Source organism: Pontiella desulfatans, assembly GCF_900890425.1.
In the GTDB taxonomy this organism is placed as follows: domain Bacteria; phylum Verrucomicrobiota; class Kiritimatiellia; order Kiritimatiellales; family Pontiellaceae; genus Pontiella; species Pontiella desulfatans.
The window spans coordinates 1,326,446-1,373,960 of sequence record NZ_CAAHFG010000002.1 but is presented as its reverse complement, the minus strand read 5'-3'; the positions used below and the strand labels follow the sequence as shown (position 1 = coordinate 1,373,960).

At 57.4% G+C, this 47,515-nt stretch carries 31 protein-coding genes (1 of these 31 only partly in view); 13 read left to right on the top strand and 18 right to left on the bottom strand.

Annotation, left to right across the window (positions count from 1 at the left end):
- Positions 1-212 precede the first annotated feature (212 nt).
- Positions 213-365: a hypothetical protein gene (locus tag E9954_RS32680; protein WP_168442474.1), complete on the bottom strand. Its 153-nt coding sequence runs from the start codon at positions 363-365 to the stop codon at positions 213-215.
- 400 nt (positions 366-765) lie between these two features.
- Between E9954_RS32680 and E9954_RS21050 the strand changes: the two genes are divergently transcribed.
- From E9954_RS21050 to E9954_RS21030, 5 genes are all read left to right on the top strand, one after another.
- On the top strand, positions 766-1,353 hold the full coding sequence (locus E9954_RS21050; protein WP_136081239.1) for a hypothetical protein: 588 nt from the start codon (positions 766-768) through the stop codon (positions 1,351-1,353).
- Between the two features lie 116 nt (positions 1,354-1,469).
- Complete coding sequence (locus E9954_RS21045; RefSeq protein WP_136081238.1) at positions 1,470-1,988, top strand: SHOCT domain-containing protein; 519 nt, start codon at positions 1,470-1,472, stop codon at positions 1,986-1,988.
- A gap of 550 nt (positions 1,989-2,538) precedes the next feature.
- Positions 2,539-4,002: a thrombospondin type 3 repeat-containing protein gene (locus E9954_RS21040; protein ID WP_136081237.1), complete on the top strand. Its 1,464-nt coding sequence runs from the start codon at positions 2,539-2,541 to the stop codon at positions 4,000-4,002.
- Positions 4,003-4,017: 15 nt separating this feature from the next.
- Positions 4,018-4,236, top strand: coding sequence for a hypothetical protein (locus E9954_RS21035; RefSeq protein WP_136081236.1), 219 nt, complete (start codon positions 4,018-4,020; stop codon positions 4,234-4,236).
- Positions 4,237-4,345: 109 nt separating this feature from the next.
- Positions 4,346-4,717 (top strand): hypothetical protein, encoded by a 372-nt coding sequence (locus tag E9954_RS21030; RefSeq protein WP_136081235.1) that lies wholly within the window; start codon positions 4,346-4,348, stop codon positions 4,715-4,717.
- 248 nt (positions 4,718-4,965) lie between these two features.
- On the opposite strand, the gene E9954_RS21025 is transcribed toward E9954_RS21030, so the two are convergent.
- From E9954_RS21025 to E9954_RS21005, 5 genes are all read right to left on the bottom strand, one after another.
- Positions 4,966-6,153, bottom strand: coding sequence for a hypothetical protein (locus E9954_RS21025; RefSeq protein ID WP_136081234.1), 1,188 nt, complete (start codon positions 6,151-6,153; stop codon positions 4,966-4,968).
- The gene (locus E9954_RS21020) at positions 6,131-6,631 is read right to left on the bottom strand and encodes a hypothetical protein (protein WP_136081233.1); all 501 of its coding nucleotides are present in this window, start codon (positions 6,629-6,631) and stop codon (positions 6,131-6,133) included. Before E9954_RS21020 ends, E9954_RS21025 begins: the two co-directional genes overlap by 23 nt.
- Before the next feature lie 280 nt (positions 6,632-6,911).
- Positions 6,912-7,199, bottom strand: a complete 288-nt coding sequence (locus E9954_RS21015) for a helix-turn-helix transcriptional regulator (RefSeq protein ID WP_136081232.1) — start codon at positions 7,197-7,199, stop codon at positions 6,912-6,914.
- A gap of 141 nt (positions 7,200-7,340) precedes the next feature.
- Positions 7,341-7,988, bottom strand: a complete 648-nt coding sequence (locus E9954_RS21010; RefSeq protein WP_136081231.1) for a hypothetical protein — start codon at positions 7,986-7,988, stop codon at positions 7,341-7,343.
- A gap of 1 nt (position 7,989) precedes the next feature.
- On the bottom strand, positions 7,990-9,480 hold the full coding sequence (locus E9954_RS21005) for a tyrosine-type recombinase/integrase (protein WP_136081230.1): 1,491 nt from the start codon (positions 9,478-9,480) through the stop codon (positions 7,990-7,992).
- Between the two features lie 515 nt (positions 9,481-9,995).
- Between E9954_RS21005 and E9954_RS21000 the strand changes: the two genes are divergently transcribed.
- Genes E9954_RS21000 through E9954_RS20990 form a run of 3 tightly spaced genes read left to right on the top strand, consistent with a single transcriptional unit; the run spans position 9,996 to position 15,715 of the window.
- On the top strand, positions 9,996-11,678 hold the full coding sequence (locus tag E9954_RS21000; protein ID WP_168442473.1) for a sulfatase-like hydrolase/transferase: 1,683 nt from the start codon (positions 9,996-9,998) through the stop codon (positions 11,676-11,678).
- Between the two features lie 9 nt (positions 11,679-11,687).
- Positions 11,688-13,979 (top strand): sulfatase-like hydrolase/transferase, encoded by a 2,292-nt coding sequence (locus E9954_RS20995; RefSeq protein ID WP_136081228.1) that lies wholly within the window; start codon positions 11,688-11,690, stop codon positions 13,977-13,979.
- Positions 13,976-15,715 carry a choice-of-anchor Q domain-containing protein gene (locus tag E9954_RS20990; RefSeq protein ID WP_136081227.1) on the top strand — a complete coding sequence of 580 codons (1,740 nt, stop codon included), beginning with the start codon at positions 13,976-13,978 and terminating at the stop codon, positions 15,713-15,715. The genes E9954_RS20995 and E9954_RS20990 overlap by 4 nt, the downstream gene beginning before the upstream one ends.
- A 2-nt stretch (positions 15,716-15,717) precedes the next feature.
- Here the strand turns inward: E9954_RS20990 and E9954_RS20985 are convergent, their stop codons facing one another.
- From E9954_RS20985 to E9954_RS20975, 3 genes are all read right to left on the bottom strand, one after another.
- Complete coding sequence (locus E9954_RS20985) at positions 15,718-18,753, bottom strand: glycoside hydrolase family 2 TIM barrel-domain containing protein (protein ID WP_222847263.1); 3,036 nt, start codon at positions 18,751-18,753, stop codon at positions 15,718-15,720.
- Positions 18,754-18,934: 181 nt separating this feature from the next.
- On the bottom strand, positions 18,935-21,322 hold the full coding sequence (locus E9954_RS20980) for a hypothetical protein (protein ID WP_136081225.1): 2,388 nt from the start codon (positions 21,320-21,322) through the stop codon (positions 18,935-18,937).
- A 222-nt stretch (positions 21,323-21,544) separates the two neighbouring features.
- Positions 21,545-22,651, bottom strand: coding sequence for an alpha-L-fucosidase (locus E9954_RS20975; RefSeq protein WP_136081224.1), 1,107 nt, complete (start codon positions 22,649-22,651; stop codon positions 21,545-21,547).
- A gap of 238 nt (positions 22,652-22,889) precedes the next feature.
- On the opposite strand from E9954_RS20975, the gene E9954_RS20970 reads away from it, so the two are divergent.
- The 3 genes from E9954_RS20970 to E9954_RS20960 all read left to right on the top strand — a co-directional run bounded on the left by E9954_RS20970 (position 22,890) and on the right by E9954_RS20960 (position 26,466).
- On the top strand, positions 22,890-24,953 hold the full coding sequence (locus E9954_RS20970; RefSeq protein ID WP_136081223.1) for a sensor histidine kinase: 2,064 nt from the start codon (positions 22,890-22,892) through the stop codon (positions 24,951-24,953).
- Between the two features lie 36 nt (positions 24,954-24,989).
- A complete protein-coding gene (locus tag E9954_RS20965; RefSeq protein ID WP_136081222.1) occupies positions 24,990-25,652 on the top strand; it encodes a response regulator in 663 nt (220 codons plus the stop codon).
- Between the two features lie 397 nt (positions 25,653-26,049).
- Positions 26,050-26,466, top strand: a complete 417-nt coding sequence (locus E9954_RS20960) for a hypothetical protein (protein ID WP_136081221.1) — start codon at positions 26,050-26,052, stop codon at positions 26,464-26,466.
- Between the two features lie 4 nt (positions 26,467-26,470).
- Here the strand turns inward: E9954_RS20960 and E9954_RS20955 are convergent, their stop codons facing one another.
- From E9954_RS20955 to E9954_RS20920, 8 genes are all read right to left on the bottom strand, one after another.
- Positions 26,471-29,713, bottom strand: coding sequence for an Ig-like domain-containing protein (locus E9954_RS20955; protein WP_136081220.1), 3,243 nt, complete (start codon positions 29,711-29,713; stop codon positions 26,471-26,473).
- Positions 29,714-29,893: 180 nt separating this feature from the next.
- On the bottom strand, positions 29,894-30,688 hold the full coding sequence (locus E9954_RS20950) for a PEP-CTERM sorting domain-containing protein (protein ID WP_168442472.1): 795 nt from the start codon (positions 30,686-30,688) through the stop codon (positions 29,894-29,896).
- A gap of 111 nt (positions 30,689-30,799) precedes the next feature.
- Complete coding sequence (locus E9954_RS20945; protein ID WP_136081218.1) at positions 30,800-34,327, bottom strand: sulfatase-like hydrolase/transferase; 3,528 nt, start codon at positions 34,325-34,327, stop codon at positions 30,800-30,802.
- Positions 34,328-34,375: 48 nt separating this feature from the next.
- The gene (locus tag E9954_RS20940; RefSeq protein ID WP_136081217.1) at positions 34,376-35,566 is read right to left on the bottom strand and encodes a hypothetical protein; all 1,191 of its coding nucleotides are present in this window, start codon (positions 35,564-35,566) and stop codon (positions 34,376-34,378) included.
- Between the two features lie 60 nt (positions 35,567-35,626).
- On the bottom strand, positions 35,627-36,997 hold the full coding sequence (locus E9954_RS20935) for a sulfatase-like hydrolase/transferase (RefSeq protein WP_136081216.1): 1,371 nt from the start codon (positions 36,995-36,997) through the stop codon (positions 35,627-35,629).
- A gap of 9 nt (positions 36,998-37,006) precedes the next feature.
- The gene (locus tag E9954_RS20930; protein ID WP_168442471.1) at positions 37,007-38,278 is read right to left on the bottom strand and encodes a hypothetical protein; all 1,272 of its coding nucleotides are present in this window, start codon (positions 38,276-38,278) and stop codon (positions 37,007-37,009) included.
- Between the two features lie 130 nt (positions 38,279-38,408).
- Positions 38,409-41,954, bottom strand: a complete 3,546-nt coding sequence (locus E9954_RS20925; protein WP_168442470.1) for a sulfatase-like hydrolase/transferase — start codon at positions 41,952-41,954, stop codon at positions 38,409-38,411.
- Positions 41,955-41,992: 38 nt separating this feature from the next.
- Complete coding sequence (locus E9954_RS20920) at positions 41,993-44,110, bottom strand: alpha-L-fucosidase (protein ID WP_136081213.1); 2,118 nt, start codon at positions 44,108-44,110, stop codon at positions 41,993-41,995.
- A gap of 372 nt (positions 44,111-44,482) precedes the next feature.
- Here E9954_RS20920 and E9954_RS20915 point away from each other — a divergent pair, with 372 nt between their 5' ends.
- Both E9954_RS20915 and E9954_RS20910 read left to right on the top strand, forming a co-directional pair.
- A complete protein-coding gene (locus tag E9954_RS20915; protein ID WP_136081212.1) occupies positions 44,483-45,868 on the top strand; it encodes a Fic family protein in 1,386 nt (461 codons plus the stop codon).
- A gap of 62 nt (positions 45,869-45,930) precedes the next feature.
- On the top strand, positions 45,931-46,248 hold the full coding sequence (locus E9954_RS20910) for a response regulator transcription factor (protein ID WP_342793829.1): 318 nt from the start codon (positions 45,931-45,933) through the stop codon (positions 46,246-46,248).
- An 83-nt stretch (positions 46,249-46,331) separates the two neighbouring features.
- On the opposite strand, the gene E9954_RS20905 is transcribed toward E9954_RS20910, so the two are convergent.
- Positions 46,332-47,515: the end of a glycosyl hydrolase gene (locus tag E9954_RS20905; RefSeq protein ID WP_136081210.1), read on the bottom strand. 4,150 nt of this gene lie beyond the right edge of the window; 1,184 of the gene's 5,334 nt are visible here — the last part of the coding sequence; its start codon lies beyond the right edge, outside the window; the stop codon is at positions 46,332-46,334.

Genomic DNA, 47,515 nt, shown 5'->3' with positions numbered 1-47,515 from the left:
GTTCGGGCGGGGGCATCGGGGGGCGGACTTATTGCCGGGAGGTGCAGGGTTTGAACCTCCGCAACCTATTTTATTTTTTTCAAATTTCGATTACCATATTGGGATATTTGGCCTCTGGGGCTTCAGATGACCTAGCACCCATCTCTGGGGAGAAAGTGGCTGTTTGGTCGATAGCGCATGGTAAAAACGGGCACTCTGGGCTATAGGCGCGGTTAAAGCTTAATGATCCGCCAATCATCGCCCCCAAGCATGACCTTGATTTGCGTCCAGCGTCCTTTGTCGTGGTCATAGACCGCAACCGAATAGGCGGCCTTGCTGGGAAAATGGGATTCGCTTTGCCCCACCATGCCGGAAGCAGGCGGCAACCTATCCCGCTCCCATCGCCGGAAGTCGCGGAGAACAGGCGAATAAAAGGGGTGTTCAGGCGGTAGCGGTTTAGAGGGCATTGCTTCAGGCTACCGAAGTTTACCGCCTTGTCAACCGGCCCCAGCCTTCCCCCCGCCCCCGCCTTCACCCCCTGCTCGAAGAAGCATCCATATCATAAAAGGCGAAAAACGAAGCCCTTGCGGGCATGGAATAATGGATTCCCCGAATTAACACATATATCATCAAGCACCCCGGTTTGGGGTGTTATATGACCTTAAACCCTCAATTTCTTTATAAACATGTCGTTTTTCTTGCAAAAAACCGTGCTGCAAGTAGGCTATTGAGGTGCAAAGTGACATTTGTATTCAATAACTATGTTCGCACAAGGTGAAAGAACTAATGCTTGATCTAATCAAAGATATACTTGCTATAGTCGGGGGCGCAACAGTGATACTCTTCGCAGTATCACGATTTTTCGGCGATCTCATCAAAGAAACATTCAAAGCACGCATTAAGCTATCTAGCGACAAAGATCTAGAGCGAACAAAGCAAGAGTTTGCTATTAGACGAATCGCTATAGATAATTATGTTTCGTCCCAGTATGAGTCATACCTAGAATTGTGGGCGCTCCTGCGAGGAGTAAACGAAGCAGTTGATCGGCTTTGGGAAGACGTGAGTCCAAGAAATATATCTGATCTTGCAAAAAAAGCCTCAGATGCAAAATCGTATATTGACCAAGGATCTCTATTCTTCGAAGAGCAACATATTCAGAGCCTACAACTATTGTTTGAAAAACTTGATAGCTTCTGTGTTGGGAAAAAGTCCCTCTTGTATGAATTCGAAGAGGGTTATGTGGATAGTTATGACGGGCAAGACACAAATCGAATACGGCAAATGGTAGCTTCAAATAGGGAGTACAGGAACGACTGGTGTACTCTTTTGAGCAAAATACGGACTTCGTTTAAAGAGAGGCTATCAGAACTATAATGTTGAATTGCGATTCCACCAAGTGGCTGGAGTTTACAGTGAAAACGTCGGTTTGATTCGGTCAAAGTTTATGTTCACCGAAACTCACCCATAACGTTGTTGTGCAGAGATAAAATATGAATTATATAAATGCATTCCTCATCATAGTAGCAACTTGCTGTTTTGCTGGTTGTACAACACCTACTAAAAACGAATTGTTCACCACAGTTCCTCCTCACGTTACAGAGTCAGACGCAATTCGAGCAGTTTCTGTTGCTGCAACAAAAAGAAACTGGCAAGTGAGGCAAATTGAAGCAGATCAAATTGAACTAGAGCTTAATCATCGTGGCTATCATGCTTTGCTGAGCTTCACCGTTAAAGAAAATGAAATCCGATATACTGACATCGGCTCATCATTTACACCTGATCCAATAAGATTGCTAAACGGAGGTTCAATGCCAGCCAGTTGGATGAAAAATCTAAAAAAAGATGTAAACGATATTTTCTACATCTCGCCTCAAGAACAAAATAGTATTCCCACCACAGCCGACCCAATTGTAGAAAAACTGAACTCCTTAAAGAGTCTTCGTGACCAAGGCGTTATTACTGAAGCCGAATACAAACAAAAGAGAAAAGAAATCCTATCTGAATATTAAGAAATTGCAATCGGGTAAGAGGGAGTGACTAGCTCCCTCTCCCCACACCACCAAGCATGCGGGTCCGCACTTGGCGGTTCGCAAGGCACCGTCCGTTTCCGTTCCGCCCTGTGCTAGCGGCGAACCGAGTCCGGGTAGTGCATCCGAGACCATTGTTCCTTCAGACTGACCAGTCCTTGCTCCTTGAGCCACGCGTTGCCCAAGCCCATGTTCGTTGCCAGCGTGCGCGATAGTTTCCAATAATGGTCTAATGCTCATTGACGCACCCTATCGCAAAAACCAGCCTGTCAATAGACTAGCCGTACACAGCACCCCCGCCCCGGTGCCTTGCCGGTATTCACTATGCGTTATTGGCACACAGGGCGTAGAAGCTATACAGTACTATATTCGTACTATCGGATTTTCTAGTAATTAATACTAGGTGGATGCATCGCCACCGCGCCACACAGAGACTATTTAGATTTATTCCAAATAAGAGCAGGTTAGCTTTCTTCATGGTGAACACCCTAGCAAAGGCGTATTTATGATTAATCATTATAGGGGATATCGCATGAAAGTATTAATGTCTTGTCTATTGCTGTGTTCAACTTCCTTTGCAGTCACGCGATATGTAGATTTGGATAGTACAAATCCGACTCCTCCATATTCCAGTTGGGCAACGGCTGCTACTGATATTCAAACAGCAATTGATGCGGGATCATCATACGATTTAATTTTAGTCGCGGATGGCACATATTTCATTAACGAAGCTATTGACGTTAAATCATATCAGATCGTGCAAAGCGAAAATGGAGCTGATTCAGTTACTGTCGATCCTCTTTGGTATGACCGGGCATTTGAACTGGATGCGGGAAGTGTCCTCGATGGCTTTACAATTGTTGACGGTTACTCCGCTTCGTATGGAGGTGGGGTTTTGGGCTACGATGGCTCAATCGTGAAGAACTGCATTATAGCCGATTGTGCCTCCGAGCTGAACGGTGGCGGCATTTACAGAGGCATCGTCACGAACTGCATTGTGGAATGGAACTGGTCATATGAGCGCGGCGGAGGCGTGGCTGATGCGGATGTCGTTGATTGCGTCGTAAGAAACAACGATGCTCGAAATGGGGGCGGCGGGATTTATGATTGTAGCGTAGAAAGTTGCTTGGTTTACAGCAACTATGCAGATGCAAACGGTGGCGGTTTGCGTGCTGGTAATGTGAAAAATAGCTTGATCTATGGAAATTTTGCAAAAGGCCAGGGTGGGGGCGTGAGTGGCACGACGGCCAGAAACATAACGGTTTGTGATAATAGATCCAGTAGCTACGGCGGGGGCGCATTTAGCTGTACCCTTTACAATTCCATTGTTTATCATAATGATTCTAGCAACGTACATTATGACGATATGTATAGTAACACAAAGGTGATGTTTACCTGTTCGTCCGGCGTAACCGATGGGTTGTATGGCTGTACGACCAATGCGCCGATGTTTGTAAATCGCACGAATGCCAACTATCGACTTCTTGAGTCTTCGCCATGTATTGATTCAGGCATAAACGCTCATGTTTATACTGCCGTGGATCTGGACGGGAATCCGCGTGTTTTAAATGTAGTTGTGGATATGGGGGCATACGAATTTCAGAGCGCCGATTCGAATGCCGATCCCGACGGGGATGGTTTAACCAATGCGGAAGAAGCGCGATATGGAACGAACCCGCTATTAGCCGATACAGATGGTGATGGCTTCGATGATTTTGCAGAGGTTCACAACGGCCTGAATGCGACTTCCCCGGATGACTGGATCGCTACATATATTGCCAACAATCCAGATCAATTTGGACTTGGTTCATCGGGGGTTGTTGATGTGGCAGTCGGGCAATTGTTGCTTGGAGTGTCCAACGGGTATGCAAACCTATCCTTGCAACTAGAGCAATCGAGCGATTTAACAAGCTGGACGAATGCGGGGGATTCGGTTGAGTGGTCTATGACCGTGGAAACCAACGCGCAATTTTTCAGAGTGAGAGCCGAACCCTAGCAAAAGCATCCTGATATGAAAAAAATAAAGAAGCTCGGTAAAATAGCACTTATTGTAGGATTCTTCCTGTTGCTGATAGCCTTCTATTTGGATGATGACCTTTTTGACACCTACTTCATAGACGGTGAATGTTGGCCTCATATATGGCGGCTTGGGGGTCGCTTGGTTGTTATTGGCGTGGGGCTACTTGCACTGGCATTTTACAAGGAAGAAAAATACTCATCAGACGAATGATCCCAGCACTCATAGCATCGGCAATGCTTCTAGGTTGTTTAATCGACGGTCACCCTTCGGCCAGTAGAGTTAGTTCAACCTTGTAACAACAACGAAAGGAAATGGCAAAATGAACAGAAAAGCAGTTGTTATCATGACTATTTTTACATGTATAGCCATGACACTTACCGGATGCAATGACGATGACGGGGGCAAGGCTCCAACGGTCGATGTGACTGGAATATGGGAAGGGCAAGTGTCTGGAGGCAACGAGATCATGCTGGATCTAGTTCAGATAGATGGAAAGGTTACAGGTGCGGCATATGGTGGAGGTGAATCCGGTCAGGTTTCCGGAACCGTTGAAGAGAGTAAGTTTAGGTTCAAAATTGAATGGCGAGTTTCTGGGTTGACCACGAGCGCTGAGGCGTATGTAGATGGTGACAGGATGACCGGGACAGGGACTGAGGACGGATATACAGGGACATTCTCCGCGACAAGGTAGCAAACCCCGCTCTCAGGCATGAGTATCTCAGCCAGAATAGCTAGATACCCATTGAGGCAACCCATTACCCATCTCGGCGGAGAAATGCAGGGTTTGGTGCATATAGGGGAAATACATGAGGTTCAGACCGTGGAGCGGTTCCCCGCCAACATGCTCACGCGCGCGAGACTCGCTTGCTTCCTGCTCGAATGGCTTGCTTCGATTGAAAAGTCCAGTTTCTACGCTTCTCCCAAAGATAAGGATTTTCATTATATTACCCATTCGTAAGTTGCGGCCTTCCCTTTTTTCAGTCCTCTGATGCTGGTGTATTGGTGTCGCGTTCCGGCTTCTGTTTGCCGGATGATTTGCTTGCTGATAAACTCTTTGACTAGTCGGTTTATTTGTTCGGTTTCAAGTTTCATTCGATGACCGGTTTTGGTCATGGGTAGAAAGAAGGATCTGCCAGGGGTTGTCTCGCATTTTGAAAAGCTTCGGCAAATGCGGAAAAAGGTCTTTCGGCGGCTATCCATGTTTTCATAGATTCCGCGTTCCTGCGGCGAGAGTTTTGCGGGATAGCTGGCGAGCATGTTTCTTTGGTGATCGATAGCGTTCTGCATGTGTTCTTCGAGGGTGTTTTCGAAAACGTGGGCATGCAGTCTGTAGAACGATTCGGCAAAGAACAAGGCAACCTCTTCGGAGACGGAGTCAAATGCAAAGCTCATTAGTTTGATCAATTCTCTATTGCGGCGGCCTTGTTCAGCAATCACCCGATGCTCGATGAGTTTTTTGTACAGGCGCATTTGATCGGGAAATTTTTCGCCAAGTTCTTTCCTCGTTTTCGGGCATGACTGGTCTGCTGACAGGCGGGACTCTTCTATATCTATATCACATTCCCTATCTTTTATCACATCCTGTTCGGCTATCCAATCGAGCAATGTTTGCAGGGGTATACGTGAATATGTGGCCTCCACCGTCTGGTCTATGCTCTGGTCTCCTTCAATCCGTACTCCCCAAGGCAATCTTGAGAAGGTAGATTTGCCACCCAAAACACCCTTGTCGGCGAATGGAAAGATCAGCAACAAATCTTTTGCGACGCGTTTCCATGTTTCGGCATCGACGTCCTCAACCGTCCGAATGTAGACATGAATTGATTTGTTGCCGGAGAAGACCCGGAGCGTATGCGGCATGGTCTCATACTTCCACAAATCGCGCTGATGCTGGAGAGTCATTTTTTCGTCGTGCTCAATGACCCATGTATGCAGTCTTCTGATGTTGTCAGTGCGTTTTGTGCTTCCTGCCCTGAACGAGTTGCCGCAACAATACTGCGCCTTGGGCTGGACGGTAACTTTACCGGCCTGCTTCATGGGCCTGATCTTCTTTACGCTGCTGGCAATCAGGATGTATTCGTCATCGTCCCATAACAGGCGGCGAGATCTAATCCACTCGCTTGTCTGCATGGGTCTCTCCATTGCCTTCGCAGGCGTTGAGTCTATCTTGGATCTCTTCCATCTCCCGCCGACCGATGAACGGCTTTCCTTTGCGAAACGTCCCGCAAAAATAGCACGCGTTCCTGTACGGCCCGTTCTCGGTCTTTTGCGAGAACTCACTCGGCGTATTGCGGTCGCAGGCGGGGCAGAACACTTTCAACTGCACACCCAACCGTTTGAATCGTTTCCCCGTGAAGACGGTTTCCGAGTCAAGCAAGCCTTCAAGGCTACCGGAAATCATCGAAGCCCACCGCTTGACCGCATCCTGCTGGAGATGGCGTTTCTGTTTGTGGGTCAGCGCCAACCCAGGCGGGGGATCTAGGTAGGCACGATAGCCAACCTGCTTTATCAATCGACCTGCGACGGTGCCGCCGCTGTCGGTTTCAATGGTCACGGTTGCTTTCACATTGCCCTTGCTGGCTAACGGCTCTACTTTCACAACCTTCATGATTCGGCCTCCGAGTGTGTTGCTGTCTCGCCCTTCGGTTGGTACGGCCTGTATGGATTCAATGGACAAGCCGTGCCTGAGCATTCCCGTATGGCGGCCGTATCGCACGAGGTGCACTCATTGCATTTAGCCGTAACTGCCGCCCTTAATGAATTCCCCTCGTAAGCCCGCTTAAAATGATTAAGGCGGCTGCGGTGGTCTTCTGCTACCTCTTGGAGCATGGCCTGCTGTTTGAGGATCGTAGAACGTGGCTCAGGGGCATTTTTTTGGGTCGATTTACTCATGCTCCAACCCCGTCCCGAGCAAGTGCAATGATTTCTGATTCTTCGAACCTGATACGCCGTTGTGTAAACCGGATTTGCCGGATTAAACCGCGTTCGATATAGCGGTCGATTGTTTTGGTTGAGCACACCAATATTTCCGCCGCCTTCTTGCGGGTTATCAGCTTGGGTTTTCGCCCTCCACCTTTTCGGGATAGTGCGTCTAGGATTTCTTGGCGGGTTTCGTCGGGGATGGTCGGGTCGTTGTTGACCATCATCTTAATTACTTCTGTATTACCTGTCTGCATCTGGTTGCCTCCATGGGTTTATGTCTGAAACGAGAAAGAGTCGTTCTCTCCCGAAAACGACTCCTTATCCCACGAAGGATCTCAATGTCACATAACATTCTGCCTTGCATTAGGTTACAAAATTAGGTGCAATAATGTACCCTAGCCGATTTTCTTCCAGAATTTGTTTATAGAATTACATGTCATTGGTTTGCCTAGTAATTTGACCAGTGCCAGATCGGACAGAAGTATTTCCATGAAACATACAAATCTTCCATCTACCGTTTTGCTGGGGTATATGTCAAAATGCGGTTTAAACATTTCAGCTACACCACAAAATAAGATCTCCTTTGCTTCCGTCCGCGCGTCATTGGGCCTACCTCTCTGGGGTGGATCAGACATCTCTAGCACCCATTCAAGAGCTGCTGCAATTGGGTCTTTTTGTTTATGTTGATCCCGCCCTTTTATAAACTCTATAAATTTCACCTCCTGTGCATGAGTCAGTCCAAGCTTATCTTCAAGAAATTTATATGGGTAACCGCCGAAAGCTTCATATAGGTTGATACGCAACTCGCGCTTATCACTTTCTGATAACTGGTCATACAGTTTCTTAATTTTATAGACCGCATCTGCATTTTCTACGCAATGCAACTCTCCGATCAATTGTCGATCTGGTTCCTTGCTGAGCCTCAGTTCGTTTTCTATATCGCATATGAGGTTTTCAATAAGGGATCGGGTATTGCCAGAAAGAGCGGCATTTTCGTATTTAAGTTCCGTGTCCAACTTTTGCCATGTTTCTTCCGATAGCATTCTATGCACCCCCCAACACTTCGTTAATTACGTCCTGCCAATTATGCGCCGTTGCGGTTCCAAGTGCTTCCCGTATCCATGGCGACACCGTCCGCACTTCCTCAAAGTCGGCATCGATGATCCTATGGTCTAAGGATCTCGCCGCCTGCAAAACAGTCGATTCTTCAAGGTGTGTGTAGTGTTCAGTCATTGCTGGGCTTCCATGCCCTACCAACTTCTGCACAACAGCCTGAGGGGTGCCTGTAGCCGCCTGTAACGAAACATAGGAATGCCGGAGCGAATGAAACCCAACCTCAACAACAGCGCGCTTATACGTGGGTTTTTTACCTTTACAACCGCCCTGCTCCCATTGCTTAAGTTTCTCCAAATATTCAGGTGTCTTCCCGGTACCCTCTTTATACAACCTGATACCGCAGACAGTCCCCAGATGCTTCTGAACCTGATCAGTAATGGACCCTCGTTGTGTAGTTGCGCCGGTCGCGTTTCTGTATGTGTACCGACCAGCGAAATCAGGAACGATATATCCCTTACGATTTGATGCAGGAGTTTGAAGCAGGAGCTCCATTAATGGTGCCGGAATTCCAACGGAAACCCTTTTCTTGGCCTTGTTGGTCTTCCGGAAGACCAACCCCTTTGCGAGGTTACATTCCGACCAAGAGAGAGTACAGCAGTCACCCAAGCGTAGCCCGAGAAACGTACCAAGAAACAGCAGAGTCGCTAATTCACCTTCCGCCCGTTCCAGAATAGTCCGCAGCTCTTCAACACTTAACGCGCGGCGAGAATCCCGCTCCTCTTCCTTATCGATAGTAAGGATTCCCTCAAAAGGATTTTCCGCTATACGTGCATCCTTCGCCACCACTGTAAATAGGGAACGTAAAAAGCGGATTTGCTTGTTATAGGTGCCGCGCGCCAACTGCTTTCTTAGATGCTTGGAATAAGTTTCTGCATCCTTGTCGGTTACATCCCGCAGGTATACAGCATGAGGGTTTCTTTCCCCTAGCCATTCTGAAAATGCCTTCCAGTAGCCAATATATCCTTTGAGAGTATCAATATTGCTGGTTAGGTCGGCCTTGGGATTATCACGATAGCTTTCCCATGCTTCACTGATAGCAAGCGGAGGGTTTGCCTCTTCTACTGCTTTGACGCGCTCTTCTGTAGCTTCCTCAATCTTCGCTTTAAGACTGATCAACTGCTCTTCCTTACTGGTGGCTACATATTGATGAATTATGCGCTTCTGAGCCTCTTCCGCTTCTTTCTTGGTGGTAATGGAATTTCCGTCTGCATCCTTTAGGGATACGCGTGTTTTCTTTTTGACCGGCTTTCCATTGGCATCGGTTGCGCCCGTGGGTTTCAGATAAGCTAACCAATAAGCTCCGCCTTCTACGTTGGGAGTCCCTGCTGGGTATTCCTTCCGGTCCTTTCCACGAATGTAAAGGCGGCCCATGCCTTTAGGTGCCCGCTTGCTTTTGCCTGCTGCTTTGATAGTTTTCATATGTAGCCCTTCCTTGTGGTTGAGGGTTTAGGATCTTGAACTGTCCCGAACCGTACCCTTGGAGGGGCTACTCTGCAACAATAAAGACACCACAAGGACACCACTAATCGCCATTACATGATTTTTTCTAAGGTTTTTCATCTTTTGGTATAGATTCCTAATCTGTAGGTAGTGGGTTCGAGTCCCGCCCGGGGTACCACCCTTTCATGCCAGGGGACCAAGCGACAAATCTAACTTAACCTGCGGTCCAGATCCAATTGTCCGCCTCTCATCCCGACCGCCCCGTCACCGCGTTACCATAAAGCGAAGCACTCGCCGGTTCAGGTTTCACGACCTTGGGATTATTATAACAACACTCCACAATATCCCGCCGCCGCGCCCGTTGGTGTTAGCATGCCAACACCGGAACCCGATACGAACCGCGCCATGTTTGCGAACCTCTCGACAAACGGCGACGTGCCTGGACTCAGGCGAAAAACCGGATGCGGGACTGAATGGCCGGACAGGAAAACATCATGAAAAAATACCTCATCCCTATGCTTGCGCTTGCGGCAGCCACCGCATCCGCAGTCAGCGACCAGGTGACCGGCGATGCCACCCCCGACCGCCACCGGACCGAGCAGTCCGTCGGGAAGCAAGGCCCATCGGCACAACGCCTGTTTACACGGTTCGATGCCAACCAGGACGGCAAGATTACCGAAGATGAATTCCGCGGGCCGATCCAACGCTTCATCCTGCTCGACCTCGATAGCGACGGAACCATTACCCCCGAGGAAGCCGCCGCCGCGCCGGCACCCCCGAATCGGGGCGGGCGCGAAACACGCCCCTCCGAAGCGGCCCCCCAACAGGCCCCCGGCATCAACCGGGCGAAGGCCGCCGATGGGCTCCCCAACATCGTTTTTGTTTATGCCGACGATATGGGCTGGACCGGCACCTCCCTCGCCATGATCGCAGGCGATGCCGCCTCAAAAAGCGATTTTTACCTGACGCCCAACCTCGAAAAGCTCGCCGCAAAAGGCATGGTCTTTTCGCAAGCCTATTCCCCCGCCTCGCTCTGCACGCCTAGCCGCGCCGCTGTTTTAACCGGCAAGACGCCCGCCGAAGTCCACATCACCACCCCCGGCGGCGGTCGCTCCGATAACACACGCAAGCTGACCACCCCGCAGCAGGCCGGCCAACTCTCGACAGATTTTCCAACCATTGGAACCCATCTGCAGGCCGAAGGCTATGCCACCGCATTGCTGGGCAAATGGCACATCGGCCAGGGCGACGATGCAGGAATGTATGGTTTTGATTATCATGACGGCGCCACTGGTAACGAAACGCACGGAAGCGAATCCGATCCGAAGGAAATCTTCAGCCTCACCGAGCGGGGCATTAAATTCATGAAGCAGCAGGTGGAAGCCGGTCGCCCTTTCTATCTCCAGCTCTCGCACTATGCCGTCCATTCCCCCATCGAGACGCTCAAGGAATCCGGCGATAAGTTTGAAAAGCTCCCGGCGGGCAAGCGCCATTCCGATTCGCAAAACGCCGGCATGGCCTGGGATCTCGACACCAGCCTCGGAACCCTGATGACAGCCGTTGCCGACCTCGGCATCGCCCGCAACACCTACCTTGTTTTCATGTCCGACAACGGCGCACCCGGCTCGCCGCGCCGCCCGAACAACCAACCGCTCAACGCCGGCAAGGGAACCCTCTACGAAGGAGGCATCCGCGTCCCCCTCGTCATCAGCGGCCCCGGCATTGCCCCCGGAACGCGATCGGATATTGCGGTGACCGGCTGCGATCTGATGCCGACCTTCTGCGACTGGGTTGGAATCGATCCAGGCCAGGTTGACGGCACCTCGGCGGCCCCGTTGCTGACAGGCAAAACAAAAAGCATTGCACGTGAAAAGCCGTTGCTCTTCCACTACCCGCACTACGGGCAAGGGCCGCAAAAACCGCAGACCGCCATCATCGAAGGCGACTTCAAACTACTGAAGCACTGGGAAGACGAGCGCTACGAACTGTTCAATCTCTCGAGGGACATCGGCGAACAGGACGACCTCTCGACATCCAATCCGGAAAAACTTAAAGAGCTGGTGGCCAAGATGGAGCGGCGCCTCAAGGAAACCGACGCCCAGCTTCCGACCCCGAACCCCGACTACGATCCGTCGAAAGACCAGGCGCAGGCCCGTGGCAAGCGCAACAGGAAATAGGAAAACCCCATGAAACGAATACTGATTGCCCTACTGCTTTGCCATGCCGCCGCGCAGGCGCAGCAAAACAACATTCTGCTGATCATCGGCGACGATATCGGTCTCGACAGCCTGCATATCTCGAACGACGATCCGACGGCAAGCTTCCCGCCGATCCCGACGCTCCAGGCCCTGGCGAAGGACGGGGTGCTGTTTTCAAATGGCTATGCCTATCCGACCTGTTCGCCGACCCGCTCGTCGATCCTGACCGGGCGCTACGGCTACCGCACCGGCGTGCTGAGCCCCCAGTCGTCGGAAAACTTTTCGGCCGCGGAATACACCCTGCCGGAAATCTTTGCCGACCAGGGTCTGGACTACGAACTAGCCAGCTTTGGCAAATGGCACCTCGGTGGCGGAAACGACGGCCCCAACGAGCTGGGCGGGTGGCCGCATTTTTCCGGCGCACTCGGTGGCGGACTGAACAACTATCGCCGTTGGACCAAGGTGGTGGACGGGGTTGAAACCAACGTTACCCAAACCTATGCCACAACCGAAAACACGAAGGACGCCGCCGCATGGATCAATGCCCAGGGCACCAACAACTGGTTTGCCTGGATCGGCTTCAACGCCGCCCACACGCCGCTGCACCAACCGCCCCCGAACCTGTTCACGGTGGATTTGACGGGGCTGGACACCACCAACCATCCGCGCCCGTTCTACGAAGCGATCATCGAGGCCATGGACAACCGCATCGGCTGGTTGCTCGACGAGATCGACACCAACAACACGACCATCATTTTCATCGGCGACAACGGCACCGCCAACGACGTCATCCAACCGCCTTACGACATTGCCGGGCGCGCCAAGGGAAGCCTCTACGAAGGCGGAACCCACGTCCCCTTCTTCATCTGGGGGGCCGATGTGGCCGATGGCGGACGCACCAACGATTCCGTCGTCCACGTGGCCGACCTTTTCGCCACGATCATTGAATTGGCGGGCGGGGTTCCGCCGGAGACGGGCGCGGATTCACGGTCGCTCGTTCCGATCCTCGACAACGGAACATTCGCCCCCGCCGAGGATTCCGTGCTGGTGGAAACCGACAACCTGGTGCCGGGTGGCGGCTCCGGACGCGGCATCCGGAGCGGATCCTACAAACTGATCCGCAAGGATGGCCAGGACGAAGAATTCTACAACCTTTCGGTCGATCCGCTGGAAGAGATCAACCTGCTGGAAGGATCGCTGGGCACGGTTGATGCCGCCATCTACGACGCGCTCGCGGAAAAACTCGATAGCTGGACCAACACACCGATGCAGGTTTATGTCGACCTGGACAACCTCACCGGCCCATGGGATGGCACCTCCTGGACTTCGGCATTCCAAACCGTGCAGGCCGGCATCGACGAAGCCGAGGCGCAAGGCGGAGCCAACGTCTGGGTGGCCGAAGGCATCTACCGGCCCGCCACGAATTCGGATCGTTCCGCCAGCTTCATGCTGGAGAGCGGCGTCCACCTGCTTGGCGGATTCGACGGCAGCGAAACCAGCGAAGACCAACGCAATCCGGCGGCGCATGTAACAACGCTCAGCGGTGACCTTGGTGCCGACAACAGCTACCACGTAATCGTCGGGGCAAACGGAGCAACGCTGGACGGGTTCACGATTACCGGCGGAAAGGCGGATGGCGCCGGCCAGAATCTGCACGGTGCGGGCCTGTTTTGCGTGGACGAAATTTCGATGACCGTCAACCAATGCATCTTCACCGGCAACCATGCCCATGAGGGCGCGGGGGTCTATGCCTACAACGCATCGTCGTCCGACTTCACCGATTGCGTATTTTCCAACAACACCGCCAAGCGAGGCGCGGCGCTACTGTTGCGCAATGGATGCAGCGGAACCTTTTCCAACTGCACCTTCGCGCACAATGTCGCCGACTGGGCCGGCGGCGCCATCTATGCGGACTACGGCTCGTCGCCGTGGTTCCACGATTGCACGTTTTCGGCCAACAGCACCACCGGCAAGGGCGGCGCGTTCTTTACCGACGACCTCGCCTCCCAGGTGGGCATCTCCTCGCCGGTCTTCATCGACTGCTCCTTCGCGGGCAACTCCGCCAGCTATCGCGGTGGCGGCATCTATAACTTCGAGGGCAGCGAGACCGCCGTCACCAACACGTCGTTCGTTGGCAACTCCGCCGGCACCGGCGGCGGTGCGATCGCCAACGACTATAAGTCGGAGTTGACGTTGTCCGGCAACACCTTCCTGAACAACAGCGGCGGCACCGGCGAGGCCGATGTCGATTCGGATGCAACTTCGGTGGTGTTCCAATGAGCAACCAATCAAAACAGGGCAACAACATGAAAGCATTTTCCTATCTACTGACCGGGCTGCTTCTCGCGGCGACCGCCGAAGCCGCCATCCATGTGGATGCAGGAAACACCGGCACCGAAGACGGGGCCTCCTGGGCCACCGCCTTCAATACCGTTCAGGAAGGCATCGACGCGGCGGAAACGGCCGGCGACCCCGAGGTTTGGGTGGCCGCCGGAACCTATGCCCCGACCGGAGGAACGTTGCGTCGGACCACCATCCTGCTAAAAAGCAACATTGCGGTGTATGGCGGTTTCGACGGCACCGAGACCGACCGATCCATGCGCGACTGGATCGCAAACCCAACAATCCTCAGTGGAAACATTGGCGATCCGGGATTGGCCACCGACAACTCCTTCCATGTGGTTTCCTGCACCAACGCCACCGGTGCCGTGCTTGATGGGTTCACCATCCGCGACGGCTATGCCGATGGCCCCAACACGGGCGGTGGCGCAAACACGGGATTAAACTCGACCAGCGCCGAAGCCATCGTGGCGGGCATCAACCACAGCGCCGGCGGAGGCATCATCAACTTCCAGGCCGCCGCTTCATTCTACAACTGCATCGTCACCAACAACCATGCCGGCAAGGCAGGCGGTGCCTACAACATGGTCAGTACGACAGCCAGAGGCAGCGACGATGACCCGAACCCCTACTATGAAAACTGCACGTTTGTCGGCAACACCTCCGGCGGGCGCGGCGGCGCCGTACAGAACGATGTGGCCACGCATCCCGCCTTCGTGAATTGCCGCTTTCTCGACAACACCTGCGACGGCAAAGGCGGAGGGATGTACAACGACTTCTATTGCTCCCCCTTCCTCACCAACTGCGTCTTCGCCGGCAACTATGCCATCATGGCCGGTGCCATGGGCAACGATGGAAGCTCTTCGCCGACCATCGTCAACTGCACCTTCGCCAACAACGAAGCGTGGGACAAGGGCGCGGCCATCTACAACGGATCGCACAGTGCCAGCGCAACGGCCAACCTGCCGACCATCGTCAACTGCATCTTCTTCGGCAACACGATCACCACCGCGCCGGGGCCCACCGACCTCGAAGTCTGGCACGATAATTTTCCCGACATCACCTACAGCATTGTTGAAGAGGGCTATGCCGGAACGGGCAACATGACCGGCGATCCGCTCTTTGCCGATGCGGCCAATCACGATTTCATCCTGGTCCATGGCTCCCCCGCCATCGATGCGGGCACCGGGAACCGCACCGCCGACATCGACGGCATACCCTGTCCGCTCGACGGCGACAACAATGGTTCGGCCCTTGCCGACATCGGCGCCCATGAATACGCCTGCGCCGCCGCCGACACCGACGGCGACGGCATGCTCGATGGATGGGAGCTGGGTTATGGTTTCAACCCGCGGACGGCGGAGGACGGAACGGCCGACAGCGACCTCGACGGCATGGACAACGCCGACGAATCCATTGCCGACACCGATCCGCGCGATGGCAACTCACTCTTCGAAATCACCGCCTTCAGCAGCGCGTCGGGAACGAACGAAATCGTGGCGACGGCATCCGCCAACCGGCAATACAGCCTGCTCTACAGCACCAACCTGCCGGCGGGTGAATGGGTGGTCGCTTCAAATCAGCTCAACCAGGCCGGCTCAGCCGAAGGCGTCGGGTTTGCCCATCGGACCGACGCAACCCAGATCTACTACCGCGTGCAGGTCAGCGTGCCGTAGCCTTATCGAACGGAGATCTCATCGATATACATTCCACCGCTTTCCACCGTGGTGAGCCGGATGGTGTTGGCGCCGCGCTTAATCGGAATGCCAACCGTCAGGGTTTGCCAATCGGAGCCCCAGTCCTTCGTGTTCGGGAGCAATAGTTCCGCTTGAACCGTTTGGCCGTTCACCGTCAGTTTCACGTTGCGCCCGGGCTTGCCTTTGGCGTTTCCGCTATAGCGGATCGTCAGCTCGGCCTGTCCGGCATCACCGTCGTTTTCCTGATACCACTCGGCATAGGCGCCGCGATTGTGGCCAAAGTCGATGAAGCCCCGCCCATGGAACCCCTTGCCCTTGGCGCTGACGCGCGCGCCGCTGAGCGCCGCATCCTCGGCCTGCTCGCCGCCGGGATTGGATGCCGTGGGCTTGCTGTTCCACACGAAACCTTCGTTCATGGCAAAGCGTTCCTCCAGCGTCTGGAATGGCTTGCCGTCCACCATCACCATTGCTTTTACGGTGGTGCCCAGCTTAACCGGAAACGCCCCTGTGTAGGGGGTGGACCGAGCGGTCGGCTCGGACTGATCGGTCGTATAAAAGATTTCCACCTTCGATTCGGGCACCGATCCGCGCAACGGAATCTGCTGCACATCAATGCTAACCTTGTTAGAGGAAACCTGTTTCTTTTCGCCGAGGATGCAGCTCGCCACGAGGGCGATGCCGCCCGGCTCGCCGGTCGATTCGACATAAGCGCGGGTCAGGCCATGGAACGCGATGCGGCTATCCACACCGAAGTGTTTTTCCACATCGATCGGGCTACCGTTATCGAGCGCACGGAGTCTTCCGGGTCCAAGCACCTTGAAGAAGGTTCGGTTTTCGCCGTAGGGATACATCTCGCCTTTTTCATCGGTCGAAGTTACGCGCACCTGAACGAGGTCCTTGCCTTCGGCAGCCAGCGGCTCGCCGTCGATAGAGAGCGCAATGCGCGACGGCGCATCGGCCGAACGAATGGTTTTTTCGGCAACCGCACGTCCGCCCTGGATCGCAACGGCCTTCAGCTCGCCCGGCGCCCACGGCACCATCCACTGGCACTGCATTTCGTTCCAGGCCCGGCCCGGCGCCTGCGTGCCGATCGACGTTCCGTTCAGGAACAATTCAACCTCGGAACAGTTGGAGTAGACCCAGACGGGAATCTTCGTTCCCTCCTTGAGCGTCGGGTGCGTCCAGTGCGGCAGGATGTGCACCATCGGTTCGTCCGTCCATTGGCTCTGGTAGAGGTAATAGAGATCCTTTTCAAAGTTGGCCAGGTCGATCGCCCCCCCCATGAAGGCCTTGAACGGCCAGCCGCCATGCACATAGCTGGCTTCGCCGATATAGTCGTGGCCCGTCCAGCGGAAGGTGCCGGCAAAATTTGGAATGTCGCGCAGCTGCTCGATGTTGTGGCGCGCCGTCGTGCGAACCGTGGCATTGTCATAGCTGGAGTTGAACACCTGCTTGCGGTGGGAGCGCCCGGACTCGTCCGTCCAATCGTGCGAAAACACTTCGACCTCGGTCAGGTCGGGGATTTCATGGACGGCTTTTTTCACCTCGGGGCCGCCGTCGCGATACCAGGTTTTAGTGCGGTAGAACCCCCGCACCTGCCAGGTGTGGGTGTTTTCGGTGCCGATGAATACGCGGTCTGTTTCCAGCCGGTCGAACCACCCCACCGATTCGCTGGCGCCGTTGACGCCGAGCACATCCATATATTCCGAACCCGAGTGTCCGGAGGTGACCGGCCGCGTGGGATCCAATGTGTGGCAGAGCGCAACAATATCCTTCCCGACCTTGCCGTGGGTCTCGTTCCCCACGCTATAGATCACCACGGAGGGATGGTTGCGGTCGCGCTTGATCCAACCGGCCACATCGCGTTCCCACCAGTCGTTAAAATGGTACCGGCCATAATCGTGCGCCGCCTTTTTCTTCCATCCATCGAAAATCTCGTCCATCACCAGCATGCCGACCTCGTCGCAGATGTCGTAGAAGACCGGTGTCTGCGGGTTGTGGGCGGTGCGGATGGCATTGCAGCCCATGGTCTTCAACTGTTCGATCCGGAAGCGCAGGATCTTGTCCGGAACCGCCGCGCCCAACGCCCCCGCATCCTGATGGTTGCACACGCCCCGGAGCTTTACGTTTTTGCCATTCAGCCACATGCCGGTTTGCGGCTTCCACTCGATATCGCGGAAACCGAACCGTACTTCGGCCTGATCGAACGGGATATTCCCGCTCTTCAAAACCACCGACGCCTTATACAGGTTCGGCGTATCCAGATCCCACCGCCGGGGAGCGGAAACCTCGAACCTGAAACCCGAAACCTGAACCGCATCGTTTCCTGCCATGACGGACTTGCGCTGCGAGGCCACGACCTTCCCTTCGGGATCGACGATGGAAACCTCGACGTCGATTTTTTGCATGGCCCCCGTGGTGTTGCGGATTTCCGCATCGAGTTCCACGCGGCCACCGTCGGTGCGGACAAAAAGCCCATCGGCCGGCACATGCACCTTTTGCTTCACATCGATCCACGTGTGGGCATAGATGCCGCTGCCGGTGTACCAGCGCGCAGAGGGCTGCTTTTCGTTATCCACCCGCACGGCGAAGGTGATGGAGTCGGCGGATTGAACCACGTCGCTGATGTCGTACGAAAACGAACTCCAGCCATAGGGGCGCGTACCGAGTTTTTTTCCGTTTGCCCAGACGGTGCTGTTCATGTAGACGCCGTCGAAGGCGATCTCGACATGCCGGCCCTTCCAATCGCCCGGCACCGGGATCGTTTTGCGATACCACCCGATTCCCGCCGGAAGGTATCCCGCAGTCCCGCCCATCGGATTGTTTTTATGGTATTCGCCTTCGATGCTCCAGTCGTGCGGGACATCCAACGTGCGCCAACCGGCGTCGTCAAAGCGAACCTGCTCGGCCCCGTCCGGATCCCCAAGCACAAATTTCCAATCCAGGTCAAAACCGGAGCGTTCCGCCTGAGATGCGCACACAAAAGTCAACAGCGCTATAAAAAGTCGTTTCATCATATTCCGCATTCGTGGTCTAAAAAAAGAGTCCCCTCGGCACCCATACATACACCATAAACCCCGTATTTCGATGGAAAGTGACAAGCGATTTCACTTAACCCTTGCCGGCCGCCCCAAAACAAAGGCCGGGGAATCCATTATGATCCTCCGGCCCATGCCCATTCACTCACGCCAAACCGGCCTATTCCTGCTTTTCGAGGAACACGCCCAGGAAGTCCTTCGTGTTGTCAATCGGAATGGCGTTGGTGACGGGGGTGATGCCATCGACCGTGTCGCCATACCCCAGGAAGGTGACATCGTTGGTCCAGGTGCCGAAAACCAAGTCATCGACCGTTTCAACGGTGTAGGTTACGCCCGGGTTGTCGTTGGTGCGCTCGCCATAGACCATCGTCAGCCAGTTGGTGGAGCCATCGTCCAGCGTGCCGGCCACCGGAACCATGCCGACCACCAGGTCGTTGGTGGGATCGCCGCCAAAGGCGAATTCCTGGAAGTTGTTGTAGCCGTCGTCATCCGTATCGACCAGATCCGAGCCTTTCGGCAGGTCAAAGGTCGAGGCCCACTGGCCGTATTCGGACGTATCGACACCGTCGATCGTGAGCCAAACGGTGTTGTTCGACAGCGAGAGCATCCCCGTTGCACCGAGGTCGCCGACATCCCCGCCCAGGTCGGTTGCATCCAGCGTTCCAACGATCGACTGGGCAACCAGGATCGGATAAACACCACTCGCCACCCCATCCTGATCCGTGAAGGTGAAGTCGCTGAATCCGAGGTCGGATCCCGTGGGGCCATCCATATCGAGGGTTCCACCCAAGCCGGAGGCGTTGGTGCTGACAATGATCGAATCGAAAGCGGCCCCGAACCCGATCTGCAGTCCGCCGGCATTATCGTCGATCATGTCGCTGAGGTCGAGGTTGGCCCCCTCGATCTTCACCGAGTTCCATCCGTCGTTGTTACCGGGGGAAATGGAGCCGCCGGACATGACGACCACGTTGCTGAGGGTTGTACCGATGCCGCCCAGGGTTCCGCCGGAATTGACCGTGATCGGTACGGCAAAGGCCGTTCCGCTTTGCTCCAGCTCCCCGCCGTTGATCGTCAGCGAGACCGGATTCTTTGAATAACCGCCACTACGTGACAGACGCTGAACGCCGGCGCCTTCCTTCACCAGGGCAATGTCGCCGACATCCGCAAAGTTTGCAGCATAATCGTAGGTATTGCTGCTGGCCACATTGATGGTGAGCGTTACGCTGGTTGCGCTGTTGTTTTCGATCTGGCGCGTGTTTCCGCCCGTGGTGGTAAGGCCGCCGATGGTCTGGTTGAAGCCATTCATCTCCAGCACCGAAGCGCCGGCACTACCCCCGATGGACAGCACCGTAGTGGTGGGCAGGGCATTCTCGATGCCCAATTGAATCGTTCCCCTGCGCGGGTTGGTCTCGCCCTCGTACGTATTGTTCGTGGTAAGGATGACCGCGTTCCCGGAAGAATCGCCATCCCAACCCACCCGGAAGCTTCCCGGGCCGGTAATCGGACTGCCGATGGTGCTCGGGGCGGAGTTGAGGATCACCCCGCCCACCCCGTTTTCGAGCGTGATGCCGCGGTTGAGGTTGAGCGTGACCGTCGTCAGTTTCATCATGCCGCCGTTGCGGAGCACAATGTTGTCGGGGTCGAATGTTGCCGGAACCGCACCAAGCTGGTGGTCGCCGCTAATCGACAAACGGGCGAGGTTGTTGCTCGAATCAACGATGATCCCGCCGGTGAACGTGTTGGTTTGATTCAGCTGCAAACGGGAGTCCTGGCCGGTTCCGCCGAGATCCTTGACCAGCAGCGTTCCGGGGCCGCTGATCACACCATTTATCACATACGGTCGGGTAAACCGGTTATCAAACGAGACGATCCCCGCACCCAGCTCCCAGTCGTTGTTGTAGGTTTGGCCGGAGTTGCGCTCGTGGATGTAGGTGGTGCCGCCTTCGAGCTTGATCATGTCGAACTGCCCGACGTTGTTGACGCATCCGCGCACCGTTACGCCATCCTGGATATCATTCGTGGCGCCGGTGGCCACCCAGTTGGCATTCTGCTGCCTTTCCCCCGCATCGAATGTGCCGCCGCCGACAACCGTCAGGGTGTCGCCAGGGGTCATGATCACGCGGGTATCATTGCTCGTATTCAATCCGACAATTTCAATTTCGCGCCCGCCGGTATCCCACGTCGCCCCGCCGGGATTAACCGTGATGGCGCCGATATTGTCGTTGATGGCCTGGAGGCTGACCTTGCCGCCGCCGGGTTCCAGCGTTAGATCGCCGACCGTCACGCCGGCATCCGGGATATCGATGGTAACCGCGGTATTGCTCTCGTTGTTACCGAACACGGCATCCGCCCCGGAAATCCAGAGCACATTGTTGGTGCCGCCATCCGCCGTCCAGTTTCCCGAGGTTGCGTCCCACACGCCGTTGCTATGGGCGATGGCGTTGTCGCCGATGCCGACCGTGCCGGGCACGACATCCCAGGTGAGCTGCGCCTGTGCGAGCGATGCGCCCAGAAGTGCGACCGTTGCGACGCATGCGAATGCTTTCATCTCGTTCCTCATGACTTTCCTCCAGTTGATTTCCGGTTACCTTTCAATGCATGGAAAGGCTGCAATGCCTTTTCCAATAGCGTCTTGCTGAAGATACCATCGGTCTAGCACCATGCCTACCCACCCGATCAGGTGGTATTTATTCTGGAGGGGAAAGTGCGGGGTCTTGATGACGGGATGGCCATCGCTCAGCAGGAACAGAAAGCAATCCGAGGCGCAGGCCTAGGCGTTCCGCAAACGCTTGCCCACTTCGGCCAGCGTCTTCAGATCTTCCGGATGGATGGAACCGTCCGGCAACGGGCCCACGTTGAGCAACAGGTTGCCATCCATCCCCCGCGCCTTACCGAGCATTTCCATCACCTGGTCGGCGGTCTTGTGCTTCCCGTCCAGACTCTTGTCGTATCCCCACTTCCACGGTTGCAGCGTATCGCAGAATTCCAGGGGCACATCGGATGTGCCCTCGAATTTGCGCTCGGGGGCCTTGAAGTCCTCCGTGCCGGTCAGCCCATGCTTGTAGGAAACCAGGGCCTGCGGCTGCAGCGACCGGATATGGTCGTAGAGCTCCTGCAGCTTGAACTCGTGCAGCCGGTTCTTACGGGATTTGGGGGTGCCCTCCCCGTCCAGCCAGATGCCGCCGACCGGACCATAGTTGGTCAGCAGCTCGGTGATCTGGTTTTTCATGAATTCCACATAAATCTGGAGATCCTGTTCCTCGCCGTATTTATAGAACGGCTCCTGGGCATCATATTTCGGCCGGGCGTTGCCACCCCAATCGCCGTTGTTGGGCGCATGCGGATGGCGCCAGTCGCGGCCGTGCGAATAATAGAGATAAAAGCCCATGTTCTTTTTCCGGCACTGTTCGGCCAGTTCGCCAACCAGATCGCGCTTGGCCGGCGAGTTGGTGCTCTTGAAGTCGGTGTATTTGGAATCGAAGAGGCAGAAGCTGTCGTGGTGGCGGGTCGTGAGGTTGACATACGTCATCCCGGCATCGAGCGCCATATCGGTAATGAAGTCGGCATCGAATTTTTCCGCGGTAAACCGGTCGGCCAGCTTGGCATACTCCGCCACGTGGATTTTATCCTTCAACTGCACCCATTCGCCCCGGCCCAGCAAGGAGTAGAGCCCGTAATGGATAAACAGGCCGAAGTCCGCTGCCTTGAAATACTCCAGCGCAGCCGCCCGGGGATCGGTTTGGTATAAGGCCGCCTGCTTGTTCAAATACGAGGGTACCGCACGCTCCCCAAACACGGACGGCGACACGGTTAGGGCGGCAGTGGCGGCGGCTCCATTGCGCAGCAGGGAACGACGGTTTAGGGTTTGAATCGTCATGGCGGGTTTCCTTGGGTTGTTGTTCTAAAAAAAAACCGTATCCGCTCCTGCATCCCATCCAAAACGGACATACGGCCTATCACATCGGTGGAATCTAGCATCGGGACCCCGTCTATGGCTACCTAGCCAAAGAGGTGGTTTCCCTCAAGCAATCCCCCAATTTAGCCGGTGTTTATTTTGTTTCCAGCGGCATCGTTGTGCTAGCTTCCCTATCGGTTGACCCCAACGAACATACCCCATGGACACGACATTCCCCATACCCGCAACATTGATCTCCGCAGCCCTCTTCGGGAGCCTGCTCGCCGGAACGATCCAGGCGCAGCCCCCCGGGGGCCGGGGCTATTCCGATCCCTGCTTCCCGGAGGAGGCCGGCCCGCCCTCCGCGGGAATCGCGGAACGCGGCATGGGGGCGCTTGAAAAGCGCGAACGCATGGAGCAGGAAAAACTGGAACAGCTCCCGCAGCTCGAAAGCAGAATCGCCCCGCCCCATCAATATTTCGGATACCTGGGCGGGCGGCACCCCGCCGGCGCCACCAACGACACCATGGAAGCCTGGGTGCAACTCTCGTTCTTCGGCAAGTGGACGTCGTCCGTGGATGGCATCGCATTGGTACCGGCCTTCTACCCGGCGTTTTCGGACGAAGGAAACTATGGATTCCCCAAACGCTTCAAGATCGAAATCTTCAGCCACCAGGAACCGGATGTCCCGGTAACGGTCGTGGACTGGACGGCTGCGGATTTTCCCGACCCCGGACTGCACCCCGTTTTTTTCAGCTTTGCCGCCCGCGCCGTGCAGACCGTTCGCCTTACGGTCAACAAAGGCGTGGTCGAGGGCGACTCGCAGTTCTTTGCATTGGACGAACTCATGGTGTTCCAACAGGGCAACAACGTGGCTCCCCCGGCATACCAAGGGCTGACGGCATCCGACTCCCTCAACGAGCCTCCCTACTGGAAACTCCAATACCTCACCGACCGGAAAATCCATGCCGGCGGTTATTTCCACACCCATCACCCGGCGGCGGATTTCGTCCAGTATTTCGATGAGGAAACCATCCGTCTTGCAACCCCCGAAATCATCATCGACCTGGGCGAGGCCCGGAACATCGGGCGCGTCGAACTCTATCCCGCCAAGCTGCCGGGCATGCCGATTCCGGAGTTTGCCTTCCCCTTGGAATACCAGGTCGAGTTGCGCCGGTGGTTGAAAACGGAGCCGGCCATCCAATCCGGAATCATCGAAGACACCCTGCCCTCCCGGATGCGCTGGCACCCGCTTTCCTCGGCCAAAGGGCGCTTTGTTCGTTTGATCCTGCACGAGTTACCGCGCCATGATGGCCGCCCGGTTTTCGCCATGGGGGAGATCCGGCTGATGGGTCGCGAGGGCAACCAGCTGAACAACCTTGCCGCAGGAGCGAGCATCCGTGTGACCCAGACTCCCGAAGGCGAAGCCGCCGATACGCGCCTGCTGACCGATGGCTACAGCAACGGCCGCAAGATCATTCCCGAGCGGGACTATATCGAGCAGCTCGCCGCCAGGAAAATCCTGGTCGAAGCACTTGCCGAAACCCAGCATCGCCTGATGATCGCCCGCGCCACCCGCAACTCCTATTACTGGATGGTCGGCATGTCCGGCGGCACGATCCTCTTCTTTTCCCTCATCCTCTGGATTGCCTACCAGCGCATTGCCCGGCAACGCGCCCTAATGGACCTACGCCGGCAGATCGCCGCCGACCTGCACGACGACATCAGCAGCAACCTGGGCACCATCTCCATGATCACCCGACGCCTGCAACAGGATTCCTCGCCCGCGCTCATCCGCGATAAGTTGATGGAGATCGGGCATATTGCCCAGGAAAGCTTCATCTCCATCAAGGAAATCATCTGGCACATGGACTCCGATATCGTCCACCTTTCCGAAATGTTCGAAAAACTCGAACGAACCGCAAGAAGCGTCCTGACGGATTGCCAGGTCGATTTCACCTATCCCCCGCCCCAGGGCATTCCGGTTCCGGCCAAAACCCGCAGGAACATCATGCTGCTGGTCAAGGAAGCCCTCTACAATTGCGCCAAATATGCGCAGGCGAAACACATGTCCATCCAGGCCGCCATGCACGATTCCGTCCTGGAACTAACCATGAAAGACGATGGAATCGGTTTCGATCCGTCCTGCACCGTCGTGGCCAACAGCGATTCGGGACGTGGCCTTGCCAACATGGAACGGCGGGCGAAACTGCTGGGCGCGGAACTCGAAATCCAGTCTACCCCGGGCCAAGGGACACAGGTTACATTGAAAATGCCGTTATAATCAGAAACCAATACGGCACTGCAACAGAGGAGTAGGATGACAACAGGATCTGGCAAAAGAAAGACGGTGAAAACCTGGATGATTGAAGACCATGCGGCCTTCAGAACCAATCTGACCGAAATCATCAACGCCTCCGGCACCATTCGCTGCGACCGGAACTTTTCCTCCTGCGAAGAAGCCCTCGAATGCCTCGAAGCCGAAATGGAGCATCCCGAGGTGATGCTGGTCGACATTGCGCTGCCGGGCATGGACGGCATTGAAGGTCTTGGAAGAATCAGGGAAATCGACCCAACCATTAAATGCATTATGCTAACGAGCTCGGAGCGGCAGAAGCACGTCGTTGAGGCCATCCGAACGGGTGCCTCCGGCTACTTGCTTAAGAGCGTCGCCTTCGAACAGATCATCCGCGGCATCAAGGACGTCATGGAGGGCGGAGCCTCGCTGGACCCGCAGATGGCCTCGCTCGTGCTCGACGCCTTCCCCAAAAAGAACACCGCCGGAAACGAGTTCGACCTCACCGAACGCGAGATCGAAGTGCTGCAGGCCCTGGCCACCGGCAAGATCATCAAAGAGATCGCCGACGATCTGAACCTCTCCGCCAACACGGTCAAGTTCCACATTGCCAACACCTACAAAAAGCTCAACGTGCAATCCCAGGCCGGCGCCGTTGCCAAAGGCATCCGCAAGGGAATTATTTAGAATATCGAATCACGAACAAGGAACACCGAAGGAAAAAGAACCGCCCCGCCACTTGATTAATAGGCAATTAACTTGAAGAGTCTCACCACAGAGCGCACGGAGGCACAGAGCAACCAATACATCTGCCACCCTCTGCGTCTCTGTGAACTCTGTGGTAAAAAATTCAAATCAGTTTAATTTGGTATAACCAAGGTGATGGCACCGAAGCAGAGTGCCATGCTTGAACCTTAACCCAGGAATGGAACCACGGATGAACACAGATGGACGCTGATATTCAAGAAGAGACGAAATTTGTTCCGTCCTCCCTGTGGGTTATAGGAACTAAGCTTGAATGGTTTCTGTGTTTATCCGTGTTCATCTGTGGTTCATTTACGCTTCTAGGTTGAAAGGATATACGATGAGTAAAAACAAGCTACTCCTGTTCATTGCATTAATCATCATTGGCATGGGCACCCTCGTTGTCGTCAACCACACGGCCGTCACGGTTGCCGATATCCACCATGGAGACTGGGCGCGAATCACACATTCTGACGGGACGTTGTCCTACGCACCCTGGAAGGCTCACATGTCGGATGGAGCGGCGGTGGCATCGATGGAAAAGGATGGGTTCACCCTTGAACAGGTGACGGGATACGGCGTTCGGATTTCAAAAAGGAGCGGACTGCACAAGAAAGCGGGCAAAGGAAGAATCCACCTTTTCGACACCCTGGAAACCGCCATCCGGTTTGCCAAGGAAAACAGCATTCCCGACCAGCGGATCCTGCGCTCGGGCGACGGCGGTGAACCCACGGGAAACGCCGGTCGGCCAGAGTAAAGCACTAGTCCGCCAAGTAGACGCGGAAGAACGCGTTGGTCCGGTCCATCGCGTTCGTCAGCGAAATCATCGAGTTGGCGCCGACGACATTCGTAACCGTTTCCCAAATGCCCGTAACCAGGTTTTGCGTCATTTCGAGTCCGTAGTTCGCTCCGGCCTCGCCATACCAGCTGAACCCCAGTTCCGTTCCGCCCGGCAGGATCCCGAAATCGATCTCCCCGATTTCCGTGACGGATGCAATGGGCACGAGAGAAACGCGCTGGATGGCAAAACCGGGATCCTGCCTGACGAAAGCGGCAAACCGGTAGTTTTTATCCAGATCGAAAACCAGGCCGGTGCCGGTGGTCGGTTCCGCGCCATCGATGCAGTACGACCAACTGCCATCCGGCAGAACGGTCAGGCTGAAGGTTTTGTTGGACCCCGCCGTGACCGTTTGGTCGTTGCTCAACAGCGCCAGCGTTCCGCTATCAGCATGCAAGCCTTGCACACCATCTTCCGCCGTGCAGTCCGTGAGACTCATGCCGATGCCCTGAATCGGCATTTCCCGGCTGAACAGGATATCCATGTCGGCTTCGGTGGCATCGTCGGCAACCAATCCGAAGGTGGCGGTGGCACGCTCTTCCCCGACAACGATGTTCGTGATGGAGTAGGCCACATCCAGCATGAAGCCATTACTGACCGGATAGGAGAGCGCGGTATAGGCGAGGGCGCGGTACCAGCGGGTGCCGCTCACGGGCCCCGTCAGCTCGCCATCGTCCTGCCAAGCCGACCCATACCAGGTCTTGTTGATCAGCCCCCCGCCCTCGCCGAAGTTGATCGCCAGTCCATCGTTGTCGAACGCGTCCGAATAGCCGGCGGCCAGCGACCCCACATTGACAGCAATCGTTACGGTCGTGGTTGCGGACAATGCGCCATCCGAAGCGGCATACTCAAAAGAATCGGCTCCGGCAAAACCGGCATCCGCCGTGTAGCTGAACGAGCCATCGGAAGCCAGCGACAACGTTCCATGCGAAACGTCGGAGACCAGCGATGCGGTGAGCGGATCGCGGTTCAAGTCCATGTCGTTTCCCAAAACGCCCGCTGCGGCAACCGCCAGCGTTTCGTTGGTGAACACGCCATACGAATCCTTCACCGCCATCGGCGCCTGCGCCCCCAGGCCGGTCGGCATCCAGTCGTCGGTGCGGAACGGCGCGGCCGGCAGGCCATCGCCATTGATCAGGTTCACGGTGTTCACCGGCGCGGGCGACCACGCGTAGCGCACGGCCACCGGAGCAGGTTCCGAGCTGGAGCTGACCACGACATTGCCGCCGCTGATTGCCGCACTGGTTGCGGCATGCCAGACCTGGTCGGAACCGGCCAACTCGAACTCGGCGGGAGCGAGCGCGTCGTCTGTCGCCAGTCCGTTCGCATGGCTGAAGGTGATGGTCGCCTCATTGCCGCTGATGCCCATCGATGCAAAGGTCGGGCCATGTGCCTCGATGGATTCGCCGAGTGCATATTTGCGCCCCAGCAGGGCGAGGCGCTGGCCGATCGGCTCCTTGTCGTAGGGGTGGATGTTGTTGACCAGTCCCGTATCGATCGTTACGGCCACATGGGCGTTGTTGAGCGTTGCGACCCGGCTTTGGGATTCGCGGAACCAGGCCCAATAGGTGCTGTTGTACGATGGCAACTGCACGCCGAGGAACGGTAGGTCGCCCTGGCCGAAGAGCGCGCGGTATTCCGCAACGAATGCGGGAAGCGTGAAACCATACTGGGCAACGTTTTCCGGAGTGCCGGCGTTCGCCTCGCCCTGGTACCAGACAAAACCGGAAATACCGAAGTCGAGCAGCGGGTGGATCCGCTGGTTGTAGATAATGTTTGGACGCGTGCGGATGAAGATATCATCCCAAGTCCCCGTGCCGTTGACCATGGCGGTGATCGCTTCGAGGTTCGAGGAATACGTGGCCGACACGCGCGACGAGATGGTGTCGCCGCTGACGTACTCGCCGATGCTTTGATAATGCTCCATCATCGCCTCGAAATGCGGGAAATCGTTCGTCATCTGGATCGGCATCCAGCCTTCGATCGACGAGCTGCCCCAGCCCGCCCAGACCACCGCGGTCGGCACTCCGCTGCCTGCGTGCATCTGGTGGGCAAACACGGCGGCAACCGACCCCCAGCTTCCGGGATTGGAATTATCAAGCCACGTCATGGCCCCCGACTCCTGCGGGGTAAGGGCCGCATCCTGGGCAACTTGCAGACAGCGGATCATGCGGTTGGTGGAAATGTCGTCGATATAGATTTGCTTGTTGGTCATTTCGCTCAGCGGACGCACCATGTTGGACTGGCCGAAAGCAATCCAAACATCGCCCACCAGCACATCCGTCAGCGTGTTGGTTTGTCCATTGCAGACGGTCGTCAGTTCATACGGGCCGTTCGCGGTCTGCGCCGGAAGCTCCACCATCCAGTTGCCATCGGCATCGGACATGCCCATGCCCGTCGCCCCGTTCAGGAAAACGGTCACCTCGTTGGTCGGGGCGGCCGTCCCCCAGACCTTGAGCGGCTTGCCGCGCTGCAGCACCATGCCGTCCTGGAACGGCGAGCCATACAACACCGCGAAGGTGGGCGAGCCCGCGACGGCGGTGCCTTGGAGGTAATATTCCATTTGACGGTCGGAGGTGCCATGGGCGGTGGTTGAAATCGAAAGACGCCCCCCGTTGGAACCCTCCCGATAGCGGAATCGATCCTGAGTTCCATCGACCTGATCGTAGGTAAAGAAAAAGCCATAGTCGCCGTTTGCGCCAAGGGTGATTGGAGTGGCGAGCGTCAAGGTGACAAAGCTCTCGTTGGAGAATGCTCCGTTCAGCGTGAACGTTTCGGTGTGGAGCAAGGCGCAGCCCGTGCCGACCAGATAATCGTCGCCGTCAATGGTGGTGGAGTGGCCGGTTCCGGTTGTCCATTGTGCTTCGGATCCCTGGAAAACCCGCAAGGTCAGGGTGTCGTTGGAATAGGTTTGGTCATTGCTCTTCTGGATCGTGAGCGCGCGGATTTCGAATGCGTTGTTTTTGTCTCCGGCATCCCCGAGGCTGAAGACCTGGCCCCGCGCATGGTTTGCGTTGGCGTTTTCGTCGAAGATGGCCGAGTCGATCCCGCCAACCGCAGACGACAGGATGTTGGTTGCGGGCGCGGATACGCCCACGGTGACGGTGCCAGCTAAAGCATTCATGGCGAACCATGCCATGCCTATCGCGATTCCTGCATATTTCATGTTTCCCTCTTCCTTTCCGGTCTAACCCAATCACGCTAAAAAACAGTAGCGGGTAAGGTATCAACAAGGATCAAACCTGCCCACCTAGCCGATGAGGTAGTCGGCGAACGGCGGACATGGTTGCAGCAACAAAAAGGGGCGGATCACCGCCCCTTCCAAAAACAATAGTCTACTATTCCGCTAGATCATGAAGCGGCGGCGGACAAAAAAGATTCCTCCCCCCACCATCGCAACCAAACCCAGCGAAGCCGGTTCCGGAATCGCGGAAATGTTGACGTCGCCAATGCGGGTCGCCGCCTGCAGGTCGTTGTTCGTGCGGGTGCGGTCGGTGAAGCCCAGGCGAAATTCCACCAGCTCGCCGTTCGCCACGGCAAGGCTGTCGCTGAACGTCACGATGCCCTGGTTTCCATTGCCGGTGGCTGAGGTGTCCAAATCACCAAACTGGGCATAGCCGCCGCCGGCAACCTGGACATAGAGTCCAACGTCGCGCGCGCCGTAACTGCTGGCGTTGTTTGAATTATTGAACAGGTGGAACGAAAACCCGCTGAGCGTCTGGTTTTTGGCTGCCGTGTAGCTGAATGAGACATACGGGCCAAGCGCCACATGCCCCACCGAGAGCGCACCAGAGAGAATTCCATCACCCGGCGTGGTATCGCTGCTGCCGAAGCGGAACATGAGGTCGTTTTGATCGCCGTAGGCCCCCTGAACATTGGTTTGGCTACCATGAATCGCCGCCATCACACCTCTGGGGCCGATTCCGCTGAATTGGGCAGAAGAAGCCACAAACTCCGTGTCGGTTTGGCTGTTGATACGGCTGAGTGCCGTGGCCGAACCACCGGATGCCGGGAGCAGGCTGTCGTAGGAAAGGATCACCCCGGCACCCGCCATCGGCGATGAGAGGCCCAAAAAGAGGGCCGCCGCAAAGCCAATCAATCGATACCGTTGAATTTTCGTGGTCTGAATCGGGTTGTTCATTTTTTTCTTCTCCTTTAGTCGGCGCGGATCAATCCATTCCGCAACCATTGCTGGAGAAGTTAGCACGGGGTTCCCCTCGCGACTACCTACCCAATAGGGTGGTAGCGCCACCTATGGAGTCCGGACGCGGTAGAAGGTGTTGGTTGAAGCCGCGGCTCCAAGTTGCACGGAGATGCGGTTGCCCGCATCCCACAGATAGGAACGTTCCAGCGTCCAGACCGGATCGATCAGTTGCGGGGTCGACTCCACGTCGTAAAGATGCAACGGGGTGGAGTCGAAACTCAGCACCACATTGTTATTGGAAATGACCGGGGCCTGGAGCAAAGGCGGCAGCGGCTCGGGAATCTGCCGTAGCGGCTGCAGCTCGGCGGGGGCCAGGAAACCGTCGGTGATGCTCAGCTCGTCGATCAGCCCATCGAACGCGGCATCCACCACGCCCGACGAATTGAAGTGGGCCCCCACCACGAGCGGCCCGGCGTTGGCGGTTCCGGTTGCCGTGGTCGAGACCACATTGGTCTGGTCGTCGAGGATGAAGCGCGCGGTGTCCGCAACGGGATCCAATGCCACGCCGATGTAGTGCCACTGCAGGTCCGGGATCGCCAGCGAAGAAACGATGGTGGTCGCCCCCAGCCGGAGCGCCATGTTCGGGAAGGTCGTGGCATCGCCAAAGCTACCGGCGCAGGCCAGGAACATATAGTCGAGCTCGCTGTCGGCCGCACCGATGACCTTTTTCTGCACCACCGGCATCGCGCTCGCAAGATTGGACTCCGAAGGCAGGCTTTCGAGCTTCACCCAGGCTTCGATCGTGAAAGGCGCAGCGCCGAATCCGAGAGCGGCCGCATCCGGAACCTGGATGTACTGGTTAAGGGTTTGCTCCAGGTCTAGCGCCGCCGTATTGGCCTCCCCCACGACGTAGTCCGTTTCGTTGGGCACGTCGGTTGAATAGGCGGCCCCGTTTGGCGCGGTTCCGTTGTTCCCGAACGGCAGGGCATCGGTCAGATCATTTTCAAACCGCAGCAGGGTGCGGTCGCCGAGGAAGGCATAGGGATCGGCAAACAGAATGCGCTTTTCCATCAGCCGCGCTTCGAGCCGCTGGCGGATCTGCGCATAGGCCGGTTGTTCGGCCAGGTTCGGAACGCCGTGTTCGGGCAGCAGCTCGAACGGATTCTGTTCCAGGTCGAACAGCTGGGTCACCTGCGTGGCATTGTTGCCGACATCGTATTTCATCAGCTTGAAGCGGCCATCGGTCACGGCGCGGATGCCGGGCTTGTCGCCGCCGGCATACAGGCCATAAACCACATCGTGATGCGCATTGGTGGTTCCCTCCAGCACGGCGCGGAAGCTCTGGCCGTCGTTGCCGTCGATCGTGGCGGGGAGGTCGAGGCCGGCGAGGTCGCAGAAGGTCGGGAAGGTTTCGTGCAAATAGATCAGGGCGTCCGTTGCGGTTCCGGCTTCGATGCCGGGGCCGCGCACGATGTACGGCACCCGCCAGGTGTGTTCATAAAGGTTTTGCTTGCCCTGCAGCCCGTGGCGGCCGATCGCAATACCGTGGTCGGCGGTAAAGACCACATAGGTGTTGTCCGCCACGCTGTCGGAGGTGTCACCGTCTCCGTTGGGATCCTCGAGCCGGTCAAGCACCCGCCCGATCTGCTGGTCGATCCAGTCGACGCAGGCAAAGTTGCGGCCGATCTCGTTGCGCACCACCGCCGCCGTTCGATATTGCCCCATGCCGGCAACGGTGTTCTCGTCGCGAACCCCCAGGTGGCCATGATCGAACGGATGCGCGGGATAGGTGTCCGGTGTGCAGGAAAGATGGTTGTAGGGAAGCGGCGGCGCGTTTGCATTCAACATAATGGAAGCGGGGTCGGTGGTGTTGATGCAGCCGTAGCGGCCCGTCAGGTCTGGATTTTCGCGGGCCAGCCGCGTGTCATGCGGATGCGAGAAGCCGAGATACATGAAAAACGGCTTTCCGTTGGCTTGGTGGTTGTTTGCCCAATCCTCCAGATAGAGCTCCCCCCAGTCGCCATGCCACTCGCTGCCGTTTCCATCGGTGTTTCCCCGTTTGGTCGCGTCGTTCACAGCCTGGAATTCCAGGTTGGCCGTCGGGTAGGAGTTTCCGGACTTGCAGGTGCGGTAGGTGGCATAGGGCAGCGCCCCCTGCCCTTCGCGCGCGCCCCGGTTGAAGATGCCGGGGAATGTCGTGGCGGCGGTGACGCCCACCGTTCGTTCCCATGTGCTCTTCCCCGTCATGATCGTGGTGCGCGAAGGCGTGCAGACCGCGCCGCTGTTCGCCCCCATCAACCGCGCCTGGTGGAACAGCATCCCCTCTTCGGCCAGCCGGTCGATATTCGGGGTGTCGATGCCATACGGATTGCCGGCCGCGTCGGTCTCGCAGGGCTCCGACTCGCGGTAGGCGTTCACCGCATAGGTGTCCATATCGTCGGCGATAATGAACAGGAAGTTGGGCGGCTCGGCGGCGGCAGCCGGCGTGGCCGAACGTTCGACCGAAAGAGCCGACTCCGCGTTATCGATGTTCACGGCGGTGACGACATAGAAATAGGTGATGCCATTGGTCAGCCCCGAATCAACATACGTGGTATTGGTGCCGGACATGATCAAGTCATACGGGCCGCCCTGGTCTTCCGACCGTTTCAACCGGAACGCCGCAAAACCCAGCTGCGTATTTTCATCCCAGCTCAAATAGGCACGGGTATTGCCCGACCTGACATCAAGGCCCGTCGGAACGGTCGGGGCATCGGGAACAAACACCTGCGCGGTGGCGGAGGCTTCCGCGGAATCCGCCGACTCCACCTCGCCGACATTCACGGCACTAACCACATAATGGTAGGTCGAGCCGGTGACCAGCCCGGTATCCGTATATTCGCTCGCCGTCGGTTCCGCGCCGGGAATGGGCATGTACGGCCCGCCGGAATCCGGGGAGCGCTTCACGATGAAGTGCGAGAAGGCGTAGCCCTGCGTGTTGTCGTCCCAGTCCAGCACGATCTCATCGGTTGCCCCGTTCGTCGCCGTCAACCCGGTCGGCACATCCGGATCGGGCAGCGGGCCGGCCGTGCGGATCTGGTAGGCGTTGATATGCGCGTTGCCAAAATCCGGCGATTCGAGCGTGATCGATTGCGTTGTTCCGTCGGCGGTAAAGGTACCGATGGCGTATTGCCCGGGATTCCCCGACAACGTAACGGTGTTGTTCGGCGACTCCCCGTCGCCCACCGGAGTCTGGCGCGTGCTGCGCGTATCCACGAACCAAACCTGGATCTCGTAGGTGCCCCCCGCCACCAGGTTTCCGCCGCCCACCTGCAGGGTAACGAGGTCGGTGCCGCCACCATAGTCAATGGAGCTGAGCAAGGCATTGTAGGCCGCATCGCCGGTGTCGCCGGAAAAGACGTCCGAGGCTGCGTTCAGGTTCAGCAGCGCCCCCGTTCCGGTAAAGAGCACGCCGTTCACGGTCTGGTCTGCAACCGCATTGTCCCCCGCGTTGAAGGCCTCCACCAGGTTGCCCGAAACCGAAACATCCGTTGCCGCGGAAACATCCGTTGCCGCGCCCCAGCCAATTGGCGCCGCAGGCGTTGCGAACGGCACGGCCAGTGAGACCAAAAACAGCGCTAGCGAAATTCGTTTCATGCCCCCTCCATTCCAACCGCCATGGCAAGACGGCGCCCCTTGTTGAGTCTAGTTGTATTGGCTTCGGAAATCCTTATACATCGCCCGTTCTTCATCGGTCATGTATTTGGAAATATCGCGAATGACGGATCCGTTGCCCCGGAAGGCCTTGATGATCGGCCCGAACTGCGAGTTCAGAACCACGTCGGCATTCGAGTTGCCGTGCTGCAAGACCACGACGTTGAGCGTGGGCCACCGGTTTTTATCCGGGCCGTAGATGTCGCGGATCATATCCCGGTAGGCCCCCGATACTTTGGACGGGTTCCCTTTTGCGCCATTGCCCCAGTCGTCGATGTAGTTGGTCGTCAGAATAAAGATCGTATCCGGTTTCTGGGTTTGCAGCGCCCAGGTGACGCCGCGGTTCCAGTGCATGAATTTTTTTCCTTGGCCCAGATACTTGGTGTTGATTCCACCCGGCACCTCGTAGGGATAGGCCCATTTGGTGGAATAGGAGGGCAGCCCGGTAACGCGCTGGGGATATTTCGAGCGTGCGTTGGTAACCTTCTTCTGCGCACCCTGCCAAACGAAGCAGTGGTCATAGTTTCCCTTCAGGGGATTGACCGGCTCCATCCAGTCCATGACCTTCTGTTTGTTGTCGGGCGTGGCCAGCATCATTTCCGGGTTAAGCGCAATGGTGTCGTTCGCCCAATAGGCGGCCACATTGAACAGGGACACCCCCGGGAGTTCGTTGATCAGATCCTCCAGGCGATTGCGGATCGTGTAGCCGGTCATCCGTTGGTAGGGATTTTTGCCGATGGTCGCCGGGCCGAAGTGGACAATGAAAACCACCTTCTCCCCCTTGCCCTTGGCGCCGAAGAAATCGATCTCGGGCATGTTGAAGCCCAGGCCGTTTCCGCCGCCATCGCCATAGCCGCCGCCCATGCCGCCCTTGACCCCGGTAATCTCCGGCATCTTGATTTCCGGCACCTTGGGCGTCTGCTTGACCACGATGCGTTTGCGCAACTTCGGCTTCTGCGTTTTCTTTTTCTTGATATTGACCGGAACCTGCAGCTTTTTGATCGGTACCTTGGGGCGTCGCACCTGCTTCGCCTCGAAAACCTGGTCTTCCTTATGGATCACGGTAACCGCCACGAAGGAGATCGCCACAACGAGCAGTACGGCGTGGATGCCCAGGCTGATGAGCGCGGCGCTCGATTTTGCGTGTTTGGAAAAGAATCTTTTCTTGGTTCGTTCCGACATATCCATCCCTCTATCTATTTTTTGTTAAAACCCGTCGTCCCCAGCCCTTCCCCGGCTGCTTCAGGGAGCGGGCACCTGCGACCCTTCCTCGATCAGATCTATGTGCAATTGACGGTTGATCCTGTACCACTTCGGGCCTTCGGTCCACTCGGAACCACTTCGCCTGGCCTTCCAGGCCTCCAGCCCGCGGCGCATCTGCTCCAGTTTTTCGGGTTGCCGTTTCGCCACATTGTTTTTCTCGCCCACATCCTCTCCGAGGTTGTAGAGCGCATAGCCAAAGTCCTGCACATAGAGGATTTTCCAATCCCCTTCGCGCATGGCCGAAAACCACTCCTTATGCCAATAGAGTCTCTGGTGCGGGATGCCGGCATCGTCTCCCAGAACATAGGGCAGCAGATCCCGTCCGGCCAAATGGCCATAGTCGGGCTTGCCGCCGGCCGCAGCCAACACCGTCGGGAAAATATCGAGCGAGGAAACCATGGAGGAATAGGTTCCGCCCTGGGGCAGGCGTTGCGGCCAGCTCATCACAAACGGGACGCGGATTCCGCCCTCGAACTTGATGCCCTTCTCCCCGTTCAGCGGCAGATTGATCGAGGCATTATGATGAATGGGCCCGCCGTTATCGCTCAGGAAAAAGACCAGCGTATTTTGCAACGCGCCGGTTTTATCCAACGCCTCCATCACCCGGCCAATCCCCCGGTCCATCGCCCAGACCATCGCGGCATAGGTGCGGCGCTTTTCGTTTTCAATGTGACTGAAGCGTTGCCGGTCCTCTTCCGTGGCATGCATCGGGGCGTGCGGCGCGGTATAGGAGAGAAACAGGAAAAAGGGCTCTTCCGATGAAGCCTCGTCGATGAATCCCACCGCCTTGTCCGTGAAAAAATCGGTCAGGTAGCCCTCGAACTTGAGCGGCTCGCCGTTTTCCTCGATCCTCTTGTAGCTGCCCGGCTTGTCGTCGTTCTGCGGGCTGAAGAAATAGCTGCGGGAGCCTTCGCGCAAACCGCAGAAATAATCGAAACCGCGGTTGGTCGGATAAAACCGGTCCTGGTCGCCCAGGTGCCATTTCCCGATCAATCCGGTCCGGTAGCCCAGCGGCTGGAGCGCATCCGCCAGCGTCGTTTCCCCGAGGTTCATCCCGAATTGCAGGGGCGGGCAGTTCGGCTCATGCCCGAACTGCTGCTGGTACCGCCCGGTCATCATGCCCGCGCGCGACGGACTGCAAACCGAGGCCGAGACATATGCATCGGAAAACCGGACGCCGGAAGCGCGCAAGCGGTCGAGGTGCGGCGTCTTGATTTCTTCCGACCCCTGGAAGCCGAGGTCGGCATACCCCAGATCATCCGCGAGAATGATCAAAACATTCGGTTGCGCGGCATGGACCGCCAAGGAGCCGCCCAGCAGGACCAACCAACGAATGAAAAGCTGCTTCATGATGTACCGCTACGGCTTAATGTTAAGTGAAAAAACGGAAATTGTACCGGGGGCGAGATTGACACGAAAGCTCCCCCGCATAAAGGGTTTAATGGTTCCAACGTTCCCTTCCGCCGGTCCGCCATCGGACCACTGGCGCCCTTCGATCTTCCCGGCAATGCGCCCGGTGGCGAGCTTGAAGCGCAGATCCTTCCACTCCTTGGCGGAATCATGGTTGATGGCGTAGATTGTCAGCGTGTCGCCTTGGAGGAAAGCGCGGGTGTGCAATTGGTTCAAGTCGACCGTCTCCGCCCCGTCGGGATCGATCACCTTGAGCGGCCAGGCATTCACCAGCGGGACGCTGGCCGCATGCATGAGATGGTTGCGCCGATTCTTTTTCGGGCTGAAGTCCCACCACATCAGGCCATTCATTCCTTGATCGACGCAGTCCCAAAGCGCAAGGAAGGAACAGACGGCCGTCTCCATCGAATCGTTGGTTGCCTTGGGATCGCCATGGCTGTCCCAATGCAGTTCCGTATGCCACTTTTCGCGATCGCCGGCATACGCAAGATCCGACTTGAGCTTCTCCAGCAACCGGGCGCGGGGATAGTAGTGCGCACCAAAGATATCCATGGTGTCGCTTTGCAGCGAATCGAAGGTTTCCATCCACTTGTGGCGCCCCACGGCATAGTCCTCATGCCCCACCACCTTGGGCATGCGCAATCCACGCTCGGCCGTTAGGCGACGCAGCTCCAGCACCACGTCCCGGTGCGTCTCCGGCATAATGTTGCCTTCGTTGAAGCGGCGTTCGTTGTCGATGGCGAGCACATCCACCTCGAGGCCTTCGCCTTTCATGTATTCGAGATAATCGGCGACCAGGATGGCATACTTTTCGGGAATGACGCCCTTGGCCCCCTTCGTCCAGTCCGGGAACGATTGGGTGTTGTCGAGCTTCTTGCTGGCAAAGATGATGGTGTTCGGCCGGATCTTCCTGGCCAGCTTGAGGCCCTTGGTTTCCCCTTGGTAGTATTCCTCCAGCACCACGCCGGGTTCCGGGTGCGCCGGTTTGCTTCCGGTGCCATAGATCGAGGTGCGGATGCCGTTGAAGCCATACTCCTCCAGCAGCGTCTTGGCCCACCCTTTCTGCGTAAACTTCCAGGGCGCCGAAGGCGATTTGAAATCATAGAAAAACCGGTCGATCTTCACCCCCTTTTCCTTGGGAAAGACCACCACTTCGTCGTAGGCGTCCGCAGCGGCACATAGCCCCAGCACCACCATTTGAACTTTCAAAAACCTACTCATTCCGCCCACGTCATCCAGACCATCGTTGCTCGTTTCATTCGAATCCGGTTTCCCCCGGTCATACCCTTTAACGGCAAAGACCCCCTTTGAATGACATGGATCAGCACATAATTTCCAGCCGTTTCCGCCCCTATTCCGGAACCGTGGAGTAAAAACGACTGTCCGGCAACGGCGTTTCCGGCAGGAAACTTGTTTCGACCGTCTCCCACCCCCCATAGCCAGGGAGCACGGATTCCCGTAAAACCGGTGCGTTAATCCAACCATTGGTTAAGCAATCGGTCTGCCGGTAGCTCCAGTTTTGCGCGGCGCCGTTCCGGCGGGCCTGAATCAAATGTTGCCCACCCACCGAAGGATCAAGCCTCAGTTGCGACGCCGTCACCTGCGCGGCCATGCCGTGCAGCCGGAAATTGCTGAACTCGGCGGTTCCAACCGGCGATTCGCAACGCGCCTGCGAGAGGTACGCAAGGCCGGCCGGCGACGCAACCTGAACCCCCGTTCCGCCGACCTTCACGGAACTCAGCCCGCCCGGTTCCCAAACCAGCGTGGCCGTCCACGCGCCGTCGGCTTCAGCGGCCGGCAGCTCGCCGGACTCCCCGTTCAATTGGAACGTTCCCGTTGCCTCGTCGATTTCAAACTGCAGGAAATCCGCGGCGTTTCCATCCGTCAGGCCAAAGCGCCCCCGCTCGCCCGCATCGAGTTTCATGCGGAGCGAAAGGCCAACCGCATTGGACTGCGCCACGGCCAGCGGCGTCCACGTGGCCATGCCTTCGTCGAGGATGAACCCCACCGATCCCTTCGCGAGCGATTGGTCGCCGTCCGCGAGCGCCACCTCGTCCGTTGCGCGGAAGTTTTCGAAGCCGACATCGTGGTAGTACGGATCGTCCATCAGGCGGGCAAGCAGGGCGAACCGTTCGGGCTCGGTGGCAACCAGGTTGACCGACTCCTGCCGGTTCGCCGTCAGGTTGTAGAGTTCGTAGGCATCGGTTGCGTCGGTTTTCGAGCGTAGGCGGCGCAGCTTCCAATCGCCATGGCGCACGGCGCGCTCCCAATAGTTCCCGGTCGCCCATTCCCAATAAAGCGGCCACGGTTCGAGCGAAGCCGCTGCCCCGCCCTTGAGCAGCGAGGCGAACGAGTGGCCGGTCAGCCCTCGGTGGTTGATGCCGCCGCAGAGTTCCGCCAGCGTGGGGTAGAGGTCGTCCATCGCGGCGGGATGGTCGATGGTTTCGTTGGCCGGGATCAGCGAGGGCGACCACGCGATCAGCGGCACGCGGATGCCGCCCTCGTGCAGGATCCACTTGTTGCCGTTCAAATCCCCGACCAGCATTAGATCCGGATCGTCCGCATAGACGGCATCCGACCCGTTGTCCGAGGTGAACAGGATGATGGTGTTGTCGGCGATTCCCAACTCGTTGAGCTTGGCGATCAACCGCCCCATGTCGTGGTCGATGGCCGTGGTTTGCGAAATCCGGCCCAGCTGGCTATCGGAAAGGCCGGAGCCGGCGTAGAACGCATCGACCATGCTGCGGTACGCCGTATCCGCCAGAATGCCGTCGCCGTCGACGAGGTCGTCCGGGTGTGCGCTCTCCTGGATCGGCCCGTGCGGGTGGATCGGGTTCCAATAGGCGAAGAACGCCTCGTTCGTGTGATCTTGAATGAACCCGAAGAGCTCCTGCGTAATGAGGTCGTGCGAATGGATGTTGCCGCGGTTCGCCTCCAAATCGCCATTCATGATGCCCGAATTGCCCGCCCCCGGGAAATCGAGCGGGGCGTCGTTGTGCCGCCACGCGGTGACGGGGTTGTAGAAGACCGGATCGAGGTCGCGCCACAGGTAGCGATGGTAGTGGCGGTGCCCTTCCTGGTGGTCGACGATTCCGAAGAAGCGCTGGAAGCCGCCCTGCGTCGGCATGCCCCCGTTGCCGGCATCGCCGACGCCCCACTTGCCGAACACGCCGGTGTTGTAGCCGGCATCGCGCAGCATGGTGGCGAGCGTTGGGTCGCCGGGGCGCAGGCGCACGTTCCACGAGCGCAGCGCGGCACGCCCGGTGTGCTGCCCCATCAAAATCGAATAGCGCGTGGGAGCGCAGACGCAGCCGCTGGAATAGAAGCTGGTGAAGCGCAGCCCCTCCGCCGCCATCTGGTCGAGAACCGGGGTCTGCACCGTGGCATTGCCATAGCAACCCAGCTCGCCCCACCCGGCATCGTCGGCCATCACCAGGATAATATTGGGCGCAACCGGCTGGCTGGCGGGATCAAGCGGGTCGGTGCCGCGCAGGACTTCGCCGCCGTCGAGAAAGCGATCGCCATCGGAATTGGGGTTGAGCGGATCGGTGCCCGCAGCCACTTCATCCGGGTCGGAAAGCCCGTCGCCATCGGCATCCGCCTTGAGCGGATCGGGATCCGCGCCGTCCAGGATCGTGTCGCCATCGGTATCCGGATTGGAGGGATCGGTGCCGGCCAAATATTCGCCCAACAGATCCAGCCCGTCGCCATCGTCGGCGCCCGCCCAGTTGGTTTCCCAAACATCGTCCATGCCATTCGTATTGGCGTCGCGATGGACGTTCACGACCAAGCTGCCGCCGTCCGGCGAGACCGCCAGCGGCCCGTTGGCCGAGATCATCGGCAGATAAAACTCGCGCACCTGGTTGAAGGTGGCCTGCGTGAATTCAATCGAGACCCCCTCGCCGTTCATGGTGACGACCGCATTGTCGAGCGCCTCGGTGGCACTGCGCAGGATGGCGCTCCCGGAACCGCTCAAGTGCAGTTCCATCTGGCGCAGCCAATCGACCTCGAGCGTACCGCCGGAAAGATGGATCGGGTTGCGGTCGTTGCGCGCGTTGACACCGCCCACGATGCCGCCCCCGCCCTGCCCCTTCATCTTGCCGCCGGTCATGACGATGTGGAACTGGTAGAGGTTCAAGTTGACGCCGAAACCGCCGCCGCCCACGTTGCCCGACGGAATATAGAGCCCGGCGGGAAGCTTTTTCGTGCTGCTCCAATCGGCGGCGGCCTGCGTACCGGGGGTGTCGGGATCGGTATCCCAGTTGTTGCCCTTATAGAGCGAAACCCCATCGCCGGCCCCTGTCCATTCGTAGTAATAGGGTTCAAGACGCGTATCGGCGCCGGTATCGACCAGCCGATAATTTTTATTCCGAACCGGCTGGATGCCGAACACCGAAATGCGCAGGTTGGCCAGGGCCTCAACCGCATCCGGCTCCATGCCCCGGAAAACCACCGAGCAGTCCAGCGAGCCGAGATCGAGCCACGCATCGCGCAGCGGCGCATTTGTGTTGCGCAACACCAGCGCGGCAGCGCCTTCCAGCCCGCAGATCACATCCTCCAGATAGTCGGCCTCGACCGAGCCGCCTTCCAGGATCAGCCCGGCGCGCCGGTCGGTGGCATCGCCGTCGGCGGAAATCCCTTCGGCCACCAGCGAACCGGATGAAACACGCAGCCGCTGCGCCCCCAGATGGATGTCGGCCGATGCCACCGGCGCACCCCCCGCAATCCACAGATGGTTCGTTGCCGGTTGCGGGAAAGATGCCGGTTCGGCATCCCAGTTCAGCGGATTATCAAATTGTGTCCCATCGTCCGCCCCCGTCCATCGCCATTCCGCCGCATGGGCAGGCCCCACCGCAACGGTGAGCATGATGATTGCGCTGACTGTTTTAGTTTTCATATTCAAGACCTGGCCTCCGCTTCCGGGAGCACTTTGCCTCATTTGATGCACTCGACGAAAAGCTCTTGCATGGCGGTGTTTTCTCCGCCGCCTTTTTCCGAAATCGGCGAGACCGCCCAGACAATCCAGCGGAACTCGCCAAGCCGCTTTCCTTCGGCTGCCTGCAAGGAGGCCGCCGTGAACGGGGCCTTGGCCGCTCCGGTCGTGTCGATTGAGCCGAGCGGCGCATAGCGCGAAAGATCCCAACCGGGGTCGGCCGTTGCTGCGCTGCCGTAAAGGGCCAGCTTTTGGGCACCGCGGAATCCCTTCATGTTGTGCGACCAGCTGCTGATGGCCGACACGGATTTCACCGCGCCCAGATCCATTTTGTAGGCCCCGTTGCGGGTGCCGTTTCCGAAGACAGGGCCAAATCCAGCGGTAACCGTTCCATCCGTCAACGACTCCAACGGCTCGTTGCCGGTTTTCTGGTTTGCCGCAACCTTCAGGCCCGATGCGGGCGGAGGCGGAAGCTGTTTGAAACCCTGCGCACTGGACGCGGTTTCGACCACCACGGACGAACCCGGCACATTTTCCGGCATCGTTGCATCATACCCTTCCAGATCGACCTCCTTGGTGCCCGTCAAAGCCTTGGCGGCATCGTGCAGGATGACATTCGGTTTATGCTGTTCACGGTCGGTCACGATCTCGAACGTCCAGGCATATTGGCTTTCGCCCAGGTTCGAAGGCGGCGAGACCGCCAGCCCCTGCGGCGACATCGTCCATTCCACTTCCGCATGGGAACCGAGCAGGCGGACCGACTTCACTTGGCCGGCCGTCCACCCTGCGGTGCCCGCGATGGTGAACGGCCCGACGGGTTTTTGAAGCTTGATGGCATAGAGGTTCTTGCCGTTGGTGGTGAAGGCGAGGTGCTCGTCCTTCTGGTCGCACTCCTTCCAGTAGCGGGAGCCATAGATGGCGGCGCCGTTGATCTTCAGCCAGTCGCCCATGGCGCGCAGGCGCTCCACCTGCTCGGGCACCAGCGTGCCGTCGGCCTTCGGGCCAATGTTGATCAGGAAGTTGCCGTTGCGGCTGACCACCTCGATCATTTCATGGATGACGCCCTCGACGGTTTTATAGGTGTCGCCCTCGAGATAGCCGAAGGAGGTTCCAAAGGTGGTGCAGCTTTGCCACTTGGGGCCGATCACCTTGAGCTTAAGGTTGTCTTTCTCCAGGCAGCCGACGCCGTCGGGCCAGTTGCGGTTGCCGCCCTTGTTGTTGACATAAACCGGCTGGTTCAGGGCCGCGCCGTTGTTCATATAGTCCGTGATCATTCCGCGCACCTGGTCGTCGAAATATTGAATGATCGGCTTCGCCGTACCCTTGCGCACTTGGTTGCCGTCGCGGGTGTAGATCGGGAAATCGTCCACCCACAGCATGTCGGGCCGGTACTTTTGCTGAATCTCCTTCCAGCGCGCCACATAGTCGTCCACATAATCCTTTGAAAAGCCGAAGGGGCCATAGAGCGATGCGGCTTCGGGAACGCGCCGGATCTCTTCCGCGATATCCGGCAGGGGCGTGGCGTTAACCACATAGAGTTTTTCGGCAAAGAACGAGCTGTGCCGTTCGCGGTGATAGGACGGCGCATATTTCAGCCCCTGCTTGCGCACGGCCTTGCCGAGATCGCCGACGAGATCGCGCTTCGGCCCCTTGTCGACCGCGTTCCACGGCGTGAGATCGGAATCCCAGTTGGCCCAGCCGTCGTGGTGTTCGGCCGTGAGCACCACATAGGTTGCGCCGACCTCCTTGAACAGCTTGGCCCATTCATCGGGGTTCCACTTTTCCGCCTTGAAATCCGGGATGATATCCTTGTAGCCGAACTCCGGAGGGCATGCGCCCCAGCGCTGCTTCACATAGGGGTAATAGTGCTCAGGCTCCCGGTAGATCATTTTCGGCACATGCTCCGCATAACCGCGCCCACCCTTGCGATAGCCGATCGCACTGTACGGCCCCCAATGGATGAAGATGCCGATCTTGCCGTCGTCGAACCACGCCGGAACGGGCATCCGCTGCAACGATTCCCAACTGCCGTCGTATGGCTTCTCTGCATGTGCGGCCACGGCTCCAAACAGACAAGCCGCAACCACCGCAAAACGAACCGCTTTCATCTTAATATCCATAATCCCTTCCCGCGTTCCCAGAACGCTCTATTCACAAGCTCTCTTCAAAATTATTGGCGCAAACCCATCACCTGTACAAATCCATACGGACAGGAATACCAAATAGGGATACTTAAATGCGACCCCACCCTTCCCTTTGAATTCATTAAAAAAGCAATAATACCAGAATCATCTGGGTTGCCTATCCACCATTTGGGAGATGCCGCCCACTAAAAAGCCCAATGCCACCCAGTTTGTTGCATAGAGCCCCCAAACGAATGGCGCGCCAATTTGCGACATATAAAACCCGAAATACGTCACAAAGAAGCTTTTTCACGACACAAAAAGGAATAAAAGCTTGAATTCCCCCTTTTGACGACATATAAACGAGACATGCCAAAGATTATCCCATCAGAAGAGCTTGCGGCTATCGCCTCCGCCATTGCCGCACATCCGGGCGGAATCGACGCCGAAGGAATCCGGCAGACCATCGGCATGAACCTCCCCACGCGTACGCTGCAGCGCCGCTTGGCCCGGTTGGCCGAAGAAGGCCGCATTGAAGCCCGAGGCTCCGGCCGCGGCAAACGCTATTTCCCCGCCCCCCTCCCCCTTCCGGATGCCGTGATTGCGGAAATCCCGGATGTTTCCTATGCCACCCGGAAACTCTCCAAAGAAGGGGAGTTTACAAAACAGATGGTGATGCGCCCCCTGAGCGAACGAACGCCGGTCACCTACAATCCTTCCTTGTTGGAAGCCTATGAACCCAATTCGACTTCATACCTCGATGAACCGCTGAGGGCCGAACTTCTGGCACTGGGACGGCTCGGCCCGAACGAGCTTCCCGCCGGAACCTACCTACGCCAGGTCATGGACCGCCTGATCATAGACCTGTCGTGGAACTCCAGCCGGCTGGAGGGCAACACCTATTCGCTGCTCGACACCCAGCTGTTGATCGAGGCCGGGCAAAATGCAGAAGGCAAGAAGGTGGAGGAAACCCAAATGATCCTCAACCATAAGGCGGCCATCGAAATGCTGGCGGAACAGGCCGATGAAATCGGCTTCAACCGCTATACCGTCTGCAACCTTCATGCCCTGCTCTCCGAAAACCTGATGCAGAACCCCGATGCGTCCGGCAGATTGCGCGTCAAACCGGTCGGCATCACCGGAACGGCGTTCCGCCCCCTGGCCATTCCCCAGAAAGTGGAACTCTATTTCGACCTGATGCTCGAAAAGGCGGAGGCCATCGCGAATCCGTTTGAGCAGGCTTTTTTTATTATGGTCCACCTGCCCTACCTCCAGCCCTTCGAGGATGTCAACAAACGAACCTCGCGGCTGGCCGCGAACATTCCGCTGACGCGGCACAACCTTTGCCCGCTTTCGTTCACAGATGTGGACCAGCAGGACTATACCCGGGCCACGATCGGTGTTTATGAACTGACCCGCGTGGATTATTTGCGCGATGTGTTCTCCTGGGCCTACCGCCGCTCCTGCTCGCGGCACGCGGAGATCCGGCAGGTTGCCGGCGAACCCGATCCATTCCGGCTGCAGTACCGAACGGAAATCAAACAGTTTGTCCAATGGGTGGTGAACCAACGCATGGATAAGCGAAGCGCATCCCGATGGATCGGCGAACAGACCGAACGGGAAATTCAGCCCGGCGACCGCGTTAAATTCATTGAGGCGGTCGAGCTTGAACTCTGCAGCCTGCACGAAGGCAATATTGCCCGCTACCGCCTTCGCCCGAGCGAATTCCGCGTCTGGAACGACGGGTGGAACTGAAAGTGCGCTTAACCCGGATTTTAGGACTACAAGCTTAAGTGGAATTTGCCCCCTTCTGATCCATTCTCTATTGCTCGACAGAAACGGGCCAGCCTTGCTACCTGAATCAAGCGGAACGACCACGACCATGGTTTACGAACGTAATAAAAACCAGGACCGCCAAGGTACAACTGGACAAACCGCTCTCCGAACGGGAAATGGAAATCCTCACCCTGCTCGGCGATGGCCTGCTCAAGAAGGAAATCGCCGACCGGCTCGGCATCGGCGTTGGCACCGTTAAAACCCACATCCGCCACATCTACGAAAAGCTGCAGGTCGAGAACGCCCCCTCCGCCATCTCGAAGGCTTACAAAAGCGGAATCCTTCCATCCAGCAATTAGCCATCTGCACGCCTGACTTTGGGGTCAGGCAAGGCGGAACTCCCCCTCAGCTGCAGTGGTTCTGCGACTATCTTCACAACGTGCTAGTCCTGCCGGATTTCGAGCTTGATGAAGCGGGCCGCACCATCGGCTTCGTAGCGGTTGGTTACGGGCTCATAGCCGTTGACGGCAGGGCCGACGATGACATGATCCTGCGTATTGGTGGCCGTGACGGATTCCACCAGACTCGTTGAATCAATCAGCCAATAGCTCAACCCTTCCGCAACATGGTTCGCGCGGCGGTAATGGACATAGTCGAACCAGTCCGTTCCATCCTCGGCCGAAACGGTTGCCCAATCCCTGGAGCCGGCATCCGCGGTGGTTGGATTCATGCCGAGGGCAAATTCCGCCAGGTTGTCGTATCCATCGCCGGCACCCCCGTTCTCGGGATCGGCACCGGACAGCGCATCGTCGCCGGCCAGGCCGTAGTCGGCGGCCCAGCTGGAATAGCCCTCCTCCAGGGATGCCTCGTTGATCCGGATGTTGTCGAGGGCGATATCGGAGACGTGCCAATACAGCTGCTTGGCCCGGAACCGGATCATGACCTCGCTGCCTCCGGCATAGGCCGACAGATCGACCACCGCGTTCGACCAGCTGCCCTGCTGCGCACCGGTCATTTTCCAGACATCGGACGTCCAGGTGGTGCCATCGGAAACATCGACCGCCAAATAATCGACATTCACGCCGTACATGTGATAATCGAAACTCAACTCCGCCGTTTCCAACGTACTGAGATCGAAGGCGCCCTCTATCGCGGCGATCTTGTTGTGCCCGTTGTAATCATCGTGCGGCTCGATATAGAGATACCAGCTTCCGTCCGAAGCACCATTCGGGCCCGTGCCTGCCGTGTCCGTTCCTCCGCTGTTGCGCGTCCAATCGAAGTCGTCGTCGGTCGACTGTGTCCATTTCCCGAAGCCATGCTCGAAGCTCTCGGCGTAGGGAAAGGGCTGATAGGTCCCGTCGATATGGATATTATCGATGGCCGGATCGGCCGCCCCCCACTGCTTGTTTGCCGTGCGGAAGCGCAGGGTTACCGCTGCATTTCCTGCATACGCAGAAAGATCGACGGTCGCCGACAACCAGGCATCGTCGCTGCCGCTCTGCTGCTGCCCTTTTTTAGTCCAGACATTGGACGTCCAGGTGGAACCGTCGAACACGTCCAGCGAGAGGAAATCGATGTAGGAGCCGTACATGTGGTAATCGAAGGTCATGACGGTGGAGCCGGCGG

Excerpts from the sequence above, each read along its gene's own strand:
- E9954_RS20925 (WP_168442470.1), bottom strand. The coding sequence starts at position 41,954 with ATGAAAACTAAAACAGTCAGCGCAATCATCATGCTCACCGTTGCGGTG.
- E9954_RS21035 (WP_136081236.1), top strand. The coding sequence starts at position 4,018 with ATGAAAAAAATAAAGAAGCTCGGTAAAATAGCACTTATTGTAGGATTC.
- E9954_RS21015 (WP_136081232.1), bottom strand. The coding sequence starts at position 7,199 with ATGCAGACAGGTAATACAGAAGTAATTAAGATGATGGTCAACAACGAC.
- E9954_RS20975 (WP_136081224.1), bottom strand. The coding sequence starts at position 22,651 with ATGACGATTCAAACCCTAAACCGTCGTTCCCTGCTGCGCAATGGAGCC.
- E9954_RS21025 (WP_136081234.1), bottom strand. The coding sequence starts at position 6,153 with ATGCAGACAAGCGAGTGGATTAGATCTCGCCGCCTGTTATGGGACGAT.
- E9954_RS21010 (WP_136081231.1), bottom strand. The coding sequence starts at position 7,988 with ATGCTATCGGAAGAAACATGGCAAAAGTTGGACACGGAACTTAAATAC.
- E9954_RS21050 (WP_136081239.1), top strand. The coding sequence starts at position 766 with ATGCTTGATCTAATCAAAGATATACTTGCTATAGTCGGGGGCGCAACA.
- E9954_RS20930 (WP_168442471.1), bottom strand. The coding sequence starts at position 38,278 with ATGAGTAGGTTTTTGAAAGTTCAAATGGTGGTGCTGGGGCTATGTGCC.
- E9954_RS20980 (WP_136081225.1), bottom strand. The coding sequence starts at position 21,322 with ATGAAAGCATTCGCATGCGTCGCAACGGTCGCACTTCTGGGCGCATCG.
- E9954_RS21000 (WP_168442473.1), top strand. The coding sequence starts at position 9,996 with ATGAAAAAATACCTCATCCCTATGCTTGCGCTTGCGGCAGCCACCGCA.
- E9954_RS20990 (WP_136081227.1), top strand. The coding sequence starts at position 13,976 with ATGAGCAACCAATCAAAACAGGGCAACAACATGAAAGCATTTTCCTAT.
- E9954_RS20940 (WP_136081217.1), bottom strand. The coding sequence starts at position 35,566 with ATGTCGGAACGAACCAAGAAAAGATTCTTTTCCAAACACGCAAAATCG.
- E9954_RS20955 (WP_136081220.1), bottom strand. The coding sequence starts at position 29,713 with ATGAAATATGCAGGAATCGCGATAGGCATGGCATGGTTCGCCATGAAT.
- E9954_RS20935 (WP_136081216.1), bottom strand. The coding sequence starts at position 36,997 with ATGAAGCAGCTTTTCATTCGTTGGTTGGTCCTGCTGGGCGGCTCCTTG.
- E9954_RS20920 (WP_136081213.1), bottom strand. The coding sequence starts at position 44,110 with ATGGATATTAAGATGAAAGCGGTTCGTTTTGCGGTGGTTGCGGCTTGT.
- E9954_RS20965 (WP_136081222.1), top strand. The coding sequence starts at position 24,990 with ATGACAACAGGATCTGGCAAAAGAAAGACGGTGAAAACCTGGATGATT.
- E9954_RS20945 (WP_136081218.1), bottom strand. The coding sequence starts at position 34,327 with ATGAAACGAATTTCGCTAGCGCTGTTTTTGGTCTCACTGGCCGTGCCG.
- E9954_RS21005 (WP_136081230.1), bottom strand. The coding sequence starts at position 9,480 with ATGAAAACTATCAAAGCAGCAGGCAAAAGCAAGCGGGCACCTAAAGGC.
- E9954_RS20950 (WP_168442472.1), bottom strand. The coding sequence starts at position 30,688 with ATGAACAACCCGATTCAGACCACGAAAATTCAACGGTATCGATTGATT.
- E9954_RS20985 (WP_222847263.1), bottom strand. The coding sequence starts at position 18,753 with ATGATGAAACGACTTTTTATAGCGCTGTTGACTTTTGTGTGCGCATCT.
- E9954_RS20915 (WP_136081212.1), top strand. The coding sequence starts at position 44,483 with ATGCCAAAGATTATCCCATCAGAAGAGCTTGCGGCTATCGCCTCCGCC.
- E9954_RS20970 (WP_136081223.1), top strand. The coding sequence starts at position 22,890 with ATGGACACGACATTCCCCATACCCGCAACATTGATCTCCGCAGCCCTC.
- E9954_RS21030 (WP_136081235.1), top strand. The coding sequence starts at position 4,346 with ATGAACAGAAAAGCAGTTGTTATCATGACTATTTTTACATGTATAGCC.
- E9954_RS20995 (WP_136081228.1), top strand. The coding sequence starts at position 11,688 with ATGAAACGAATACTGATTGCCCTACTGCTTTGCCATGCCGCCGCGCAG.
- E9954_RS20960 (WP_136081221.1), top strand. The coding sequence starts at position 26,050 with ATGAGTAAAAACAAGCTACTCCTGTTCATTGCATTAATCATCATTGGC.
- E9954_RS21040 (WP_136081237.1), top strand. The coding sequence starts at position 2,539 with ATGAAAGTATTAATGTCTTGTCTATTGCTGTGTTCAACTTCCTTTGCA.
- E9954_RS21020 (WP_136081233.1), bottom strand. The coding sequence starts at position 6,631 with ATGAAGGTTGTGAAAGTAGAGCCGTTAGCCAGCAAGGGCAATGTGAAA.
- E9954_RS21045 (WP_136081238.1), top strand. The coding sequence starts at position 1,470 with ATGAATTATATAAATGCATTCCTCATCATAGTAGCAACTTGCTGTTTT.